Origin of the sequence: Nocardia sp. NPDC051911, assembly GCF_040681035.1 — a bacterium.
GTDB classification, from domain to species: Bacteria; Actinomycetota; Actinomycetes; order Mycobacteriales; family Mycobacteriaceae; genus Nocardia; species Nocardia sichangensis.
In genome coordinates, this window is the sequence record NZ_JBFAXY010000003.1 from 1 (window position 1) to 56,394 (window position 56,394).

Sequence of the window (56,394 nt, forward strand, 5' to 3'; positions counted from 1 at the left end):
CAGCTGCCCGAACGGTGGACGTTCATCGCCGAGGTCCCCAAGACCAGCGTGGGCAAGTTCGACAAGAAGCGGCTACGCGCCCAGTACGCCGACGGTGACCTGGAGGTCACCACCCTGTCCTGACCCTGCTGCCCCGCGTCACCACCTCAGCATCGGCAGTGGTGACGCGGGGTGACTACGCAACCGCCGCGCGGGCTGCCGGTGCCACGGCGCGAGCCGGGCCTCGACCTCATCGAAGACCATCGGCCGCACGGCGGTTGCTCACCCGTCAGTCCGGAACGCCGACCATCTCCAGGGCCAATGGCACAGCGGTCGGCTGGTAGTCGGGCGAGGTGTCGCTCAATACTTTGAAAGCGGTGTGGGCCAAGTGACTCGCCATGCGGGCTTGGGCCGTGGCCTTGGCGCCCTCCACCAGCGCGGACAGAATCTGCGCGTGTTCGTGATCGCCGGCCTTGTGCCAGCTGTTGGGCTCGCCACCCTGGTAGATCCGGATGTACCGGACACACCGGTCGGCCAGTTGACGCAACTGCTTCTGCATGGTGTCACCGGCGCCGCAGGTGATCGTGCGGTGGAACGCCGAGTGGATGACGAACCAGCGCTCGGTCTCACCTTCCTCCGCGGCCACGCGCATGGCCGCCAGTTGCTCGGTCGCGTGATCTCGGGCGGCGTCGTCGAAGCTGTCCACTGTCATGGCGACGGCCAGCGACTCGAGCACGACTCGGCTGGCATAGATCTCGTCGAGTTCACGCGGGTCGAGCATGGAGACGCGGGTGCGCTGGTTCGGTTCGATCTGGACCAGGCCCTCCTCCTGCAGCATCCGCAGCACCTCGCGCAACGGCGTGCGACTGACACCGAGCTGCTCGGCCAGCGACACCTGAGAGAGCTTCGTCCCAGGCCGCAGCGTGCCGTCGAGAATCCTTTCGCGCAGGTAGGCGTGTACATACGGGATAGCTTGGCGTGCCTCGGGTAGTTCCACCCTGGTGATGTGCGGGACGAGCACTTTGCGACTCATACCCCTAGCGTAAGCGATGTGTATACATATTCCTTCTCTTTCGGATGTCGGCCGCGTAAACTGCATACAGTATTTCGGAGTCGTGGCGTCGACGAAGGCGTCCCCTCCCCGCGCGAAAACCCGTGAGGACGTGACCAGTGTGAGAATTATCGGAGTCATCGGACTGGGCAAGATGGGCCTGCCGATCGCTGAGAACTTGCTGGCCCGGGGGATCGACGTCGTGGGGTACCGGCGCAGCATCCACTGTCCCGAGCTCGAGGCCGCGGGCGGCACCGTCGCGTCGTCGCCGGCGGAACTGGCCACCTCGTGCGAGGTCATCGTGTCGATCCTGCCGACCGCGGATGACGTCGAGCGCGTGGTCAGCGGACCCGAGGGCACGCTGTCGACGATGCGCCCCGGAGCGATCCACCTCGAGATGAGCACGATCCCGGTGACGCGCAAGCTCGCATTGATGCGTCAGCTCCAGCATGTCGGGGCCACCATGCTCGACTGTCCGATCAGCGGCAGCCCCGGAATGGTCGGCCCGCGGCTGGCCAGGATCTTCGCCTCCGGAGCGGCGGAGGCGATCGATCGAGTCGCCGACGTCTTGGACGCCATCTCGGGGCCCTGGGTCAGAACCGGTGACTTCGGGACCGGCACCCACCTGAAGTACATCTCCTCCATGCTGGTGGCGACCCATACGGTCGCGGCCGCGGAAGCGATCGCGCTGGCCCGCCGCGACAACTTGGACCTCGAGATGGTCCAGTGCGCCCTGGAGACGTCCATCGCGGGCTCGGCGCTGCTCGAGCAGCGAGGTCCCGTGATGGCGCAACGCTCATGGCTGCCCGCTCCAGGGCCCATCGCGACGCTGCACGAGATCCTCGACCAGATCGAGGCGCACCTGCACGAGGTCGGCGAGCATCGGCCGGTGTTCGAGGCGGCCAAAGCGGTCTTCGACCAGGCCTTGGCCGACGGTTGGGGAGAACTCGATATAGCCAGCGTGCACGACCAGATCTCCGCCCAGAACGCACTCGCACAGGAAGTCACCAAATGATCTACGTCACTCACCGCCTCCCGGTCAACGAGACCGGCGAGCCGACGCTCGATCGGACTGCCGTGTGGCAGGGCCTGGTCATGAAGGCCGACAATGCGCTGCCCTTCGTGCCGGCCATGTCCCACTGCCTCGTCACCGCTCGCCTCGATGACGTGACGTTCGAGCGCGAGATCGAGCTGTTCGGCGACCGCTATTCCGAGCGAGTCAGCCTCCAGCCGCAGCAGCGGGTGATTTTCACGCGCATCTCGGGGCCGGTCCTCGGCACGATCGTCAACGACATCGAGGAAGACGAGGGGGAGCTGTTCCTCCGGTTCAGCTTCGCGCTGGTGCTCGAAGGCTTACAGAGTGGTTCTCCCGAGGAGGCGGCGTACGCCGAAGAAATGACGACGCAGTACATAGCGGCGGTCGGCGCAACGCTCGCGGCCATCCGTCGGGTCGCCGGTGGAGAAGCGTCCGTCACGCTGCCCATAAGCTGACGTCCGGACCGTGGGCGACGAGCCCCGCGTTCTGGCGCGGGGCCGTGCGCCTGGTCGGGGTACGCACACGCCCGAATTCGCTTCCACCGCAACCTGATCCAGTCCGGTCGGTATGGCGACGGAGTTCAGCGGCGTCGAGCCTTGGGTGGCATACGCGCGTGGGATCATCGGGCGGCGCGCGTCGTCGCCGCTTTGCGCAGCAGGTGTGCCCCCAGTCTGGGCAGTAGCTCGTGTTTGACGGCTTGCCATGAGCGAATCTCTTCCGCCGACATGGCGGCGACTGGTGCGTCCCTCGTCTCGAGCCAGACGGTGCACGCGGCGGCAAGCACCGACATGGTGGCGACTGCGGTGGCGGGGTCGGCTGCCATCGTGATCGCGCCGTTGCCACGCAGAATGAGCGCGTCCGACGCGCCGATCGCCTCGGCGAGTCGCAGGCCGCGGTCGGCTTCGCGGACCAGTAGCGCGGAGGGATACACCGGCACGGATTCGCCCAGCCAGCACGCCTGGCCGTGGGTCGGGGCGATGCGGTCGGCGAGCATGCCGACAGCCAGCGATGCCGCCGGCTGGGCCCGCGCGATCGCTCCGGTCGCCGGGAAACGGTGGTAGAGGGCCAAATGGGCCCACGCCTCGGCCGGGCATCCGGGTGGCAAAGACGTCGCGTTCAACGGGACACGGATGCAGTTCGACGCCTCGACGGTCTCGAGATCCGCGGCAGGTGTGATCACCATGTGGCCGAACTCCCTGGCGGATACATGCCCGAACGCGTCGACCAGCCCCATGGTGGCCATGGCGCGCGCTGCGTCGGAAACCTGGACTTCGATGGGTTGGGTGGTGGAAGAGCTCACTGGATAACTGTATGCACTTTTTAGCCTGAGCGCCAAGCGCGGGGCGAAAATCGACGCTTCGGGGAGTTCATTCCGCAAAGCGGAATTTGTGCTCAGGGAGATGGCCGGACGTGACTGGATCGGGTCAAGGTGTATGCAGTTAATCTCGAAAGGATCCAATTATGACCAGCGCTTTGACCGCCGCCGTGTTCCACGCGGTCGACACTCTCGACTCGAAGGCCTTTGCGGGACTTTTCGCCCATGATGGCAAGACCACCTTCGGCAACGGCCCCGTTCTCGAGGGCCGCGAGGCGGTCGAGGCGGGCACTGTCGGCTTCTTCGGCATGCTCAGTGGGATGCACCACGAGATCGTCCACGAGTGGGTCGTGGGCAACGACACCATCGTCGAGCTGGTTGTCACCTATGCGCGTAAAGATGGCCGAGAGGTCTCCATCCCGGTGGTGTCGATCTGGACTGTCGGTGACAGCGGCCTGATCGATACCTATCGTGTCTTCTTCGACGTGGCCCCGGTTTTCGCGTAACCAAGCCGACGTGACCACGGCGTGTCCCGGTCGTCACCGGAGGCGCCGCCGACCGGTGCCGACCGCACCGCCGCGACCGACTATGGGCCGGTCCGGACCGCCGGGTTCATGGCGGGGCGCAAGGCCTGGCCGCGGTCGGTCGGCCGATAGGACTGCGGCCGGGGGAGTGCGTCAACGCTGGAGTGACCAGCGCGAGGCGAGGCCCCGACCTTCAGGCGAAGTTCTCGGCGATCGCGGACGCGGTCGCCCGGACGTCGGGTACGAGGTCGACGAGGTGCCTGCGGCTGGAGCCCGCCGAAGGGCACGCCAACACGACCGCGGCGATGACCATGCCGGGCCGGGTGGTGACCGGGACGCCGACGGCGTTCACACACTGCTCGTTCGTCTCCAGGCAGAGGGCATAACCCTGCCTGCGGACGACACCGAGTTCACGACGGAGCGCGACGAGCTCACGCGTCGAACCATCACGCATTCGGACGTGGCGGTCGGGGTAGAGCGCGACCAGTTCGTTGTCGGGAAGCTGGGCCAGGAGCACCTTGCCGCCCGATGTGGTGTGTGCGGGCAGCAAGTGCCCGACACGACTCCGGACGCGGTGGGCACGGCTGCTCTCGACGCCGTCGATGAACCGGCAGCCGTTGCCCTCCAGAGTCACCAGGAAAGTCGTACAGCCCGACCGCCGCGAAAGGTCGGCCAGATAGGGATGGCCGAGGACGCCGAGGTCGTGTGGTGGCTCGGCGCCCCACGGGAATTGCGTCAGCCGTGGTCCCGGCAGGTAGGCGCGTTTGCGGTCCTGTTCGGCGAACCGGTGCCGCTTGAGAGTGGACAACAGCCGGTGTGCGGTGGGAGGCGTCACCGCGAGCAGTTCCGCGGCGTCGGCCACGCGCAACCTACCGTTCTCGCGCAGAGCGACGAGGAGCGTGAGCACGTTCTCGGCCGAAGAGATCGACTCATGGGATGGCATAGTCCCTGCCCTCATCGACGATGGACGCTCCCGGTCATGCCGCGACCATTCTGTTCTCCAGCCGACCGAGGCCGTCGATTTCGCTGACGACCAGGTCGCCGGCGTTGAGGAAAGTGTTGCGCGGCAGGCCGACACCGGCCGGCGTACCGGTCAGGATGACGTCACCCGGCTCGAGGGTCAGCACGCGGCTCGCGGCGGCGATCAACCGCGGCACCGTGATCACCATGTCGGCGGTGGACGCTTCCTGCTTGATCTCCCCGTTGACCGTCAGCCGAAGCGTGAGGCCGTGCGGATCGCCGATCTGCCAGCTGGGCACGAGTCCGGGCCCCAATGGGCACGACCCGTCGAATGCCTTGTGCTGGAACCAGTCCCAGCCGAATGGTGCGAGGACCGCGTCTTTCCTCGGGAACAGTCCCCGAGCGGACAGGTCGTTGGCGACCGTGTAGCCAGCCACGTGATCGAGGGCCGCGCGCTCATCGATATCGTGACCGCCCGCGCCGATGACGACGGCCAACTCGACCTCCCAGTCCACGTCGGCGCGTTCCGGCAGACGCACGTCGTCGTGCGCGCCCAGGACCGTCGTGGTGGGTGGCTTGAGGAAGAAGAAGGGCTCACCGTCCGGATCCGGACGCTGCGTGCCCATCTCCTCCGCGTGTCCGTAGTAGTTCGCCCCGGCGCAGATGACCTTGCGGGGGTAGGTGAGAGGTGCGACGAGTTCGACATCCGGTATGACCTCGAGCGCCGAGGGCTGGAAATTCCGGAGCAGGGGCGTGAACTCGGCCCACCGATCGAGAACTTCCAACAAAGTGAGACCCGATAGCGGCTCCGGCGCCCGGCCGACTTCGCCGTCGGCGAGCACGCCGACACTCGGCTGCGCTCGGTTGCTCCCGACGAACTGGACTAGACACCACTGCTGCGACGACATGAAAACCCCTTAGGAATCAAGAACTCGCTAAAGTGCACACACTTTCGAGACGGATGTCAAGCCGGGCCGCTCGACAGGCTCGCTACTCCGGAGCCCGTGCGCAATGGCGGTGGAGTGCGGGCGCTGCGTCACGTCGAACGGCCGCGACGGTCCGCTCGTAGTCCAGCGTCGGGTACGCGCCTCACGAAACTGCCTGTTGCCCAACCAAAATCAGATACGCGACCGCGACGGCAGCGATCGCTATCGCTGGGATCAGCTGCGCGAACCGGTCGCGAACGCGGAGGTGGCTGATAGCGGCGCCGACCATCAGCGCCACGATGCCCACTGCGGCGAGGGCGCCGACGGCGGGGATCGTCAGCCCCAGAAGTACTCCGATCGCACCGAGCAACTCCAAGGCCCCGATACCGCGGAAGGCGTTGACGCTGAATCCGAGGTGCGCCGCGGTGTCGCGTTGGAAGCTGACGGCCAGGGTCATGGTTGTACCGGCCCCTAGCAGAACGATCGCGAGCAAAGCTGCGAGGATGGTTGTTGCGGTCATGGCGATCTCCTGTTTTCGATGTCGAGAATTGGTCCCTGGATGTCAGGGCGGTGGGCATAGCTGAGTGCTGTCTGCCTCATATGAGGCTCGAATGCAGCCCCTCGGTTCGGGGGTGGGCTGACGCCGACGATCTGGATCTCGCCGATGTCGACGGCTCCGTCCAGCGGTTCGGCGCGGGCCTGCCCTCAGGTCCGGGGCCGCCAGCCGCAGGTGATATGGGTGGCTCGAGATGCCACCCGGTACAGGTGTGCTCTTGCCGAGTCCGGTCGTAGACGAGGGGAGCGCGGGGCGAATTGTCGGGCGCCCTGTTCACTCTCCTTCCAGGATCGGCAGGAGCAGACGTGATCTGGAGTGCACTGTATTGATGCTCGGGCTGCCGACGGGGGCGTGACTGAACAGCAGCATGGGGCGGAAGTCCTCGCGGCTGTCGTCGCTTGTGAGGATGAGCCGGATGCGGTGCCCGCGGCGGAATCGGCGGGCGTTGGCCACCAGCGGGATGCGGTAGTCGACCGGCTCCCCCGCAGGGACGGGCTCCCACGTCCTCATCGGGAGGACGGGCCTGCCCGTCGCGCTCGCGTCCTCGTCGACATAGCGCATGCCGGCTCGCAGCCAGCCTTGGGTGACGTCGATGGCTTTGCCGTCCGGGCCGACGTCTTGCAGGAGCAGGATCCATCCCGTGTCGGCCGTACTGCTGGTGGCGGTGAGCCGTAGCTCGGGGTGACCGACCATGTCGAGGTCGCCGAGAAGGGGATCGCTGGTCCAACTCAGTTCTGCGGGCATGGCGTTCGCGCCGTCCGTGGCGTAGCTGCGCTCGCCCGGTTGCTCGTCGCCGGTGAGGGAGCCGTCGGAGTTGAGCGACAAGGCCATGTGCGTCGCAGGCGGGGGCCAGGAGTCGGCGGTGAGCCACCGTTCGGCCCCGGGCAGCCAGTAGCGGATGGCGGGGCCTTCGAGAATGCCGGTGTCCCGCCCCTTGAGCCAGTGGTCGAACCAGGCGAGGGCCTCGATGTGCATGCTCTCCCATGGCCAGGGCAAGCTGTGCTCCCCGAGCATGGTCATGCGCACGTGCGGGTTGTGGGCGAGGGCCTTCCAGGCTTGGAAGAGGCCGGGTAGATGCAGGGGGACGTTGGACCACTCGCCGCCGAGGTAGACGGGGATGTCGACGCGGGACAGCAGTTCGGTCAGGTCGCGGTCGTCCCACCACGCATCCCGGGTGGGGTGTTCGGCGGTCACCGCGTTCAACAGGGCCTCCCATGGGTGGGCATCGTGGCGGAAGCGGCTCACCAACCGCAGGCCGAGAGTCGCTTGGACGCCGTCGGTGTGCCTGAACCGGCGGTGGACGGCGGGAATCGCGAGAATTCTGCGCAGGAGGCGGGACAGGCCCTTGCGGTAGAGAGAGTCGCCGTGGGCGGACAGGACGCCTAGCGCACGGAACCACGGGGTGATGAAAGCCTGGCTCAACAGGCCGTTGTGGTAAGAGGCTTCCCAGGCCTGAACGGTGACATTGAACGGGAACAGGGCCTCGAGATGAGGTGGGCGCTGGGTGGCCGCCGCCATCTGGGTCATGGCGTAGTAGCTGATGCCGATCATGCCCACGTTGCCGTCGCACCACGGCTGCCCCGCGACCCACTCGACCAGGTCGAACAGGTCCTGGCGCTCCTGCTCGTCGAAAAAGGTGTAGGTGCCGTCCGAGCCCACAGTGCCACGAAGGTTGGCGATGACATGGGCGTAGCCGCGTGGAACCCAGAAGTCGGTGGTGCCGGCCTCGATGACCGCCGCGGGGGCGCCAAGGTCCTGGAGTTGGCGGGGATAGGGTGCCGCCGCGATGAGCGCGGGAAATCTCCCGTCGGCGTCGGGGCGGTGAATGTCGGCCAGCAGCCTGGTGCCGTCACGGACCAGGACAGGCACATTGTTCTCGCGGGTCGTCCCGTGGAGAGCGGGGGACAGGTCGCGATACTCGCGACCTGTGGTCTGCGGTCCGTTCAACTGACGCTGACCGGGCTCCGCACCGGCTGCTCTTACCCGAGCCACGGCATCCTCATTTCCACATATACAGAAATTAACGGGCTCACGGTACGCCCGGCGCCCCGCTACAGGCAAGAGTAATTTCCATACATGCTGAAATATCTGTCGTCGGCGGCCCGCGCGCCGCGCTCGGCGGGGCGAACGGTGATGAGCATGGTGCGGCCGCCGGCGTACTCGACCGCGGCGCCGACCGACTCATCCCTGGGGGTCATCCGCCACTCAGACGGTCTCCGAAACATCCACGCCCAGGGGACCGGTGAGGTAGTGCTGCACGGTCGGCCCGATCAGGCGGACGACCTGCTCCGTGTGCAGATCGGCGATGCTGTCGAGGGCCCAGACGTAACGCGTCATGGCCAGTCCCACGATCTGAGTGGCCACCAAGTCCGCCCGCAGGCCGGCCTCGTCGTCGGGAAGGCTCGCCGACACCACCTGCAAGACAAGATCGGAGAAGACGGCGCGGAGGCGCTCCATGGCGAAGGGCTCGTGACTCGCGGCGAGGATGATCGACCGCAGAATCTCCGAGGTGGCCGGATCGTCCCACATGCGCAGCGCCGCCTCGACAAAGGCTCGTCCGCGCTCCTCCAGTGGCACTCGAGCGGCCTCCCCGATTGCCGCACCAAAGGATTCCGGCGGCTCCAGCGCCGCCTTCAGCAGTCCCATCTTGTTGGAGAAGTAGTAGTTCACCAGGGTGGGGTCCACTTCGGCTGCCTTCGCCACGGCTCGCAACGAGGTTCCGCTGTAACCTCGCTCGGCGAAGGACTTACGCGCCGTTGCGAGGATGCGGTCCGCCTGCGCGCCACGTTCGCCCCGAGGCCCCCGCCCCGCTCGTGCCACCATGTTCCACCGTCTCCTCTGCCGGTTCCGCACTTCCCGACTGCGTGCGACCAAGTTTCCACACACACTGAAATCTGTTTCAGCCTACCGGGCAATTCAGCTCCCGGTCCCGCGGGAGGCTTCCCACAGCCGTCCGAGCACCGCGAGAGAAAGTGACCCGTATGGCCGCGACGGCCTTCGAAGGGTGTCCTACCGCTATCGCTGCTGTCCGGGCGTAGGGGGAATAAGGTTGAGGGCTTGGGCCTTTCGCAGCGCTGCGATGCGATCGTGCACACCGAGCTTGCGGTAGAGGTTCTCGGTATGTTTCGTCACCGTCGCCGCCTTGATCCCGAGTCGGGTGCCGATGGCATGCGCGGTAAGGCCGTCGCACAGGAGCGCGAGCACCGCCGACTCCCGGGGAGTGATCTTGTACTCCGCGGGATCCGCGCGCATCGTGTGGTGTGCGAAGGCTGCCGCCTCGTGCGCTTCGACCGTGTCGAGCAGCGACCTGGCGAGCGCGGCGTATTCGAGATCCCGGTCGCTGAACCCGCCACCGCTGCGGCTCATGATGACGCCGCGGATCCGGCCGGGTTCGGAACTCAACGGCAACGCCAGCTGGCGGTCGATGCCGATGGCATCCTTTCCTGCCCGGTATGCCTCACCCTTCCACCAGCGATCGTCGGCTACCTCATCCATCGTCAGCGGGGTTTTGTCTCGCGTCAGCGCATAATGCCGAAGCAGGGGGTGAGACCGCATATGCGCGTGGATCAGTGCGTCGAGCGGTGCCTCGTGTAGCCAGTCCGGCGATCCGGTGAGCGCATGGCCGGTTCCTGCCCGCCAGTTCAGGTCGATGAGAACCGCCAAGTCGCACGGTAGATCGGCGGTCAAGCGTTCCATCAGCAGCGGCCAGACCCGCACCGGCTCCTTCTCGGTGATGATCTGCAATGCGAGATCGTGGATGCGTTTGGCGTCTCCCCCTGGCACAGCGTCCATTCCAGCATTGTGCAGCACCGGTTCCCGGAGATCGGCTCGAGCTGAGAACGATATACGAAGTTCTTCGTATATCCGCCTTGGAGCACCGAAATTATCGTTGGTCTCCGTAAGTATCCGGCGGACCGCCCCTTTGGATCGACACGGCGTCGGCCGCATCGAAGGATGGTTCGCCCGGGAAGCGGACCAGGAAGCACGCTGCACCGGAAGCGCGCGCAAGTTTGCCGGGGGAATGTATGCGAACATTTGTCGTCAATCTCGATCGTGACACCGAGCGACTGACCGTGATCTCCGAGAATTTGGCGCGCCACGGGATGCTCTTCGAGCGGTGGCCTGCCACCGACGGGCGGACGCTGGATTTCGATCATCCGGAGCAGGGCGAAGTTGTCCAGGACTTCGGCCGCTGGGCGTCGCTGGAGGCTGCCTGCGGGATCAGTCATATCAGGCTCTGGCGCCATATCGTCGACCACAGGATTCCGTGGGCGATCGTGCTCGAGGACGACGCCGAGCTGATCTCTCCGCTACCCCACGACGTCGACGAGTGGGGACTCCCTCCGGACTGTGATCTCGTCTTTCTGAGCAGCAGGGCCACACCGGGCCGGATTCGTTCGACCAGCGGCAGGTTCTCCTACGCTGACCTGATCGGCGGGGCCGGTACCGAGGGGTATCTCGTCGGACTCGCGGGTGCGGTCAAACTCCTGCAGATCATGACTCCACTCAAGGATCCGCTCGACTTCCAGATGTACGCCCATGCGGAGTCCGTACAGCGACACGATGCGTTCCCTTACTTCTGGAAACTGCCCATCAATCCGGCCGCGGCGCATGTGCGGCTCGACGCCTACCGCCTCGTTCCCGATGTCGTACGCCATACCGGAGCGGAATCCAGTATCGGGAACAGCCGCCATCCCAGAGCCAGATTCTACTGTCGGCTGCTTCTCGGGCTGGACTTCGCCGACGGAGGATACGGATCGGGCGGCTACACGAACATTCGAGCCGAGTCGGCCCGGCACACTGGCGATTTCGCCGCACGACGACCATCCCGGCACGTCACCGACTTCTTTCACGGAGTCGACTTGTCGCACTGCCCGGGTGGGCGCGCGTACGAGGTCGCGACGACACTCGCCGACCACGGAGTGAACAGCGTTCGCCTGAGCGTATGGGTCGACGACAACTCGCCGATGAACCTCGAGCACGCCATCGGCTTGGCTCAGGCCGCTCGATCCGCCGGACTCGCGATATGTCTCACTCTGCACTATTCCGACACCTGGGCGGATCCGGGTAAACAGTGCAAGCCACGGGCGTGGGCATCGCTGCCGATCCGGACGCTGATCGAGGAAGTTCGCCGCTACACCGCACACACCCTCACCGAGTTCCGCCGTCATGACATCCAGCCGGCCATGGTGCAAGTCGGCAACGAAATCACCAACGGGATGTTGTGGGCGGAGCCGGGCCAGGATCCACGCAGCGGCGCGCGGCTACACCCGGAAGACGGCGTCGACAGCGACTGGAATTCAGCCGATCAATGGGTGATTCTGTCCGAACTCTTGCGCGCGGCGACGATGGGCGTGCGGGAAACCGCCGATTCCACCCTCATCTCTGTTCATCTCGACCGCGGCGCCGACGTCGAGGGCGCCGAGTGGTGGTTGCGGTACGCGGACCATTTCGACGTCGACTACGACGCCGTGTCGCTGTCGTTCTATCCACTGGCACATCACGACGCTACGATTTCGCGGCTGCGCCGAATCGAATCCCTCTGCGCATCGCGACCGCACAAGAGCGTGTTGATCGGCGAGACTGCGTATCCCTTCAGACCGATCGCGGGGAACGACCGTACCTACACCGACATCGAGCGGGAGTTCTCCTTCGACGCGCGCGGCCAGCACGAATACCTCAGATCCGCTCTGCGAACCATTGGAAACCTGTCGACAGGATGCGGACTGTTCTGGTGGGGAGCATGTTTCATCGACGACAGCGTCGAGCGGTCCGTCGACTACTTTCGCGCCCACGCCCTCTTCGACGCCGATTGGCGCCCTCTTCCTGCGCTCTCGGCCTTCAAGGAGAATCCGGGGTCGAGGGCCAACACACTCATAGCCGAAGCCGCCGGGCCACGTTAGCGCCGTACGCCACGCTCGACCGGACAGCCCCAGGCCCGAGCGCTGGATCTAGGCCTCTTCGAGGGCTTCGCCGATTTGGTGAGCGACGCGATTGTGCTGGTCCTGCGCCAGCCAGTGACCGGCCGCGAGGACCACCGCAACGGGCCATTCGATGATCTCCGCCGCAGCCAGCGCGCCGAGTGCACCGTAGTACGCCAACTGTTCGGGTCGAGGGATGCGGACCCGGCCCACTACCGGCAGTTCCACCGCGAAACCCTGCGCGGCCAGCACGCGATCTACGGCATTCCGGTGGCCGGTATGCGATTTTTCGGCCATTTTTTACCTTCCGGTAAGAGTGTGTTGGATAGGTCGATGCCTGGCATCCGCACGGTGTCCAGTGTGATGACAAATGGTGCAGGCGGCGGCTCGGATCAGCTGACGGGCGCGCTGACGCAGGTTCTGGCCGTGCCGTTGCGTGAGCTGTACGCAGTGCTGTGGCGCCTCGGGGTCGTCGAGATCGTCGACTGATCACTCCGTTGCCGACCGCCCGCGGCGAACAGCCACGGGGCATGTCGGCGACAGCGGTCGACAACGCCTGCCGCCAACCCACCGGGGCGTACCGCAGGTCCACGTGCCACGACTAATGCATGCTCGGCGAGCGCTGCGTCCGGCCCGCGCTCTCCGGCGCGGGAATCGCACGCTCGTCGTCTCGGCGGGCCGACTGGCCGCTCTGCGCGTGCGGCTCGGGGCGCCCGGCGCGATCACCGGCCTCGGGCGGCGGCAGCCTGCCCGATCGCTGCCCGAGCTTCTGAACCACCAAGGTAGCGCCGCCGACACCCAGCAGCACCGGCCAGTCCACCAGACCCGTGGCACCGATCGCCACCAAAGTCAGTGCCGCCGCCGGTGTCGAGTGGCTGCCGCTGCCGAGCCCCTTCTTCACGCCGATCGCGGCACCTTGGATGCCGCCGATCACACCGTTGACAGCGGCGCCGCCCACGGCGCCTGCCGCGGCCGTCGTCGCGCCGGCCGTCCGGGCGATCATGTCCACCACGCCTTCGGAAATCTTCATGGGTCACTCCGTTGCGTTCACCATTTGGACACCTACGAGCAAACCAAAGTTTACCTCTGGCGAGAAGTTGGAGCGGGTGTTGCGTCAGTCCGCGATCACTCGCTGTATATCGCGCTGACCTCTGCGGCGAAGTCGCGGAGTACGAGGTTGCGTTTGAGCTTCAACGATGGGGTGACATATCCGCTGTCCTCGGTCAGCTGGGTGTGCAGCAGGCGGAATTTGCGGACGGCCTCGGCGCGCGACACGGCTCGGTTGCCGTCGTCGACAGCGGCCTGGACAGCGGCCAGTAGATCGGGGTCCGCGGCGAGATCGTCGACACTGGCGTCCTGGGGTTTGTCATGCAGCTGTTTCCACAGGGGGAAGTGCTCATCGTCGATGGTCACCAGGCAACCGACGAACGGTTTGCCGTCGCCTACGACGATCACCTCACCGATGATGGCGTGGGCGCGGATGCGGTCTTCGATCACCGCGGGAGCCACGTTCTTACCGGCGGCGGTCACGATGATCTCCTTCTTGCGCCCGATGATGGTGAGGTACCCGTCGTCATCGAGAGTGCCGAGGTCGCCTGTGGCGAACCAACCCTCGCGGAACGACTCGGCGGTGGCACGCGGATTGTTCCAATACCCGGTGAACACGTTCGGTCCGCGCAACAGGATCTCGCCGTCCTCATCGATCCGGACCGAGGAGCCCGGGAGCGGTTGGCCGACCGTGCCTATCTTCGGCCGGTCGTCCGGATTGAACGTGGCGGCCGCGCATGTCTCGGTCAGCCCGTAGCCCTCCAACACGGTGAATCCCACTCCACGGTAGAAATTGCCGAGGCGTTCCCCGAGTGGCGCTCCGCCGGATATGGCGTGCGTGGCGCGGCCGCCCAGCGCGGCGCGCAGCCGCCGGTAGACCAGCCGGTCGAACAGCGCATGCCGGATCCGCAGCGAGAGCGGTATGTGCCCGGCGCCCCGGGCCCGGCCGTAGTCGATGGCGGTCGTGGCTGCCAGATCGAAGACGCGCTCGCGGTGGGCGAGTTCCGCTCGAGCGCGTGCGGTGTTGTACACCTTCTCGAAGACTCGTGGCACGCCCAGGATCAACGTCGGCCGGAATGCGCCGAGTTCGGCGGTGACATCTTTGACATCGCTGACGTTCGCGATGTCGACCGGGACGTAGGCCGCCGCGACTTCGGCGATTCGGCCGAGCACATGTGCCAGCGGCAGGAACAACAGCACCGAGGACTCTCCGGTGCGGAACAGCGTCGGCATCCGGGCGGTGATGTTGCCGAGTTCGGCGAGGAAGTTGCCGTGGGTCAGCTGACACCCTTTCGGGCGGCCGGTGGTACCGGAGGTGTACACGATCGTCGCAGGCACGTCGGCCGCTACGGCGGCCCGGCGCTCTACGACGGTGGCGTCGCTGATCCGTGCGCCCTCCGCCGTCAGGTTCGCTATGGCGTCGGCCTCGATCTGCCAGCTGTGCGTCAATTTCGGCAATTGGTCGCGTACTGCGGCGACCACGGCCGTGTGGCGATCGGTCTCTGTGACGATGGCGGACGCGCCGGAGTCGGACACGATCCACTGCACTTGTTCGGACGAGGAAGTTTCATAGACGGGGACCGAAATCGCGCCCGCGTACCAGATCGCGAAGTCCAGCAACGTCCACTCGTACCGCGTGCGGGACATGATGGCCACGCGATCGCCTGCCTGGATGCCGTTGGCGATCAGTCCTTTCGCCGTCGCCCACGCCGCGGCGCGGAACTGGGCGGCGGTCACATCTTGCCAGCGGCCGCCTACCTTGCGGGAGATGACGGTCAGATCGGGGTACCGCTCGGCGTTACGTTCGATCAAGTCGGTGAGGTTCGCCTCGGCGGGCACTTGGTACAGAGCCGGCAGTCCGAATTCCCGCATGATCGGTCCTCCTCGGCGCTGCCGGAGGGCGCACGATGCGCTCGACCTGGGTGAGCCGCGCACTACCGAGTATGGTCCGCGGCGCATCGATGCGGCGATGGACGTTGGCAGTCGCGCTCAAGGACATAGGTCCTCTTCAGTGCTGAGTGGTAGGCCCACGACGCCGTACGCCCAGGTTCTCGGTAGCCGGTGACGTGCCAGAGTGCCCGCTGTTCGGTGACCTTCGGCCGTCACCTGCGCCACGGGTTCGCGCGATGCTGAATCCAGGCGAAAGCGGGCCCACCGGTTCCTGGTCACCGAGGCCACCTGCCGGACCGGCTCGGAGTTCGTGCTGGACGGTGGCGCGGCCGCGGATCCGGTTTCGCGCCTGCCGGACGAATCTCGATGAGAGGCAAGCGATGCCGAGAACACACCCCGATTCCGAGACACTGCGATCCGCGTTGGCGCTGGCATCTCGTGCGCCATCGGTGCACAACACCCAGCCCTGGCAGTGGCGGCTGGGACGCGAGACCGTCCACCTGTACGCCGACGAGAGCCGAAGGCTCCCGCACACGGACCCTGACGGACGTGACCTGCTGCTGAGTTGCGGTGCGGCGTTGCATCATCTGCGCGTCGCCGCTCGCGCGGAGGGGTGGGAGACGGTGATCCATCGGCTACCGAACCCTGCTGCGCCCGAGCATCTCGCCGCCGTGGAATTCCGTCCGACCACATGCACGCCCGAGCACGTCGAGTTGGCGCGCGCCATCGGCAAACGCAGCACGGATCGCCGCCGCTTCAGCTCGTGGGAGGTGCCGTCCGCGCATATCGAGGCCATCGTCGCCGCCGGGGTGGCGACCGGAGTGCTCGTGCGCGATGTCGAGGCCGAACCGGCGCGGACCCAGTTGCTGCGAGCGTTCGAACAGGCGGCCTGGCAGCACGCCCGTGACGTCTCCTACGGCGCCGAACTCGCCCAGTGGAGCGGCAGGCACGCGGCGCCGCAAGGGGTGCCGGCGCGCAACGCGGTGGCGACCGAGGCCGACCCAACGGTGCGTCCGTTCTCGAACCCGGGATTGCCGCAGGCGGTGGTGCGTGACATCGATGCCGCCGACCGGATGATCCTGCTGAGCACCAGCAGTGACGATCGGTTGTCCCAGCTGCGGGCCGGTGAGGCCACGAGCGCGGTGCTGTTGACCGCCACGTCGCTCGGGCTGGCCACTTGCCCGTTGACGGAGCCGATGGAGTTGGCCGACACCAGGGAACGCATCCGTGCCCACGTTCTCGACGACAGCGCGCATCCGCAGATGATCGTGCGGATCGGTTGGGCGGTTCCGAGCGCGGATCCGGTCCCGCCCACGCCGCGCCGCCCGCTCGACGAGGTGGTGCATCCGCTGGATCGTTCTGGTTCATGACGAGGCGTGCCCCGGAGGGGTGATCCAAGGTGGCGCGGTATCCGTCGCGGACGGTTCGCCTGTGGCGATGGCGGCCGTGGAACGGCAATCCACTGATGCGCGCTTCGGACCGGTGGGAGGCACTGGTGCGGCTGTTCGCCGCGATGGCAGTGCTGATCGCCGTGCCGCTCGCCGTTATCGCGGGCACGGCAGGCAGCACGAAGGCCGCGGAGCGGATCCGAGTGGAGAACTCCGCCAAGGTGGCCGTGACGGCGACGGTGGCAGGCGCACCGGAACCGGTGCTGACAGTCGCTGGACAGGACGACGCACGGGCACGGTTCCAAGCGCCGGTGCGGTGGAGCCGGGACGGCCGCGAAGGCAGCGCGACCGTCCCGGTCCCCGGCGCGGCGGAACCCGGCAGCCACGTCACGGTGTGGTTCGATTCGGCCGGGAAGACAACCACACCGCCGCGGCCGTACTCGGACGCGCTGTGGGCCGGAGTCGCGCTCGGCTCGGTCACCTTTGTCGGAATGTGTTTCGGTGCGATGGTTTCGGCTTCATCTACCGCACGGTTGCTCGACCGAATGCGTGGCGCTCGCTTGGCGGCCGAATGGCGGCGTCTGAGCGGACCGATCGGAACGGACATGGAATGACGGACCTGGGATCGAGGAGAGCGCCATGACGGAGAACTCGACCGCGCACGTGGAACCGCCGGATCGGCCGATCGTCGTCGCCGTCGATGGTTCGGCCAGCTCGTATCACGCTGCGGCGTGGGCCGCGGCCGACGCCGCGCTGCATCGTTCCCGACTGCACATCGTGACGTCCGTCGCTGTGCCGCCCGGGTTCGGCCTCGGCGCCACACTGACCGAATCCGATATGGAATGGCTGCGCAAGGACGGGGAACGGGTGCTCACCGAGGCTGCCCGCGTCGCCAGGACCACGGCATCGGGGGAGGCGCTGGCGATCAGTACCGAGTCGACGCTCGAGCCGATCATCCCGGACCTACTGGCCCGGTCCGAGCACGCGAGAATGCTCGTCGTCGGCAGCCGCGGGCTCGGTGCGTATCGGCGCGAGTTGCTCGGCTCGGTGAGCACGGCGGTGACGCGGCACGCACACTGTCCGGTCGCGGTCGTGCGCTCGACTTCGGCGACCGACGCCTTCTCCGCGGGAAAGCCCGTGCTGGTCGGGGTGGACGGAACCGACAACAGCGTGCCCGCCATCGAAGTCGCCTTCGAGGAGGCCGCGCGCCGTAAGGTCGGGCTGATCGCGCTGCACGCGTGGAGCGATTCGAGCGGTATCGATCTCGTGCCCGGCTGGGATGCGGTGGGGGAACGGGAGGACGCGTTGCTCGCCGAGAATCTCGCCGGATTCGGCGAGCGCTACCCGGAGGTGCCGGTGCGGCGTGTGCTGGTGCGTGACCGGCCGGTTCGTTCTCTCGTCGATCAATCGGACGAGGCCCAATTACTCGTGGTGGGTAGCCACGGCCGCGGCGGGTTCCCCGGCATGCTGCTCGGTTCCACCAGCGCGGCGTTGCTGCATACGGCGGAGTGCCCCGTCATCGTGGTGCGTCAGAGCTGACGCGGGCGTCGTTTCGCATCGAGAGTGCCTGCTCGAGTAGCACGCGCCGTTCGGCGGCGGCGATCGCCCGACGGGCCGCGGGCACCGCGTCCGGCGTCACCGAGATCGAGGTGATGCCCATCCGTACCAGGTGTTCGGCGAATTCGGGGCGTGTCGAGGGGGCCTGCCCACACAGCGAGGCCGTGATCTTCAGCCGTCGCGCCGTCTCGACGATCCTGCCGATCGCGTCGAGTACGGCGGGGTCGGATTCGTCGAACAACTCGGCGCAGGTGGCGGAGTCGCGGTCGACGCCGAGCATGAGCTGAGTGAGGTCGTTGCTACCGATCGAGACGCCGTCGATGCCCAGCCCTACGTATTCGGGGAGCCAGTGCACCACCGAGGGCACCTCGGCCATCACCCAGCGGTGTAGTCCACGCTGGTTGCCCAGCGGGCTGGTGTCGACGAGGTCGAGGCAGGCCTCCAGCTCCCAGCGGGTGCGCACGAACGGGATCATCAAGTGCAGATTCGGCGTTTTCTCGCGGACGAGGGCCAGGGCGGTGAGTTCGAGCGCGAAGACCTCGGGTTCGCGGATATAGCGGTAGCAACCGCGGTACCCGATCATCGGATTGCGTTCGTCGGGTTCATAGCGTGTCCCGCCGGCGAGGTCACGGAATTCATTGCTCCGTAGATCGGTCGCGCGATAGATCACCGGCCGCGGGGCGAATGCCGCTGCGATCCGGTGCAAGGGCGCCGACAGCCGTTCGACGAAGGCGTCCTGCTCGCCGCGGGCGATCAGATCCCGGGGGTGGCGTCCGTCGAGGGCCTGCGTGATCAGCGTTTCCGCGCGCAGCAACCCGACACCGTCGACATCGGTGGCCGCGACTCGTTCGGCGGCATCCGGTAGCGCGAGATTGACGTAAACGCGGGTCGCGGTCGGTTCCGCCGGGGCGGTCGGCTCCGACGGCCTGGGCGCGGCGTGCACCGGTTCCGATCGCCCGGCGTGCACCTGACCCGCGGACCCGTCGACGGTCACGACGGCGCCTTCGGTGAGGGTGGTGGTTGCCGTGCGGGTGCCGACCACGCATGGCACGCCGAGTTCGCGGGCGACGATCGCGGCATGGCATGTCATCCCGCCGCTATCGGTGACCAGGGCCGATGCTCGCGAAATGGTCGGTAGCCAATCCGGATTGGTCATGGCGGCGACGAGTACCTCGCCGACCCGCAGTGTCGAGCCCTCCGACGGCGAGCGCAAGATCCGGACGGCGCCGCTGGCTCGGCCGGGTGCGGCGGCAAGACCTCGTAACAGGACCTGGGTGGGGGCTGGTGCATGCGCCGGAGTTCCGGTATCCGCGCGGCCGGCCAGCGTGGTGATGGGCCGGGCCTGCACCAGCCACAGCCGCTCGTCGTCGAATGCCCATTCGACATCCTGCGGGATGCCACCGTGCAGCTGCTGTACCTGCAAGGCCGTCCGGGCTACCGTCAAGGCCTCGTCTTCGCTGAGTACCTGAGCCGCGGCCTCCTCGTCGGTCAGCTGGATCCGCTGGTCACCGTCGGGCCCGGGCACGACGGCGAATCCCTGGTGGCCGGTGCGCGCGGCGATCAGCGTGGGCCCCTTGGCGTCGAGCATGTAAGTGTCGGGCTCGGTCGCTCCGGAGACCACGACTTCGCCTTGGCCGCGCGCTGCCTCGATGACCACGCGATCGCGGCGGCCGGTCGCGGGGTCGGCGGTGAAGGCGACGCCCGACCTGCGGGCGGCGACCATACGTTGCACCACCACCGCGATATCCGGTCGTTCGTGCATCTCGCGGCGGGCGCGGTAGATGAGTACGCGCGGGGTGAACAGGGATGCCCAGCAGTCGACGACGGCATCCATCAGCCGGTCGTCGCCGCGAATATTGGTTCGCGACAGGTTCATTCCCGCGAAGGAGGCGGTCGCGCTGTCTTCGCCGACGGCGGATGAGCGCACCGCGACCGAAACGGAATCGCCGAGCCGGTGGTAGGCGGTCAGCACGGCGTCGTGCACTCCTGCCGCCATCGGTGTTCGGTGCACGAGTGTGCGCATACGGGTGCACAGTTCGTCGAGTCGCGCGTCGTCGGAGCGAGTGCCCTCCGATGCCGCTTGCAGCGCCTCGGCGTGCAAGGCGTCGAGTTCGGCGCCGTGCGGCCCGTGGATGATCACCTCTTCGTAGCAGGACTTGAGGATCACGTACCCGGGTGGCACCGGCAGGTGCGCCGCCACCAGCTCCCCGAGATTCGCGCCCTTGCCGCCGACGCGGTCTGCGTCCGTCAGCCGCAGATCGGCGAGGTCGGTCACGTAGTCGCCCATAACGGCTCCCATCGGACTGTGGCTGCTCAGGGAGTGATGGTGGTGGAGCGGGCGGGCGGCAGCCGGAGGCTCCGGGCGATGGTGTCTGTCCAGGAGCGGACCGTTGCCCAGTCGCGGAGATCCCCGTAGCGGCCTTTGCCGAGCAGCCGGTAGAGCATCCGGGTTCGCAGCGAGATGCCGTCGCTGTCGTACCGTCCGGCGAACGCCCGATAGTCGTGCGCGTCGATGTCGTCGCGCAGGGCGGCGATCTTCTTCGGGACGAGCCGGCCGAGTCGGCGTCCGATCGGTCCGCGCAGTGCCGGGGCGAGTCCGACGCTGAACAGCCAGACGTCCTTTCTCGCCAACTCGTCGTGGTGGGCGTGTGCGTAGTCGGCGACGGCAGGCAGGAGCTTCATGTTGTGGACCGCGCTGCCGAGGATGAGGGTGTCGAAGTTGGACAGGTCGGGCGCGTGGTCGATATCGGCGAGTTGGACGATCGCGTCGCGACCCGACAGCTCGGTGCCGATGAATTCGGCGATGTCGCGGGTCGATCCCTGTTCGGTCGCGTAGACGACGGCGATGCGGTGTTGGTCCTGGTCCATGCCGAAAATTCTGCTCGCGGGCGCCGAGCTGGGTGAGAGGACTCGTGCCCTGGGCCGAGGGGACCATGGTCATTGCCGGCGGCGGCGCAGTAACCAGCGGCGGATCTCGTCGGCGCCCCAGACGATGAACGGGTACGGCAAGGTGAACGCGAGCATCGCAGGGGTCAATGCGGCGGTCCCGAGCAAACGTTGCATCACCGGGACGTAGATGATCACCGCGGCGAGGGCGAGTTCGAAGACGATTCCCCATAGCAGCAAGCGGTTGGACAGTACGCCGATGGAGTGCAGTGAGGCACGATCGGTGCGTGCGGCGAACGCGGTGCCGATCTGGCCGGCGACCATGCCGAAAAACGTCATCGTGGTCGCCTGCTGGTAGGTGTGGTGCAGCGGTGTACCGGGGCCGGTGGGGTCGCCCGGGTGCCAACCGCCGTGCAGCAGCACGAAGAAGAAGCCGGTCATGGCGAGTATCGCCGCGATCACCCCGAGGAACAGCCACGCGCGCAGCAGCATCGGTGTGCGGATCACCGACTCACCACGTTCGCGTGGTGGCCTGCGCATCAGGCCGGGCTCGGCCGCTTCTCGTCCGAGCGCCAGCGCGGGGAGTGTCTCGGTGCCGACGTCGAAAGCCAGCAGCTGCATCACGGTCAGAGGCAGCGGTACCGCGCCGCCGGAGAGCGCGAACACCAGCAGCGGTGTCACCTCGGGCGTGGTGTGGGCGAAGATGTAGCAGATGAACTTGCGAATGTTGTCGTAGACCCGTCTACCGGCCTGGATGGCCGCGGTGATGGTGGCGAAGTTGTCGTCGGTGAGCACCATGGTGGCCGCCTCGCGAGCCACGTCGGTACCGGAACGACCCATCGCCACCCCGATATCCGCGCGCCGTAGCGCGGGCGCGTCGTTGACGCCGTCTCCGGTCATGGCGACGACATGGCCCGCCGCACGCAGCGCGTCCGCGATGCGCAGTTTTGCCTCGGGCGAGGAGCGGGCGAAGACCAGTTCGGCCGGGCCCGCCAGCAGCTCGTCGAGATCCGCTTCGCTCATCCGCTCCAGTTCCGCGCCGGTGATCACGGTCGGCGTTCCCCGCGTGATGCCGATCTGATCGGCGACCGCCGCCGCGGTCAGCCCGTGATCACCCGTGATGACGACGATGCGGATGCCAGCGTCGTGGCACAGTCGCACGGCCTCGGCGACCTCGCGCCGAGGTGGGTCCTCCATGGCGACCACACCGAGCAGGACCAGATCTCTCTCGGCGAGTTCCCGATCCCGCGGTGCCGTGGGACCGGCGACATCACGCTCGGCCACGGCCAGCATCCGCAGACCTTGCTGCGCGCGGGAATCGACGAGTTCGGCGAGCTGGTCGCGGCGCGGCGCATTCAACGGACGGATGCCGCCGTCGCTGCCGAGCTCGGCGGTGCACAGCGGCAGCAGCGACTCCGGGGCTCCCTTCGCGTGCACCCGCAGCCGACCGGTGTCGTCCGCGTCGACGGTCGACATGCGTTTCCGCACCGGGTCGAAGTGAAACAGGCTTTGCCGCAAACGCTCTCGCTCGTCGGTGCGCACCTGCTCACCCAACTCCGAGGCCGCGGCCAACAGCGCCACCTCGGTAGGGTCGCCGACGGCGGGGCCGGTATCGGCGAGACGAGCGTTGTTGCAGGCGACCATCGCTTTCGCGATGCGGGTCAGGGTGAGATCCCGCTTTCCGGACCGTGCGTCAGGGTCGTGCGCTCCAGTGACGGTGTCGATGGCGACTACTCGCATGCGGTTCTCGGTGAGGGTGCCGGTCTTGTCGGTGCAGATCACATCGGTGGAGCCGAGGGTCTCCACGGCGCTGAGGCGTTTGACGACCGCGCCGCGGCGGGCGAGATCGCGCACGCCGATCGCCAACGCGAGGGTGATCACCGGCAGCAGACCCTCGGGGACGTTGCCCACGAGGAGCCCCACGGCGAAGACCACGGAATTGATCGGGGACAGTCCGGCGCCGAGCATCGCGAGCGGAATGAACGCCGCCGCGAGCAGCACGGAGATCAGCGCGATCAACCAGGCCACGCGGCGCACTTGATGTTCGAGCGGGCTCTCGTCGCGCTCGACGCGTTCGGACAGGGCCGCGATGCGGCCGAGTTCGGTGTGCATGCCGGTGGCGAAGACGATCGCGCGTGCCTCGCCCTCGGTGCAGGATGTGCCGCTGAAGACCAGTTCGCGGGCCTGCGCCAGCGGCACTCCGGCGTCGACGGTGTCGGCGCTGCGGTAGACGGGCATCGACTCGCCGGTCAGTTCGGACAGATCCACCTCGATGCCGCCGTCGAGCAGCCGCGCGTCCGCGCAGATTCGGTCGCCCTCGGCGATGACCAGTACGTCGCCTGGCACGACGCCGGTCGCCTCGACCTCGGCGACCTGCCCGTCCCGCACCACTCGTGCCCGCATCGGTAGATACGCCGCCAGTGCCTCCACCGCCTGCTCGGCATGCCTTTCCTGCGCGAACGCGAACGCGGCGTTGATCATGATGACGACCACGATCGCGATCGCGACCGGAACGATGCCGACCGCCCCGGCCAGAACCGCCGCTGCCCACAGCAACAGCGCGAGTGGGTGGGTGAATTGACGAGCCAGGTCCCGTGGCCAGGTCCGGCGGCCCCGCCTCCGCAGCATGTTCGGTCCGTAATGGATGAGGCGTCGCTCGGCCTCGCGTGTGGTGAGCCCGCGGCGGCTGCCACGCAGATCGCGCAGCAACAGGTCGATCCGCTCGGTCGGATCGACCCGCAGACCGGGTTCGGCTTCGACCAGGCCGGTCACAACGGTGCCGCCACGTCGCGGAGGCGGTCCAGAACGGTGGTGAGCCGCCGGATCTCACCGCCGAGCTGGCGCGAGGCGGATGCGGCTCGGAGGTGGCGTTTCATCGAAGCCTCCTCTGAATTCCTCTCGCCATGAGCGTGCGCTGCGGTAGTCGTGGCAGCGGGGCTGAAGTCCCGCTCTGTGAGGCCCTACCGGTGTCGGAAGCCTGGATACGACGGCTGCGAGTCCACGTCTTCTCGCGATTCGGGGCCGGGTACCGCCGCGCGCTCGGTGCCGAGCTCGAGCACCGTGGCGAAGCCGGTGGCGAGACACTCGGTCAACGTGTCGGTATCCGGGACCGCGGCCGTATCGGCGTTGATCCCGACATAGCAGATCCCGGCATGCGAGGTCAGCGTGACGTTGACGGCTGTACCGATGGTGGGGCCGAAGGAATACATCCGGTCGATCCGCGCCCCGGCGATGTAGAGGGGCACGGGGGAGCCGGGGACGTTGGAGGCGACGAAATCGACGTGTTTGAGCAGTCCGGTGAGCAGCCGGGCGGGCAATCGGTTCAGCACGGCCGCGACGGCGCCCGACAGCGGAATCGCCGGTTCTCGCCGCCAAGCCGCGACCGCGGCGTCGACGGCGCGCATGAGTTCCCCGGTTTCGTCGAGATCGACCGGTAGCGCGAAACGGGCGAGGGTGATGCGGTTGCCACCGAGCGGGTCGTCGGGGGTGCGCAGGCTGATCGGCATCGTCACCCGTAGCTGGTCGAGCTTCGCCCCGTGGTGGCGGTGGTACGTGCGCAAACCGATCGCCACGGCGGTGAGGAAAGCATCGTTCAACGTGCAGCCCGCTGCCCGTGCCGCACCGCGCAATCGTTCGAGCGGCACGTCGAGGACCGCTACCCGGCGACCAAGACTTCGCCTTGTCATCACGGGCGAGAGCGTCGTGGTGATGGGCCGGGCCAACCGGACCAGCGAGCCGGCCAGCGCGGTGCCTTCGCGCACCGCCCGCGCTGGATCGGCGAGTGCTCGCCGGATCGTCGGCGGCGTCGAACGGACCCCGCTCACAACGAGATCCGAGCCGACCGCGACGTTCCACGAGACTATGTCGCGCAGCGCGCTCTCCGGGTCGCCCCGCGGTTCGGATGGATGCCCGCGGTCGGTGCCCGCGCGGTCGAAGTCGAGCAGCGCCGTGGCGATCTGGATGCCGCCGATGCCATCGGTGAGACTGTGGTGCACCGTCAGCACCAGGGCGCAGCCCGCGCCGGCCGAACCGCTGAGCAACGTCGAGCGCCACAGCGGGCGGGCCGGATCGAAACCGGTCATGGCCTCCGTACGCGCGAATTCGAGTACCTCGGCCAGACTCGCCGGTTCCGGTAACGCGGATCGACGCACATGCCACGAAAGATCGAAATCCGGGTCGAGCACCCACCGTGGCGGGGCGAGGCCGAGTGGTGCGGCGATCAGCCGATGCCGCAACCTGGGCACCACGCGGGTGCCGCGATCCATCGTTTGCAGCAGGCGGTCCCAGTCCGGTTCGGAATCGAGGATCAGGGCCGACACGATCGTGGAGCGCAGGACCGGATCGCGTTCCATGTTCCAGGAGAACAGATCCGACTGCGACATGTGGGTTTCGCGGGAGTCCATCAGCTGCTGCCTTCGTCCACTGCGTATCAGTGTGGAGCGGTTACCCACTCCGGATCTGGCCCCGCCGCGAGACCGGTACGGCCGATGTCCTACGCGGTGTCGGCGGGCCAGTGGGTTCACTCAGTCTGCCGAGTTTCCCTCGACGGCGACCGATGACGAAGACCCTTATCCGGAGGCCCTTCGTCCTTCGGCCGAGGCAGTTGAGTCGCCACGGCGGGTTTCTCGATCCGCGGCGTACGACCTCCGGTGCGGTGGGGTGGCTCACCCGCGCCCGATGGAGGTCGGCACTGGGTCCGTCACGTCGTTCCAGACCTTCAGCGCCGTCATGATCGATCTCTCGATCGGTTGTGCGGTGTCGAGTTCGATGGCCTCGGGCCACGGCGCTGCCGCGGCGGCCAAGGCGTCCGCGATCGCGGGTGTGGCCTCCGAGTCGCTCTGGGGCCTGGCACCGATCCGCTCGGCCGCGAGTGTTCGTGGGCAGGCGCACCGCAGCGACACCAGATCGCTGCGCGTCTCCTCGGCCACGGTGGCGGCTCGGGCGCGCTGGTTCGCGTCGGTCCAGCTGGCATCGAGAATCACCGAGACGCCGTGCTCCAACAGGTCCCTGGCCTGGGCGAGCATCCGCGAATACACCAATTCCTTCGCGGCGGGCCGATAGGCGCCCGCGCCGAAGACTCCCGCGGCGCCGGCGATGGATCCTGTGGCGCGCAAAGCGGCGCGGACACTGTCGCTGGAGATCGTGACGGCGTCGGTCTCGGCCGCCAAACGGGCAGTCACCGTGGATTTCCCGGTGCCGGGCAGGCCGCCGACCAGCGCGAGACGTACGGTGCCCTGTTCGAGATGCTCGACAGCGAGGGCGAGATGTCGCCGGACGCGCCCCGCCGCTTCCGGATCGCCCTGATCGGCCCGGATTCCGTCGGTTTTCGCGCGGACCGTCGCCCGATAGGCGATGTAGTGATGCCGAAGCGACGGCGGCGGCGAATCGCGCGCGGCGCGCAGGTAGTCGTGTAAGAACGCGTCGGCTTTCGCTGGGTGACCCAGGAATTCGAGATCCATCGCCAGGAATGCGGCGTCGTCGAGACCGTCGACGCAGCGCAGTCGGTCATCGAAATCCAAGCAGTCGAGGATTCGGAAGCCGTCGGGCAGGACGAAGATGTCCTCGGCGAGGAGATCCCCGTGACCGTCGACGATGCGGTTGTCGGCGATGCGCTGCGTCAGCAAGGCGGTGCGGCCGTCGATGAAGCGCGTCGCCAGGTGCACGGCGCGATCGAGCGCGCCGGGATCGATCGTCCCCGGTGGACGTTCGCGTAGCGGCTGGAACAGGGCGTCCCAGCGCCGTCGCAGCTGCTCCGGTGTGCCGGCCCGGTCGATATCGGCGCCGCGCCGTGCCCCTGCGTGGAAACGCGCGAGAGTCTCCGCCAGCGCGCGCAGCCCGGCCGTCTGGCGGGTCGGGTCCGCGAGCATGGTGGACAGGCGTAACGCGTCCGGCATCCGGCGCATCACGATGACCGGCTCCGCGGCGCCACCCTCCGGGTCGGTCAAATGCGCCAGACCCAGATAGACGTCGGGCGCGAGACGTTGATTCAACTCGAGTTCGCGGGCGCAAGCTCGCTCGCGGTTCTCCGGCGTGCCGAAGTCGAGGAAGTCGGTGACGATCGGTTTCTTCGCCTTGTAGGCACGGTCGCCGCACAGCACCACGAGCCCGGTGTGCGTCTCGCGAAGTTGCGCGAACGGTTCGTGGGTGGTTCGCAGGGCGACGCGTAGGGCCGAGACATCGAGCATGACGGCTCCCTCTGCTAGACGAGTCGAGCTTCAGGGTCGTCCGCGACAACCTCGTGTGCCTAGGGTCCAATGGCCTACCGCCCGGGCCGTGCCGTGGGCGTCGATGGCGCGAAGGTCGTTCGTCCAATCGGCTCGGGACCATTTCCCATCTGTTCACCGACCCGCGGATCTGTCGTATCTCGCGGTCGTTGCGCAGGCTGGACACCACATGGCTGCTGCGCTGGCGGCGACCTCCGAAAATCACGGCGTCTTCTCCGGCCCGTGGTGGGTGCGGAGTCGGCGCAAGCGCGGCGTGATCGGAGGTAGTTCGTGCGAGATCTGTCGAACCACCCACAGGAAGTCGCTGGAGCGACAGACGGCGAGTCGCGGTCGGGGCATACCCGGATGATCCGTCTGCTCGCCCTGACCTGTGTGATAGCCGTGCTGGTCGTCGGCGGATCGGCGGTGGCTTTGTTCAGTGCGCAGGCCGCTGATCTGATGTGGTCGGCGGCTACGGTGGCGGCGCTCGTTCCGGCGACAGTGTGGGTGCTGCAGGATCTGCGAAGAGGACGCTACGGCGCGGACCTGCTGGCATTGATAGCGCTGGCCGGCGCATTGATCGTCGAGGAATACTTCGCCGGTGCGCTGATCGCGCTCATGGTGGCGACCGGGCGGGTGCTGGAGGCGTACGCGGGTCGCCGCGCCGGACGCGATCTGTCGGCGCTGTTGCGGCGGGCCCCGGCACAGGCACATCGCCGTCGTGGCGACGGCGTGGAGACCGTGGCCGCGACAGCGATCTCACCCGGGGACCTCGTGGTCGTGCTGCCGGGTGAGACGGTGCCGGTCGACGGCATCCTCGCCACGGCGGGCGTTTTCGACGAATCAGCGCTGACCGGCGAGTCGGTCCCGGTGGTGCGGCGCGCGAGCACCGAGGTCCGCAGCGGTGTGGTCAACGCGGGCGCGGCTGTCGACATCCGAGCCGCGGCGACGGTGGAGGCGAGCACCTATGCCGGGATCGTGACGTTGGCGCGGCAGGCGGCCGCCGCTGCCGCTCCGACAGCGCGACTCGCCGATCGGGTCGCGGTGTGGTTCCTTCCGCTGGCGCTCACCATCGCGGGCGCGGCCTGGCTCGCTACGGGAGATTCGGTGCGAGCGGTGGCGGTGGTCGTCACAGCGACGCCCTGTCCGTTGCTGCTGGCGGTGCCGGTCGCGATCACGGCCGGAATGTCGCGAACGGCGCGGGCGGGTGTGGTGGTGAAAGACGGCGCCGCGCTCGAGGCGCTCGGCCGGGCACGGTGCCTGGCGATGGACAAGACCGGCACTGTGACGGTGGGACGGCCGGAGGTGCTCGATATCGTCACCGCGCCCGACGCCGACGCCGAGCAGGTGCTGCGCCAGGCGGCGGCGGTGGAGCAATTCTCGCCGCATGTGCTCGCGCGTGCAGTGGTCGCCGCAGCGGCGCACCGCGGCTTGAAGCCTGCCCTCGCACAGCATGTTTCAGAAGAACCGGGACAGGGTGCGACCGGGATCGTAGACGGTCGCGCGGTGCGGGTCGGGCGGCTTCCCGCCCGAACGGAGCCGGCGCCGTGGGCGTTGGCGGCGCTGCGGCGGGCCCGGTTGGATCTGGCCGCCGTCGTGTGGGTGTGTGTCGAGCAGGAACCTGTGGGCGCACTGCTGCTACGTGACCGTATCCGCGTAGATGCTGGACGCACGATGCGCAGATTGCGATCGGCGGGTTTGCGAAGACTGCTCATGCTCACCGGCGACCGGGTCGACAACGCGGCCGAGGTGGCACGTCTGCTCGGGCTCACCGAAGTCGTCGCGGACGCCGACCCGGCCGACAAGATCGCAGCGATCCGAGCGGAACGACACAACGGTGTGACGGTGATGGTCGGCGACGGGGTGAACGACGCACCCGCGCTGGCGGCCGCCGACGTGGGTGTGGCTCTGGGCTCGCGCGGGTCCACGGCGGCGGTGCAAGCCGCCGACGCGGTGATCGTGGACGACCGCATCGACCGGCTTGCCGATGCGGTGGAGATCGCCCAGCGATCACATCGCCTTGCGGTACAGAGTGCGGCCGCTGGGATGGCGATGTCGCTGGCGGCGATGATCGCCGCCGCTTTCGGACTGCTGGTGCCCGCGGCAGGCGCGCTCCTGCAGGAGGGCATCGATGTTGTGGTGATCTTGAACGCGTTACGCGCCCTGCGAATACCCCGGAGACGCCCGACCGAGGCGATCGAGCCGCTGGTGGCACGCTTCACCCGGGAGCACGAAAGGCTGCATGCCGCGCGCGCGTCCGTCCGGCAGGCGGCCGACGCGTTGTCGACCGGTCCCGGACCGGATGCCGACGCCGCGGTCCGCCGCGCGTTCGAACTGTTGGTGCAGGACATACTGCCGCACGAGCACGCCGAGGAGTCGGAACTGTACCCAGCGTTGACCGGCTACCTCCGCGATCCGGAGGCGATGGTGACCATGAGTCGTGAGCACACCGAAATCGAACGTCTGATTCGCCGTATCGGCCGTCATCTCGATGACGCGCCGCACGGAATCAGAGCGGATCAGCTCGATGACCTGCGCGCCTCGCTCTACGGATTGGATGCCATCCTCACCTTGCATTTCGCACAGGAGGACGAAGCTTTGTTCACGCTGGCTCCCGCAGCCGACAAGCCCGTGCCGAGTTCGGCCTGAGGACCTAAGTCCAGCGCCCGAGGGGCGGCCGACTCTGCTCCGGCCCGATTGCGAACGGGCAGAGTAATCGGTACCGACAGCGGTATGTTCCCGCGGACAGGATCGGGCACACAGTGGGCTGTCGCGAAAGGACGATCGAGGAGGCTTTCGGTGGGCCGAATCGTGACACTGACGATGAATCCCGCGATCGATGTCGCGACCCGGGTCGCGAGAGTCGTACCGACGGACAAAATGCGCTGTGCGACACCACGCTACGACCCAGGTGGCGGTGGCATCAACGTCGCGCGCACAGTGGCCGAATTGGGAGTCGAGGTGACGGCGGTGTTCCCTGCGGGCGGCCCGCCCGGCCGGCTGCTCGAGCAGTTGGTACGCGATACCGGGGTGCCGCCACGGCCGGTGCCCGTGGCCGAATCCACCAGGGAAAGCATGTCGGTCACCGAGACCTCGAGCGGCGAGCAATATCGGTTGGTCTTTCCCGGCCCTCGGCTCACCGATCCGGAACAACATCGCTGCCTGGCCGAGGTCGAACGTGCGGCGAGCGGCGCGGAGTACCTCGTGGCGAGCGGAACGCTTCCGCCGGTGTGTCTCCGGACTTCTATCAAATCCTCACCGATCTCGTCGGCGACCTCGATGTGCGTGTGTTGCTGGATACGTCCGGTATCGCTTTGCGCAAGGTGCACCGGGGCGTCCATCTGATCAAGCCGAGCGTGCGGGAACTCGGCGACTACGCCGGGCATCCGCTGATCGACCGCGCCGAACAGCTGGCACAGGCCCGCCGCCTGATCGCCGCTGGAATGACAGAGATCGTGCTGCTGTCCCTCGGGGCCGACGGAGCGCTCCTGGTGACGCAGGACGCACAGGAGTGGTTCGCGGCCGTGCCCGCGCGGGTTCGTAGCGGGATCGGCGCCGGAGACGCGATGGTCGGCGGCGTCACAGTGGGCCTGACCCGCGGGTACGAGCTGGCCGACGCGGTGCGTCTGGGTATCGCGGCCGCGACCGCGGCGCTCGCCACCACGGGGACATGCCCGGGGCGAGCCGAGCACATCAGGCAGGTGCACGACGAGCTTCGGCGTACCGGTAATTCCACCGGCGGCATCGATGCTCTCGCACCGACCGCCCCGCGGCTGCCGTAGTGCTCGCCGGAGCGAGGGAGTCCGGGGACGGGTTCGTCCACAGTCATCCGGAGACAGAACGCATGTAGGACATTCGGCCTCGCACTTGAGTCGATGTCCTCCTTCGCCTATGTCCGCGCAGGCCGCACGCTGATAGGGAGGTCTGACCATCGTCATCGTGTCCGGGACACCACTGATCCGGCCGGGTAGCGAGGCGGACGGCGTCTATATGCGCACCGCAGCCGGCCCAGGTGGTCTTCCCACACACGCGACACCTGACGGGTGAGCACATCAGCGCTGTCCCTCGGCAGCGGTGAAACTGGGCGGGCCCTGGTAGGGGCGCTGCAGTGCGGCGAAGCCGGGAGCTGTGGCCGCGGTGACGATCGCGTCCAGCAGTTCGGCCCCGCGTTCCGACCGCGGCGGCTCGGTCAAGACGGGACCGTTGAAGACGTGACCGTCGACGCTGATGATCGGGCTGCCACCGCGCCCGCCGAGCGCTGTTTGACTGGCGTGATGGGCGTGGGCGACCGCGGCGTCGCAGCCGATGTCATCGAGGGCTTCGATCAGTTCGTGACCGAAAGCGGTCTCGGCGATGGCTGCCGCTATCGCCTCCTCGGCGTCCTGCCCGTGTTCATGTGATCGCCGCCCGAAGGCCAGGTACAGCGGGGTGAACGCGGTCTGGCCGTGCTGCCGGACCGCGGCGGCGAACACGCGGCCCACCCGGCGTGATCGGTCGAGCATCGGAGCGTGATCGGCATCGGAGTCCTGGCCGCCGTTGAGCACGGCCAGGCTCATCTGCCGCAAGGTCACCACGTGCTCGTCGGCAGCACTGTCCAGCAGCCACTGCGCGGCTACCCAGGCGAATGGGCACACAGGATCCACATACAGATCGATATCGGCCATGAAATCCTCCTGTCGCTGGCGGGAAAATACCCCCGCCGGTATACTGCAACTATACCCATGGGGGTATATGAAGTCGACCCGGCTGTGATGGTATGTCTATACCCACCGGGGTATGCTGGACGGCCATATGCCGAGGAGAAAGGCGCATCCATGGTCGGCGACGAAACCGCTATCACCGAAACACTCAACAGGCTGCGGCGCGCGCACGGTCAGCTCGCAGGCGTCATCGCCATGATCGAGCAGGGTCGCGACTGCAAAGACGTGGTCACCCAGCTCGCCGCGGTCTCCCGTGCGCTCGACCGCGCCGGATTCAAGATCGTCGCGACCGGACTGCGCGAATGCCTCAGCGGGCACTCCACCGACGGCCAGCAGCCGATGACCGTCGAAGAGCTGGAAAAACTGTTCCTCGCTCTGGCCTGACTCAGATCGTCCACTCACGGGAGAAAGGACCGCACCATGGACCTGGGACTGTCCACCACATTGCACACGAATTTTGGCGATGCCGTCGATCGGACCCGCGCCGCTCTGAGCGAGCAGGGATTCGGCGTTCTCACCGAGATCGACGTGCGAGCCACACTGGAGACAAAACTCGACGTGAACATGGAGGACTACCTCATCCTCGGGGCCTGCAATCCGCCTCTGGCGCACGAAGCGGTCGGCATCGACCGGCAGATCGGGCTCCTGCTGCCCTGCAACGTCGTCGTGCGTCGCAACCCCGACTCCGACGATGAAGTCATCGTCGAAGCGATGAATCCGCAACTGATGGTTCAGGTCACGAACGAACCGGCCCTGCAAACGGTGGCCACTCGAGCCGCCGCGAAACTACAGGCGGCCATCGACTCTCTGAACACCACCAGCCGCGTGCCCTAACGCAGTCCGCGGGGCGCGCCGTTCGCGTGTCAGTACACCTGGCGTCGGTGCGGCGTCCGTGATGCTTCCGGGCTGGCGTCGAAAATCGGTGCGCAATATCTGTACCCGACACTGCCGACCGCGGTGGCGGCCTTCGAAGCGGACCGTCGGCCCGAGTCCGATGGTCCGTCCGGTGAATGACCTTCGTCTCTGCCCCTGAACGGGCGCTATCGCGATCATCGATGCTGACGGCACGAGCTGTCAGAAGAGGTGAACGGCGATGACCGATAGCGTGACCATCGCGTGGCAGGGGTGGTGGACCCGGCTGGCGCGCCTGTGGTCGTTGCAACCGTGCAGTTCGAATCGGCTGATGCGCCCCGGCGACCGCATCGAATCCGCTGTCCGAATCATCGCGACGATCGTGGCACTGATCGCCGTTCCTGTCGCGGGCGCCTTCGGCACTCACGCGTACACCGACACTTCCGCAGAGATCCGCACCGAAAACGCGACAAGGTTTCTTGTGCAGCCCGTGATCACCGAGGGGCCCAGCAGCATCGCTTCGCACCGCTACCAGGCACGGGTGCGATGGAACCAAGACGGCCGTAGCGGCACCGCCGTCATACCGGTGCGGGAGACGGCACAACGCGGCGATCGCATCGATCTCTGGCTGGATGACCACGGTGCGCCGGCTGCGCAACCTCGTCACCCGGACGTCGCCGTCGTGACCGGGATCGGCGTGGGTGTGTTCGTCCTGATCGGCGTCTGGCTGTGTGGATGGTGCCTTATGAACGGGGCGACGCTGCTGCTACAGCGGCGCCGGAGCGCGCGGTGGGACCGCGAGTGGCGGCAGATGAGTCGTGCGACGAAAGAGGGTTCGCAATGATGTACTGGAACGGGGACGGTGCGCAGTGGTGGATGTTCGTTCCCATGATCTTGCTGGCCGTCCCCCTGTGGATCGCGGTGGCGATCGCGCTTGTCGCGGTGTGCAGACCGGAGCGCGTCAAAGACATCCGGCCCGGTGGCCCGACGCGTCTGTCACCGGAGGCGCTGCTCGCGGAACGGTTCGCCAGCGGCGAACTGGACGAATCCGAATACCTGCGTCGCCTCGCGGTGCTGCATCCCGTCACCGGCGCACCGGCGGATCTCGATCGGCGCGCTCAGCAGTAGACGAGAGGTACTGCCGCCGGACGGATTCATGTCCGGGGCCGACTCGTGCGCTCGGACCGTCGCAATTCCCCCACCACGGCCTCCGCCGCGCGCGGTACGGCGGACGCCACCGGCTCGGATAGGCCGACGCCCGGCTCGAGACACGCCACATCCACCGCGACGACGACGAGCCTGGCGGGAAGACGGCCGAGCACGCGTCCCGATGGCAGCGCATCCGTGATGCCGAGGGAGTGGGAAGAGGCGGTTCCCGCACGCCGGAGCAGGTCGATGTCCGTCAGGCGAACCCGGCCGGGGACCGGGGAAACGCACCGCACGGCGTCGATTACGACAGCTAGATCGAAGCCGGTCCAGATATCCAGCAGACTCGTTGGTTCGCCATCGGAAATCGCCACGAGAACGCCCGGCATGTGGAGATTTTCGATCCGGGAGGCGACGACCGGACCGATCCCGTCGTCTCCGCGGTATTCGTTGCCCACGCCGACGACCACCGCCCACGGCTCGGTCATCGGCGCACCATGTCGAGGTCCAGGAAGTGCGCCGAGCAGGATATGCACGGATCGTAGTTCCGGATCGCGCGTTCGCACATCGTGGCCAGCGCGGCGTCATCCAGGTCGAGGTGGTCGGAGACGACTCGCCGCAGATCGTCCTCCATCACTGCCTGATTCTGTGAGGTAGGCGGAATGATCATGGCCGAGCGCACGATGCCGTGATGGTCGAGCTCGTACCGGTGGTAGAGCAGGCCGCGAGGCGCTTCGCTCACGCCGTGCCCGGTGCCGGCTCGAGGCGCGACCGGAACCGCGGCGCGGGAGGGGCGTTCGTAACCATCGATGATGGTCAGTGCCGCATCGATCGCGTGGACGACTTCGACCGCTCGAACCAGGATGCTCCGGAACGGGTTACGGCATTGCGCGCCGAGTCCGATTTCGGCGGCGACCTGCTGGGCGATCGGTGACAGCTGGTGGTGATTCAGTGTGTATCGGGCCAACGGTCCGGTGAGGTAGCGTGCGCCGTCGAGCGTCGCGTGCAAGGCGGTGGAGTGCGGAACCTGATGTTCTCGTATGTGATTCGGGAAATCGATCGCCGGGAAGCGAAGCCCGGTACTGGTGTGCACGTCACCGTTGTCGATGGCGTATCGGTCCGGATCGTTTGCCGCCAGCAGCTCGTATTCGAGTTCCAGCTCGGGGAATTCGAATCGCGCAGCCCGGAGCGCGGTGTTCGTCGCGTGGTCTCGCGCACGGCGCAGTTGTTCGATCACGGCGGCGAACTCGGCGCGTTCGGGGACCGAGTAGAAGCCGCCGAGCCGGACGTTGACGGGATGGATGGCCCGGCCGCCGAGGAGTTCGAGCAGCGCGTTGCCCGCTCGTTTCGTCGCCAATCCCTCCTCGACGAGTTCGCGGTGATCGGCGGCGAGCGTGATCGCGTCCGGGTAGCCGAGGAAGTCGGGCATGTGCAGCAGATGAATATGTAGAGAGTGGCTGGAGATCCATTCGCCGCAATACAAAAGCCTGCGCAGGTCGGCCAGTGGTCGGTCCAACTCCACGCCACAAAGTTGCTCGAGTGCGTTGCAGGCACTGGTCTGGTAGGCCACGGGACAGATCCCGCAGATGCGGGAGGTGATATCGGGCGGCTCGGTATAGGCGCGTCCACGCAAAAATGCTTCGAAGAACCGCGGTGGCTCGTAGATATTCAACTCGGTGCTTTCCACCTGCCCGTCCGTGATGACAACACGCAGCGCGCCCTCGCCCTCGACACGAGCCAGGGTGCCGACTTTCAACTGCCTATGCCGACTCATCGCCGTTCCTGTACGCGAACTCCGGCGCGGCTGCGGCATAGGTGGCGAAAACGCGATCGATGTCGTCGGTGTCCATGCCATTGACACGCAGGATGGGAAGCAGCGCGTGAATGTTGGGATTCGCCATAGGACCGAAACAACCGAAGCAGCCACGGTGGTACGCCGGGCACAGGGCGCCGCATCCCGCTTGCGTGACCGGACCCAGGCAGGGAATCCCCTCGGCGACCATGACACAGGTGGTGCCGCGACGTTTGCACTCGGTGCATACGCTCGTGTTCGGGATGTCGGGCGCGCGGCCCGCCAGGAACGCGCACAGGGTGTCGAGCAGTTGCCGCCGGTCGATCGGGCAGCCACGCAATTCGAAGTCGACCGGTACGTGCGCGGAAATGGGAGTCGAGGTGTCCAAGGTGGCGATGTATTCCGGACTGGCATACACCACCGAGGTGAACTCGGTGACGTCGGCGAAATTGCGCAGCGCCTGGATTCCGCCGTGTGTGGCGCACGCCCCGATCGCCACCAGAATCCGGGATCGCTCACGAATCTCGATGATCCGGCGTCGCTCTTCTTCCGTGGTGATCGAACCCTCGACCAGTGAGACATCGTATGGGCCGGGCTCCATCGCACTGGACGCTTCCGCGAAGTGCGTGATGCGCACCCGGCCGGCGAGAGCGAGCAGTTCGTCCTCGCAGTCGAGCAAGGTGAGCTGGCAACCATCGCAGGAAGTGAACTTCCACACCGCGAGCGTCGGCGTCTTCGTCATAGTTCGCGCACCGCCAGCAGTGGTTCGGCAGTCGCGTAGTCCACGATGGGTCCATCTCGGCACAGCAGCAGCGGACCGAGCTGGCAATGCCCGCATCGCGCGACACCGCACTGCATGTTGCGCTCCAACGACACTTGGATGTCGCTGGCGGGAACGCCCTTGCGCAGTAGTGATCCCGCGCAAAATCGCATCATCGGTTCCGGGCCGCAGAGCAGGGCGGTGGTCTTGCCGGGTTCCACGGTCAGGTGGGCCAGTGGTTCGGTGACGAACCCGACGCGGCCGTCCCAATCCGGTGCGGGGTGATCGACGGTCTGATGGAGTTCGATCGCCCCGGCCGCCGGCCACAGTCGCTGGTCGTGCCGGAACAGGATGTCCGCCGGGGTCCGGGCTCCGGTGATCAGCACGACCCGCCGGTAGTCGTCGCGCGCGGCGAGCGCGGCGAGTATGGCGGAGCGCAGCGGCGCCAGCCCGACGCCGCCGCCCACGATGACGAGATCACCTCCGGCCGCCGACGCCAGGTCCCATCCTGTGCCGAATGGTCCGCGGACACCGATCAGGCCGCCGACACCTGTGTCGTGCAGCGCCGCGCTCACCGCGCCTACCGCCCGGATAGTGTGTTCGAGGTTGTCGCCGACGGCCGTGGGATCTCCGCTGATCGAGATCGCGATCTCGCCCACGCCGAAGCTGTAGAGCATCATGAACTGTCCAGGCCGGAAAGGTTGCGCCGCATCGCGTACCGGTTCCAGGCGCAGCGTCACGGTGTCCTGGTTCTGCGCGATGCGACCGATTACGCGGTAGGGCAGCATCGTGTCACCGTGCGCCACTGTCCGGGTTCGCGTGTCCACGCTCATCGATCGCCTCGGTCGACGGCGATGCGGTGTGGACCGGCCGTGCAGGTCATGGAGGGGTTCCGGTAGAGGTCGAGCAGCCGGGCCCGGGTTGCCTGCAGTCGTTCCAGCAGCGCCTCGAACAGCATCATGGCCAGCGCGCGGCCGAATCGTGGATCCCGATCGGAGAGTTCGGCCAAGATCCCCGCGTCGAACTCGACGGCCTCGACCGGTTCGGCGGTCACCGCGCCGAAATGCCACCGGTAGGGCGGTACGAGCCAGGACCAGCCGAGCAGGTCTCCGCCGCCGAGGGTCTGGAGGACCACGGCGCCGCGCCCCGGCACCTGCGCGTCCAGCAGTATCCGGCCGTGGCGGATCAGCCAGCATCGGTCGGCCGGTCGGGCCTCGGTGATCATCCGGTGCCCTGCGGGGAAGGCCACATCGCGTCCGGCGGCGGTCAGTGTGCGCAGTTCTTCCTCGCTCAGCAATGCCAGCTGCCCGAACGCGGACAGTTCCTCAGCGGTGGGCATGGTGCGATTCCTCGGCCAGTTCGGCCAACCGGGCCACCTCCGCGGTCAGGTCGATCTCGGCGGGGCACCAGGCGATGCACCGTCCGCAGCCGACGCACCCCGAGCTGCCGAACTGGTCGTACCAGGTGCTGAGTTTGTGGCTGATCCACTGCCGGTAGCGGCTTTCGCCGGATTGCCGCACGCTGCCGCCGTGCAGGTAGGAGAAGTCCGGTTCGAAGCACGACGACCAGTGCTCCCAGCGCTCGGCATGGTCGCCGGTGAGGTCGGTGACGTCCTCGGTGCTGGTGCAGAAGCAGGTGGGGCACACCATCGTGCAATTCCCGCACGTGAAGCAGCGGGCGGCGACATCCTGCCAGTGCGGAGACTCCCGAGAGTCGCGAAGCAGAGCGCGAATGTCGACCTCGGGCATCGCGCGGCCCATCCGGTCGGCCGCGGCGGACACCTCCGCACGGGCGTTCGTGACCTCCGTCGTGTCGGCCGGACGTGTGGTGATCTCGCCGAGAATTTCGGCGCCGTCCGCACTACCCACGTCGACGAGGAATCGGTGGCCCTCGGCATCGACCCGCTCTGTGAGGGCCAGATCGTATCCGGACGAGACCCCCGGGCCGGTGCCCATCGAAGCGCAGAAACACACCCCGCCGGGCTCTGTGCAGTTCACGGCGACGACGAAAAGGTCTTTCCGGCGTGCGGCGAACGAAGCATCAGGATGGGCCCCGTCGCCGAGCACGCGTCCGAGAATCGCAATCGAGGTGAGGTCGCACCCGCGGACGCCGAGAAAGGCGGATCGGACCGGCGGGTCCGTCACGGGTTCCATCTCGAGGTCCGGCCCGACCTGGGCTATCTTGCGACGCGGGGGATGTAGGAACTGCTTCCAGGAGCCCGGCCCGGCCGAATGGGCGAAGACCGCCTCGTCGTTTCGGCGGCGCAGCCGGTACCGTCCGGGCGCGGTCTCCGCACCCCATCCGGCGGGCAGTCGCCTGCCGGAGTCCAGTTCGTCCAGGACGATCGCGCCATCGCGCACCTGCGGACCGATGACGCGGTATCCCCGGTCGCGCAGCACGTCCACCAGACGATCCAGACCGGCACGATCGATCACCACGGTGTCGTCAGGCATGGTCGAGACCCCTGTCAGGTTCGGATATAGCCGTCCGTTTTCGAGTCTCGTCAACCGGGAGATGCACCGCGAGGGACCAAGGTCCCGAATCGCGATTGCCGACGGCATCGGGCCCAGCGGCGACGGTCCAGAGGACCGGCCTGCCTCGCTCGAGTGGTCTTTGGTCACTTCTCCCGGGGACGATCAGCCGCATTCGAGCCTGTGCCGCGGCTCATACCGTTGAGGTCGGCGCCCGGCTGGGTGCTACGCGACCACAGGCTCGGGAGGTCCTCATGACAGAGCAGCGATTCGACGACCCGCATCACCTCGCCACGGCGAAAATCGTTGTCGGCGTGGATGGTTCGGACGGGTCGTGGACCGCCCTCCGGTGGGCGGCGCGGTTCGCGGCCGATCGCGGTCGCGAACTCGAGATCCTCCACGGCATGGACGCGGTGGGCAACGACTGGGTACTCGGCGACTACGAGGTCGTGATTCCCTCGGTCCTCGACGTCATCCGGCAACAGGGACAGGATGTGGTCGCCCGGGCCGAACGCGTGGCCCGATCGGTCGCACCCGAGTTGCGTATCTCGTCTCGCGCGACCACCGATACCGGGAAGCAATTGCTGATCGAGCACAGCGCGGAGGCGTACGCGGTCGTGCTCGGTGCGACCGGAAACGCGGGGACGTTCACCCATCTGGGCTCCACGCTGCTGGCCGTGACCGCCCACGCGCGCGGCGCCGTGGTCGTCGTGCGCCCCGACCCTGATGCCGACGGCGCGGTCCACACATCCGGCCCGGTGGTGGTCGGCGTGGACGGTAGCCCCGTCGGCGACGCGGCTATCGAGGCAGCCTTCACCGAAGCGGCCGAACGCGATGTCGAACTCGTCGCTGTCCATGTGTGGAGCGACTGGGACTCCGGGCGCTTCGTCGGTCACGCCCACCGGGCCGAGGCCGAACTCGACAACATCGAGCGGGCGGTTCTCGCCGAGCGTGTCGCGGGGTGGCAGGAGAAGTTCCCCGAGGTTCGCGTCGCACGGAAAGTCGAGGTTTCCGCGCCGGCGTCGCACCTGCTGTCCTGGTCGAACGTGGCGCAGTTGCTGGTCGTTGGCAGTCGCGGACGGGGCGGTTTCGCGGGCATGTTGCTCGGTTCCACCGCGAACACTCTGGTACAGCATGCCTCGTGCCCGGTCATGGTCGTCCACCCGTGATGACCGAGATCGGGCAGAGGGCGGTGTACCTTCGACGTACGCGGCGGTAGCCGCCACGGTGCTGCTCGTCGGCGGACCATGTGATATCGGGAGGCGAGTGCCGATGGCGGCGACGGATCGGTGGTCGTGGCCGAGCATCCTCGGCGCGGACGGCCCGGCGGCAGTGATCTGTATCCGGTTGGCGGTGGGGCTGGTGTTCCTCAGTGAGGGTATTCAGAAGTACCTGTATCCGGACAAACTGGGTCCGGGCCGGTTCGCGAAGATCGGCATCCCCGCACCGACGTTCTTCGCGAACTTCGACGGTGTCATCGAAATCGTCTGCGGCGTCTTGATCGTCATCGGACTGCTGGCCCGCTTCGCCGCGCTGCCGTTGCTGGTCGATATCAGCTTGGCGATCGTCTTCACCAAGTTGCGTGAGCTGCGCCCGGGCGGGTTCCAAGGAGTGGAAGGCTTCTGGGGAATGGTCCACGACGCGCGCACCGATGTCGCGATGTTGCTCGGGTTGATCTTCCTGATCTGGGCAGGGCCCGGCCGCTGGTCATTGGATGCGTGGCTCACCCGCCGTGCTCAGCACGACGTCCTTGCGTAGTCCCGTCGTAGGAGTGCCCGCGATGGTCACTGTCATGCCCCCCGCATGGCGGGTCTGGCTGCGCCGTGTGGACCATCCATTGCCTCTTGATTCATGGTGTTTCGATATTGCGTCCTGTTGGGCAAAAGTTGCCCGATGTGGCCTGCCTCGTGCATGAATCAGCCTCTGTCGGAACGATTTTCGAACCTCGCCGAAGCATGTATAGAATCCGATCCGGTACAGCGAGTCCCGGCTGAACTTCGGTGAGGAACCACCGAGCGCGAACCCTAGGGGTGAAAAGGAGACATCATGTCCGGACTGGAGTTCGCGACTCTCCGTGATCAGGTGGCCGCGCTGCGGACGAAAACCATCTCGGCCACCGAACTGCTCGAGCTGACCATCGCGCGGATCGAAAAGTTCGACGACAAGATCAACGCCATCGTGGTGCGGGATTTCGACCGCGCCCGCGCCGCAGCGAAGCAGGCGGACGCGGCGCTGGCGCGCGGTGAGTACGCACCGTTACTGGGCGTGCCGGTGGCGGTGAAGGAATCGTTCAATGTCGCGGGTCTGCCCACGACGTGGGGATTTCCCGATGCGAAGGATTGGCAGCCTGCCGAGGACGCGGCGTTGGTGACGCGGGTGAAGGGTGTGGGCGGTGTCGTCATCGGCAAGACCAATGTGCCGCGCGCCCTGCACGACTGGCAGTCCTACAACGACATCTATGGCACCACCAACAACCCGTGGGACCTGACACGCTCGCCCGGCGGCTCCTCGGGCGGCTCGTCCGCCGCACTCGCGGCAGGGTATGTCTCGCTGGCACTCGGCTCCGACATCGGCGGCTCGCTGCGGGTACCAGCGCATTTCTGCGGCATATACGCCCACAAGCCGTCACGGACGCTGCTGCCGGGTCGGGGAAATACGCCGCCTCGGACGCCTGCGCTGCCGGCCCCGCAAGACCTCGCCGTGGTCGGGCCCATGACGCGCAGTGCCGCCGACCTGACGTTGGCGACCCTGTTGCTCGCCGGTCCCGACGAGGTGGAGGCGGTCGCATACAAGCTCGCGCTGCCACCGCCGCGCAGCGCCGAGTTCGACGACTTCCGGGTGCTGGTCATCGACACTCATCCGTTGTTGCCGACGTCGACCGTCATCCGCGACGGGTTCGACCGGATCGCTCGAGGGCTCGAAAAGGCTGGTGCCGCGGTCGCCCGGCACAGCGCGCTGCTGCCCGACCTCACATTGACGGCGAACACCTATCTGACACTGCTGATGTCGCAGTTCGGCGCGGATGCGCCGGTCGATACCTACCGAGCGCTCCAAGCCGCCGTTGCCGACATTCCGCCGAACTCCGACCGTCCGGAGGATGTCATCCGCCGCGCGTTCGTGGCCGGCCACGGCGACTGGATCAGGGCGGACCGTGTCCGTATGGTCCTGGCCGACCAGTGGCGACGCCTGTTCGACGAATTCGACGTGGTGCTGTGCCCGATCACGCCGACGCCTGCCTTCCCGCATGACCATTCGGACATGGACACTCGCACTATCGATATCGACGGCACCACGCACCCCTATAACTACCACCTGGTGTGGGCGAGTATCGCGACACTGCTCGGGCTACCGTCTACCGCGACGCCGATCGGGCGCTCGCCCGAGGGGCTGCCCTACGGCATGCAGATCATCGGCCCCTATCTCGAAGACCACACCACGTTGCGGTTCGCAGAGTTGATCGAGCAGGAGTTCGGCGGATTCAGCCCGCCGCCCGGTTTCGTCTGAGGGAGGTCGACTCGCTTCGCTCTTGTCGCGGGTCCGAAGGGTGCGCTGATCGGATCCGGTGACGAACCGGTAAAACCGCTGTGCGGCTCAGCTGGACCGGTAGCGTTGTTCCGGCACTCGGCTTTGTGTCTGCGTCCGGCTTTCGCCGGGACGACGGTATGGCGATCGCTGGAGGAGTGGTGGCCCGGGTATTCATCAGCCACGCCGGCACAGACCGGGCGTGGGCCGACGAGATCCACGGTTGGCTGGTCGCGGAGCGGCACGAGGTGTTCCTGGACCAGCATCCGGTCGACGGCCTTGCCGCAGGGGAGGAATGGGAGCAGCGGCTCTACGAGCGTTTGCGATGGGCCGACGCGGTGGTCTGCGTCATCACCCCGACCTACCTTCGATCTACCTGGTGCGCAATCGAAATCGGCATCGCGAAAACCCTCGGCAGCAGATTGCTGCCAGTGCGTGCGGCGGCGGGCGCGACACATCCGCTGCTGAAATCGATCCAGCAGCCCGACGCCGTGGCCGATGCCGACGCGGCGCGGGCTGGACTGGCGCGATCGTTGCGCGCGCTGGACGCGGGCGGAGGATCGGGCTGGCCGGACGACCAGTCGCCGTACCCCGGCTTGGCGTCGTTCGAGACCGCCCAGCACCGGGTCTTCTTCGGGCGCGCACGGGAGGCGAGCGCGATCGCTGAGCGATTGCGCGCCCCCGCCTTCCGATCCACCCCCTCGGTCTTGCTGGTCATCGGACCATCAGGATGCGGCAAATCCTCCCTGGTGCGCGCCGGTGTCATCCCGTTGATCGCGGAGGAAAACTACTGGCTGCCAATGGAACCGATGACGCCCGGCGTGGACCCTGTGGGTGCGCTTGCCCGGACGCTGGCGATCGCCAGACGACGGACCGGACTCGACTGGCAACTGTCATCGGTGCGCGACCGCCTGGCGAAAGACGGCTTGCGAGAAGTCTCGGATGAGATATTGATCGCGGACGAGTCGAGCCGCCGGCGCAAACTGCTGTTGGTGGTCGACCAATTCGAGGAATTATTCCGACGCGCCGAGCCCGCGCAGCGCGCGGAGTTCACCGAACTGCTCGCCCCGGCGATCGGCGGGCCCGTGCAAGTGCTGGCCACCTTGCGGACGGAATTCCTCGACCAAATGATCGTCGATCCTGCGATGAGCTCATTGTCGACCGAAACGTATCCATTGCGCCCACTGCGGAAAGGCGGACTCCGCGAGGTCATCGAACGACCTGCGCGGGTGGCCGGTTTCCGTATCGACGACGGCCTCGTCACCGAGCTGCTCGCCGACACCGACAGCGGTGAGGCGCTGCCCTTGCTGGCATTCGCACTGGAGCGACTGGCCGACGGTGTGCACCGCGGTGGGACGCTCTCATTACAACGCTACGACGAAACCGGCGGTGTACGAGGCGCGCTGGTACGTCAGGCCGAAGTGGCGCTGGCGGAAGCCCGCGCGGCCACCACCCTCACCGACAACCAGATCATCGACGTGATGCTGCGCCTGGTGACCGTCGACGAACGGGGCGTGCCCACCCGCGCCCGGATACCGCGCGACGAGCTGACCGAAACCGACGCCACGGTCGTCGACGCGTTCGTCACGCAACGACTGCTCACCATCGATGAAGAAGACAGACGAATCGTCGTCTCGGCGGCACACGAAGCGTTTCTGCAACACTGGCCGCTACTGCGAGACGCGATCGAGAAGGAGGGCAAGGCGCTGCGCGCCCGCCGCGCGATCGAGGAAGCCGCCGCTGACTGGAAGCAGGACCGCGCGGCGACCAGGCTCTGGGAGCGTGGACGACTGGAGTCGGCGATGGACGACACCGGCGCACGCATGCGCGTCCAACGGAGGCCGAATCTGCGCACGTGGCCACCGCGCCTACGTCGACTGGCGACCAACCGTGTCGACCTCAGCTCCAGCGCGAAGGAATTTCTCGAGCGTAGCTATCGCAGAGATCGCTTCCGGCGTGGGCGCGCGACGGCCGTGCTGTCCACTCTGCTCGTCGCGGCGCTGGTCGCCGCGACAATCGCGGTGATCCAGCAGCGCAAGGCTGTCGACCAGCAACGCACAACTGTCGCGCGCGCGCTGCTCACGGATGCGCGAGACGTGTTCGACGGCGAACCGCGCACCACGATCCGACTCGCGCTGGCGGCCGACGCCATCCACCCGAGTGTCGAAACCCGCAACTGGCTGGTGAAGCGGCTCGCCAGCACCTACTACGGGGGAACGCTCGACGGCAACGGACGAGACGTGAGCCATACCGTGTTCTCCCCGGACGGTCACATGCTCGCGGTACAGACCTATGACGGCGTCATCGCGCTGTGGGATCTCACAGATCCGCGCGGACCGCGCCGGTACGGCGATCCGTTGACCGGCCCGAGTACCCTCGCGGAGCCTGTGTTTTCACCGGACGGACGCCGACTACTGACCGGTGCGGGGATCGATATCGATGCCAGGAACGCCAGACTCGGTATGGTCTCGCACGATCACACCTTCGACGGAAACGGCCTGGAAGGCGTGCTGGAGTGGGATGTCAGCGATCCGAGCCATCGGCTGGTCGGCAAACGCCTGCTGCCGGACATCGACGAGAAGACACAAATGGTGCTGGACTCCGGTGGGGCCTTCGGGGTCACTTTCGGCTGGACCCAGCCGACGCGGCTGTGGGACTTCACTGGTCCGCCGCGAGCGGTAACGCTGGCGACGCAGGAACAACACGCCGATGCGGTCGCGATTTCGCCCGATCGGCGGACACTCGCCACCGGTGTTCCCGGAGGTGTATTCCTATGGGACGTTTCGGACCTCGGCACACCACACCAGATCGGGAGAATCGAAGCCCAACTGCCCGGACGATCGCCACTCGGCCCCGACGCACTTGCCTTCTCACCAGGCGGGGGAATCTTGGCGGTTTATCTGGACCTCGCCGGGCTCACCCGCTGGGACGTGGGCGATCCCACCCGCCCGCAACAGCTGGGTGCGGCTATGCGAGCGACCCGCCATTTCGCATTCGCACCGGCGACGGGTCGACTCGCCGTAGCGTATGGCAACGCGGCATACCTTTACGATCTCGACGATCCAGCAAACCCGCGACAGTGGAGCGGGGCGTGGGTCGGCCAGCCGAGCGATGTCAGCGCCGTAGGGGTCGCCAGCACCGGCCGAGTCGCCACCGGTGCTCGGGATGGTCGCGTCACGCTGTGGGACAGCGAATTTCGCGTTCAGCCCAAGCCTGCCGGTCCGTCGTTGTACGGAAGTTTCGATAGGAAGAGGCCACCCTGCTGTGTCACCACGGTCGGTGACTTGATGGCGATCGGCGGCGCCAACGGCAACGTCGACCTCTGGGATATCTCGAACTCGCGAGTCCCGCTCCGACTCGCCACCTGGAATGCCGAGCACGTCGATTTCTCGAGGAACGATCACCGACTGTCGGCGGTCGCCTTGTCCGCTGACGGCAAGACGGTGGCCACAGGCGGGCCGGACCGGACGGTATCGCTGTGGGACATCAGCGATCGCGCCCATCCTCGTCGTCTCGGACCACCTCTGACCGGGCTCGGCGGAATCGTGCGGGCGATCGTGTTCACACCTGACGGCAATCGCCTCGCCGCGGGCTCCGACAAGAACTCACTGGTGTGGGACATCAGCAAGCGGGAAACGCCGCGCCGGATCGGACGCGGCTTGCGCGACCGTCAGATAACAGGACTGACATTTACCGATGGCCGCCTACTCGCCCTCGGCTGGAACGGCGGGAATGCCGCGTTATGGGACCTCACGAATCCCGATGAACCGTCGTTGGCCGGCATGGCACCCACCAGAGTGATGGTCGGTAGGCTCGCATACTCGCCCGCCGCACGAGTCCTGGTCACGAGCAGCACGGACAAGACCATACAGCTCTGGGACATGAAGGATCTCGCACATCCGCGTCGGCTCGGCGACCCGCTGCGGGACACCATGGGCGGCGATGTCGACGTGATCTTCGATCAGACCGGCCGCCTGCTCGCGGAACTGGGGTTGGATGGAAGGATCCTTCTGTGGGATATCACTGATCCAGCACGTCCAGTACAAGTCGGCGACCCGATCGACGCCAGGGCCGATGCGGTGGCCGGTGCTCAATTGAGCACCGACGGTGACACACTGGTCGCGGTGTACAGCGACGGCCCAGCGGTCATCTGGGACTTGAGCGCGCTGAACGAATTACGTCGACGGACCGTCGAAATCGCCTGCACGACAGTGGGTACGGGACTCGATTCCGCTGGCTGGCAGCAATACATCCCGACGATCGAATACCGCCGGACCTGCCCGTGACGTTCACGGCTTGCGCGTCAGCCGTACCGCTCGGCCCCCGCTTTCGTCGGTGATGAGGATCTCGCCGTGCGGATCGACGGCGATCCCGCTGATCGCGCCGAGTTCGCCGTACGGCAACCGAATCGGCGTCGTCGATCCGGCCGGAATCCGCCACAATCTCCCGTCTCGCGTGGACGCACCCGTCGTACTGGCCGGGTCCGGAATCCAGGCGTTGTCGGCCAGCAGCAGCGCTCCGTCGTGATCGAAGGCGAGCGCGGCGACCGCTTCGCCGGCAGGCAGCGGAGTTTCGGTGGGCGTCACCGAACCCGGCGGGATACGCAGCAGTCGATTGACCGGGGCGGTGCTCGTCACCACCAACTCGCCGGCGTCGGAAACCGTGATCGGCGCACCGAGGTGATCGACCGTCAACAGCACAACCTGCGTACTGGAGCCTGCCGGGAACTTCAGGATTCGGGCGTTGTCCGGGTCGGTGATGTACACATTCCCCGTACGGTCGACCGCGACGCCGGCTCCGTTCGCACGTTCGGAACTATTCAGGTCGGCCGCGCCGAACCCCACTAGCGGCAACAGCGCGACATTTTTCGTGTCGGCCGCCACCTTAAGCACCTGACCGTGCTGATAGTCGCAGACATAGAGCTGAGCGTCCTGTCCGATGGCGAAACCCGAGGGCCAGTGCAGATCCGGCAGACCGATGCGCTCCGGAGTGTATCGCCCGGAGGGCAGCCGCTGGATGCCCTCGTTCTCGGACACGTAGACGTCTCCGCTCGCGGAGACCGCGATGCCACTCGGCCCCGAAACCGGCATCGGCAGCTCGGTTTGCGCCGCCCAGCCCCACATGTCCCGGTTCGAACGTTGAGCCGGCCACCACACCCAAACCGCCACGCCCACCGCCACCACCACGACAACCCCCGCCGCGATCCACCCTCCCCTCGACCGCAGCCTTATATTCAGCATTTGGCCGGTACCGTGTCGCCCGCCAGGCGGAACTCGAACCGGATCGCGCCCGGGCTCTGCGCGGGCAGGACGATGGCCGCGCCGTGCCCGGGCCTCCAGGTCCGGGGGACCAGGACGTAGTGGTCACCGATGCGGCTCAGTGGCGCCAGCCCGTCGTAGCGGAACCGGTAGGCGGATCCGGTGTCGGGGTCGGGGTCGCAGGGCGTCGTTCGGACATCCGGCCCGGAAAGGTGCAATTCCTTTTCGCTGTAGATGATGACTTGGGAACTGGTGGGCAGTTGCGCGGCCCATTCCCGAGCTCGGGTCTGACCGACCGCGACCGAGTAATCGGTGGCGATCCAGAACAAATTGATGCCGACCATGAGAAACAGGATCACCCACTCCGCGACCGCTGCCGCCTGCGACGGTGGCGGCGCTGTCGCAGGCAGGCTTTCACGCAGACGCTTACGACGCAGCACGACCAGCAGCCAGAACACCAGCACCCCAGCGATGATCGACACCGGTGCTACGCACAAACCCTTGTTGATCGGGGTCACTACGTATATCCGGGACAGCCCGTTGACGAGGACCGCCCCGGCGATCAGCACCATCGCGGCGGTGGCCCACCGCCCCGGTCGACGGGTGCGGATCGAATCCGGAAGCGCGACGTATCCCCAGAGCACCGCCATACCGATGAGACCGACGAGTGTCAGCGGCACGAACAGTGCGTCGACGGTGCGCATCAGGTACTCACGGATGCTCGGATTCAGCGTCGTCGAGTCGACACCGAAGTAGTTGAAGTACCAGTAGACATGCGCCCATCCGAAGTAGAACAGGACGGCGGTGAGCAACGTAGTCGGCGCGACCAGTTGCCCGATGGATCGTGCGACGTGACCGAACCCGTCGAACGCCGAACCCGTTGCGGGTGTCGACGCCTGCTCATCTGGTGGTGGTGACACGTGGCTTGCTCGTCGCCGTCTCGGTGGGCGTTTGGGTTCGGGTGGTCGAGTCGGCTCCGGTAGGGGAGACGGTTCTCGTGGGGGAGGTGGTGTCGGATGTCTTCGGTTCGAAGCCTTCTGTGCCGCAGGGAAGTTTCTGCGGGGACAGTGTTCCCGTGAGCAGCGTCAGTGTCGAGCCGGACATCAGAATCAACGACCCGTTCACCGACTCTCCGGTCGGGGTCGAATCCTGCTTCGCGCCGGAGAATCCGGAGTACTGGCAAATGCTGCGGTAGGTGTCGGCCTTGTCCTGTGCAACGGCAACGCTCGCGCAGCCGCCGCACGCCGCGGCTATGCGCTGCACTGCCAACTCTTTGACCGCGACGATTGGTGCGCCCTGGAGTTCGGTGAACGCCGGAATCCGGAAGGGCGCCCCGGCCGCCTTACCGGCATCGGTTTTGCCTGGTCGCCCCGGCGCTTCATCACCCGGCGGGGCATCGGTTCCGGACAACAGTTGGGTCGTCGTCGCAGTGCCCGCTTGCGGGTCGGGTATCGACGTGGCGCATGCCGATAACGCGAGCGCCGCCCCACCCACGACCATCATTCGCCGAGCGAACATTCTTTCCCTCCCCGCATTCCGGAACACGATTACGTCGGTGCTCAGTCAACGCGCACGTGACCGACCGTGTCGCACCACTGATCATCTCTCAAAAGATCAGACGGCAGAGTGGATTTCCCTACACTGCCCAGGTGACGAAGCACCATTTCTGTCACTCATGACGCTGTGTGCGGCATGCGAATGCACCGTATCTCGGCGGCGGCTGGGCATTTCTTCGACCAGGTACAGCGAGTTCGATTGTTGTCTCGCGGTCACCACTCCGGATCAGCGTGGTAGATCTCGCGGTATTCCTTGGCGAAGACGCGGCGGCCGAGCAGACGCCACGCGAGCCGGGCGGGAAGTGGCATCTCGGCGAGAATTTTCCGGCGGTCGTCGTCGGAGACGCCCTGCAGAATGAAGCCGAGGAAGACCAGCTGGCGGTCCTTCGGCATGTGCTCGCGGCCGCGTTCGCCGAGAGCCTGCCATTCGAGCGCGGTCATGACGTTCTCGACCACGGGCAGGATGTGCCGCTCCTCCTCGGCCATGTGCTCGTCGAGGGTATCGGACAGCGCCCGCAGCGTGGCCGCGAGCCGGTCCCGAACCGACGGGTCGGCGGCGGTGGCGAACTCGGTCCCGTCACGGTGGGCGCGCTCGGTGAGTTCGGCGATCCGCTCGTGCTGTTCCTCCATGCGCAGCACCAGAGCGGCGTCCGCGGAGGCGCGCTCGAGCAGGATCGGCCACATGAGCTCGTCCTCGCCGGTGTGATGGTGGTGCAGGCCGTCGCCGAGTTCGCCGAGGAAGGTGATCAGGCGCCGGGCGCGCTCGACGTCTCCGGGCGCCACCGCAGCGACGAGGCCGGGCAGAGCGCTGAAGTGTCTGCGGAAGGCGTTGTGCAGGACGACCATGTCGTAGGTGTCGGGGCGGCTGGGCGCGGTGCGGGCGGTGTTCATGCGGTGCTCCTGTCGCGGCGGTGAACCGCGACGACTGTGCGGCCCGCCGCTTGCAGCCCACTTGTAAGGCACTGCATGGGGGTCGGTCTTAGACTTGGCGCGTCATGGTTCGGATCCGGGTGCTCGGCGCGCTGACCGCGGCGGACGAGCGGGGCGAACTCGATCTCGGCGGTCCGCGGCAACGTGGCGTGCTGGCGCGGCTGCTGGTAGCACGGGGCGAGGTCGTGCCGGTCGATCGCCTCATCGATGACCTGTGGCGGGGTGAACCGCCGCCGCGGGCACTCGGCGCACTGCAAGCCTACGTCTCCAACCTGCGGCGGTTGCTGGAGCCGCAGCGGGCACCGCGCACACCCGCCACCGTTCTGATCAGCCGGACCCCCGGCTACGCGGTCCGATTCGCCACCGAGGACGTGGACGCGTGGCACTTCGGCGCGGAACTCGACGCCGCTGGGCAGCAGGGCGATCCGCGCGAGCGACGGCGCACGCTGGAACGCGCGCTCGCCCGCTGGCAGGGCCCCGCCTACGCCGCCTACGCGGCGGAGCCGTGGGCGACCGCGGAAGCGGCGCGGCTGGAGGAATTACGGCTGGGCGCCCGCGAGCAACTCGCGGCCGCCCTGCTCGAGCTCGACGAGCCGGCGCTCGCCGCTGCCGAGGCCGAGGTCTTGAGTAAGGAGCACCCGCTGCGGGAAGAGGCGTGGCGACTGACAGCGCTGGCTCGATATCGGGCGGGCCGCCAAGCCGACGCGCTGAGCGCCCTGCGCCAGGCCCGCAACGTTCTCGCGGACGAACTCGGCATAGATCCGGGTCCGGCTTTGACCCGGCTGGAGGCGGACATCCTCGCGCAACGAATCCCGCTGCGCGAGCGGGCGATTCCACTCCCGCAGACACCGTCCACATCCGCAGCGGCCGCGAGCGCCCCGCAGGCCGAGCCGAATCCGGGATTGTTCGGCCGAACCGGAGAACTCGCCGCGCTGCGCGACGCGGCCGCCGGTGCCGACCCTCGGTCGGCGACTGTGGCGGGTGAAGCCGGCAGTGGGAAATCGACTCTGCTGCAGCACTTCGGCGCGGCCTTGCGCGCGAACGGGCACCGGGTGGTGATCGGACGCTGCCCGGAGGACGACGCCGCTCCGTCGGCTTGGCCATGGGTCGAGATCCTGCGCGCCCTGGCCCGCGAGCACGATCCCGGCGGCTTCGCGCCTGCCCTGGCGCCGCTGCTCACCGATGGCGCCGGTGCACAGGACGCCGACCGCGACCATGGCCGTTTCCTGCTACATCGGGCGGTGTGCGGCTACCTGAGCGCCGTCGCCGCCGTCGCCCCGTTGGCGATCCTGCTCGATGACGTACATCGGGGCGACACCGAGACAGCGGCGCTGCTCACCGCGGTGGCGACGCAGGTACCCGGGCTCGTCGTGATCGGCTACCGCCCCGACGAGGTGCCGCCTGCGTTGGCAGACGCGCTCGCGGCCCTTGCCACCACCGTACGCGCCCGGGTTCGCCTGCGCGGCCTCGGCGTCGAGGACAGCGGTCGCCTGATCACCGCCCTGACCGGCAGCACACCGGCGGCCGCTGTGGTCCGGACGTTGCACGAGCGCACCGGCGGGAATCCGTTCTATCTCATCGAGGTCGCACGTCTGCTGCAGAGCGAGGGCGAGCTGGTCGCCGCGTCGGACGTTCCGGAGGGTGTGCGGGACGTACTGCGCCGCAGGCTTTCCCGGCTTCCCGAGACCGGGGTGGCGCTGCTGCGTCTGGCCGCGGTGATCGGCCGGGAGTTCGATGTCGCGGTGCTGGTGCGCGCGGCCGAGGTGCCCGAGGACGACGTGCTCGACGCGGTGGAAGCGGGGGTGCTCTCCGGGCTCCTGGACGAACCGGCCAGCGGCCGAGCGCGTTTCACGCACGTTTTGGTTCGGGATACGCTGCTCGGCGACCTCTCCCGGATCCGCCGTGACCGATGGCATCGGCGGGTCGCCGCCGCGATCGAGGAGATCGATCCTGGCGATCTCGCGGCTTTGGCCCATCACTACGGCGAGTCGGTGAACCCGGAGACGGCACGACGAGCCGCCGACTACGCCGTGGCGGCAGCCGAACGGGCCGAGCGGCGCTACGCCCACGACGTCGCCGCGGCCGGGTATGAACGCGCGGCCGCCGCGCTCGAGCGTCACACCGGCGCCGACATCGTCGAGGAACGGGTCGCGATGCTGTGCCGGGCGGGTCGCAGTCATCTCGCCGGTGGCGCCGGGCTCGCCGCTCGAACCGCTCGGCACCGGGCCGCGGCGCTGGCGGAGGAGGCCGGCCGAGTCGATCTGCTGGTACGGGCGTTCACCGCGTGGGACACACCCACCCCGTGGATGAATCGACAGTACGGCGTGGTCGAGCACCGGGTCGTCGGTTGGATAGAGGACGCACTGCGTTCCCCCGGCCTCGCTCCCGCCGACCGGTGCCGACTGCTGGTGACGCTTGTCGACGAGATCGGCGGCGAGGCCGGCGAACGCGCGGCGGTGGCCGCCGCCGAGGCCGAAACTCTGGCCCGCGAGCTCGGCGACGACGCCCTGCTCGCTCCCGCGCTGCAAGCGCAGGCCTCGCTGTACGACTCGCCGGAGCGCGGCCCGCTCGGAGCCGAGTTGATCGAGGTCGGGCGACGCACCGACCGGAGCGATTACCTGCTCCTCGGACACACGGTCGCGGTTCAGGCCGCCGCGTCCGCGGCTGACATCGCCGCCGTCCGCGAGCATCTCCAGGCGGCCACCGCGCTGGCAGACCGCTATCAGTGGCGGCAGGCGCAGGTGGCGAACGCGATGGCGTGCGGGCTGGTGGCGCTCATGACCGGTGATCCCGACACGGCCGAGCAGCACTATCTGCGAGCCAACGAACTGCTGACCCGCGCGGGCATTTTCAATGCGGGCGGAATCCTGGCCATGGCGCTGTTCGTAGTGCGGCTGCACCAGGGCCGCGCCGGTGAACTGGCCGAGATGGCCGGTGCATTCGCCGAGAGCGCCGTCCCCGCGACCGTCGACGCCATGGTGGATTTCCTGGTGCTGGCCCTGCTCTCGGCCGGCGATCGGGCGGAAGCGGCGCGGATCCGGCGCCGGGCCCGGCCGATCCGCGACGACGTGTTCCGATCGCTGTTCCTCACACTGCGCGGCATGGCGGTCGCGACACTGGGCACGCCCACCGAGGCCGCCGCGCTCTACCGCGATCTGCTTCCCTACCGTGACCGGCTCGGTGGCGCCGACACCGGTTCCTACGCGGTCGGTCCGGTCGACACCGTTCTCGGTGACCTGGCGGCCCGGCGCGGCGATGCCGAACTCGCCGCCGCGCACTACCGGGCCGCGCTCCACGTCGCCCAACGCTGCGGCAACCCCACTTGGATCGCGGCCGCGGCCGAACGCCTCGAGCGCTGACGCTTCACTGGTCGCTCACAAGTCGGACCCGGACCATCGTTCCCGACGATCCGGACCGACCGAGGAGTACCCCGATGCCGAATACCCGCCGCTTTCGCGCGGCCACCGATCTGTACCTCAAGACCGTGACCACCGCGCACCGCAAGCTGCTCGACATCAGCGGCGGCCGTGCCGGCACTCGATTCAAGAAGATGCCAACCCTGGCTCTCACCACGACCGGACGGCGAACAGGGTTGCCGCGCATCGTGATCCTCACCGTTCCCGTCGTGGCGGGCGACAGTTATCTGATCGTCGCTTCGCGGGGCGGAGACGACATCTCCCCGGATTGGTTCCACAACCTGTGTGCCGATCCCGCGGTCGAGGTGTCGTTCCAGCACGGCGCGAAGCAACCGATGACTGCCCGCGTGCTCCCCCCGCAGGAACGCGACCGGCGGTGGCCAGAGGTCGTCGCAGCGTACCCGGGGTACCAGACCTACCAGAAGCGGACCACCCGTCAGATCCCTTTGGTCTTGCTCAGCCCGCGCCGGTGAGCGGCGTCCCGCGGGAAGCAGACTTAGCAGTGCCGTTGCTCCCTGCGAGTGAGCGTCCAGGTGACAGCCGCTCGGCGCGCTGTTTGATGCCCAGCAGCATTTTGCGCTCCATTACCAGACTCCCCGGTTCCATAACGAGTTGGTAGAACCCGCGGGTCAGCTTCGAGGAGCCGGTGAGCGCGATGCGGTTGCGACTCACCAGCCGGGTGGCTCCATCTATCGGGTATAGCCCGAATGCCCAGACCCAGTGGCCGTCATCGGAAGCGAAGACCAATGCGTGTTCGGGTTCCAAAGCCGCGACTCGCATACGCGGGCCCGACTTGCCGAGGGCGAGATCATCACCGATGGCAAGGTTTTGGAACTGTGGCAGGATCTGCTCGGCGCTATGCATGTCGAGACCGAGCATGTTCTCGAGCCAATCGTAGGTGTACGCGCCGCCACGGCCCGGTCCCAGCTGAACCAGCCACGGCCAGATCGCGTCCGCGGCGGTGCCGATCGTGATCGCCCGCGTCGTGACGATGTCGGGGTCGACCAGTAGTTCGTCGCCTGGCATGACTCGGGCAATCTCCTCCGCTGCGGCACCCCAGGTCAAGCATCTGGTGCGCCAGAAGGCCCGATAGGTTATCGCGAGCCCGGCGAGGGCCGATGCGCCGGCTGCGCCAATCGCGACTGTTCTCATGAGTTCCGACTCCTGGGTCGACGTGAGCGTTCGGGGATGAGGGGTGGTGCCGGTTGTACAGCGGCAGGCGATGAACCGAACACCGGCAACGTTCACGTGCCCAGCGACTCGGCTGCGAGGTCACCGAGCCGGGCGCACGGATTCCGGCATATCCAGGATCTCGTGAAGCGGCCGACGCGGTGTCGCCGGCATGTCCTGTTCCGGTTCGGGCGCGATGCCGACCCGGATCAGGACCTGCGGCAGAGCTGGATGGCGGATCAGCTCACGCACGACCGCTCGGCTTTGTGGCGTTTCGGTGAGATGCGTCAGTGGACATGTGGCATAGCCCGCGAGTGTGCACTCCAGCAACACAGTGGACAGGACCTCTCCGCAACGCACCATGTCATCGGGTGCGTCGCTGCTGGTCGACAGAACGAGAATGACCGAATGGTCGTCGGTGATCTGGCCGCGCCGGTCGCCGGTGGGGGTGGCGGGAAACGTGCGGGCCACACCGACTCGCTGCCGCTCCTCCGGCGAGACCAGGACCTCTTTCGGTACCCCTGCCTCGGCGACGACGTGCCCGGTCCACCATGACAATTCGGCGTGGTAGCCCGCATCGTAGCGGCGCAGGGCGGCGGTCATCTCCGAGGCGCGGGCCAGGGCGGGACGACTGTCGTCGCGGAGCACGTCGAGTGTGACTGCGGATGGTTCGAAGGTGGACCGAAGCACCTGTTCGAAGTCGGACCATCCGGAAGGCGCCTGGAACGGGAGCCGGTCGGTGTGCCGTCGCAGAATGGCGTCAGCGCGTGCACGGTCGCCTTCGGTGACGATTCGAGCCGGTTCGAACGTGATGTTGGTCAGGTGTTCCCGGCGGTTCGGGTCGGGGAAGCGGGCGAGGTGGATCCGCCAGCCCGCGGCGGCCATCGCGGCGCGCAGATGGTCCAGAGCGACACCGCAGCTGATCAGCAACTGCCTGCCCGATTTGTCCGTCGCTGGGAGCATGCGTCCGGGCACGGCGAACAGACGCAGGGTGTGACCGTCGTAAGTCCAATGCCAGGGTTGGCTGTTGTGCAGCGACGGCGCCCGGCCGGCGAGCAGGACGGCTCGCTGGATGGTTTCTCCGGTCGGTTGCTCGTTCATATTGTCACGGTAGGGGTCGAGGGCCGGTGTCCGAAGGGGCCGTAGGTCCCGTATTTCGCCGCGAACGGTCCTGATGGGCTGACCGGTCAGGAAGTCGGCGACCGCCATGATGGCCTGTGGGCGGTGAAGCCGGTACCGCGCTGCGGTTACGTGCGGCCCTGCGGGTTCGGCCGCGACTCGGCCCGAAGCGGGGAGCGGTGTCGAGCGAGACGACGCAGGCGCTCGTGCTCGAACCAGAACACCGCGACGCTGGCGGCGAAGCACAACACGGTGGCGGCGGCCCCGAGAGTCACCCAGCCGGTGAATCCCGATCCAGCTGTGGTGAGTGTGGCCGCCAGGATCGCTACTCCGGTGATGAACAGCACGATGCCCGGAATGTTGTACGGGTCGGCGAGGCTTTCTCCCGGCTCGGCATGGTAGGGCTGGCCGGATGCGTTGTCGCTCATGATTATTCCCTCGTCTCGGTGGAAATGGGCTGCGG

General features: G+C 67.3%; 50 protein-coding genes and 1 pseudogene. 20 read left to right on the forward strand and 31 right to left on the reverse strand.

What is annotated here, in order from left to right; all coding sequences use genetic code 11:
* Window positions 1-268 precede the first annotated feature (268 nt).
* On the reverse strand, window positions 269-1,012 hold the full coding sequence (locus tag AB0L97_RS04685) for a GntR family transcriptional regulator (protein WP_355078195.1): 744 nt from the start codon (window positions 1,010-1,012) through the stop codon (window positions 269-271).
* Between the two features lie 139 nt (window positions 1,013-1,151).
* Between AB0L97_RS04685 and AB0L97_RS04690 the strand changes: the two genes are divergently transcribed.
* Together AB0L97_RS04690 and AB0L97_RS04695 are read left to right on the forward strand one after the other, a co-directional pair.
* Window positions 1,152-2,045, forward strand: coding sequence for an NAD(P)-dependent oxidoreductase (locus AB0L97_RS04690; protein WP_364425245.1), 894 nt, complete (start codon window positions 1,152-1,154; stop codon window positions 2,043-2,045).
* The gene (locus AB0L97_RS04695; RefSeq protein WP_364425247.1) at window positions 2,042-2,521 is read left to right on the forward strand and encodes an SRPBCC family protein; all 480 of its coding nucleotides are present in this window, start codon (window positions 2,042-2,044) and stop codon (window positions 2,519-2,521) included. Before AB0L97_RS04690 ends, AB0L97_RS04695 begins: the two co-directional genes overlap by 4 nt.
* Before the next feature lie 164 nt (window positions 2,522-2,685).
* Here the strand turns inward: AB0L97_RS04695 and AB0L97_RS04700 are convergent, their stop codons facing one another.
* On the reverse strand, window positions 2,686-3,366 hold the full coding sequence (locus AB0L97_RS04700) for a class II aldolase/adducin family protein (protein ID WP_364425249.1): 681 nt from the start codon (window positions 3,364-3,366) through the stop codon (window positions 2,686-2,688).
* A gap of 161 nt (window positions 3,367-3,527) precedes the next feature.
* Here AB0L97_RS04700 and AB0L97_RS04705 point away from each other — a divergent pair, with 161 nt between their 5' ends.
* Window positions 3,528-3,887 carry a nuclear transport factor 2 family protein gene (locus AB0L97_RS04705; protein ID WP_364425251.1) on the forward strand — a complete coding sequence of 120 codons (360 nt, stop codon included), beginning with the start codon at window positions 3,528-3,530 and terminating at the stop codon, window positions 3,885-3,887.
* Between the two features lie 211 nt (window positions 3,888-4,098).
* Here the strand turns inward: AB0L97_RS04705 and AB0L97_RS04710 are convergent, their stop codons facing one another.
* From AB0L97_RS04710 to AB0L97_RS04740, 7 genes are all read right to left on the reverse strand, one after another.
* Window positions 4,099-4,848, reverse strand: coding sequence for an IclR family transcriptional regulator (locus AB0L97_RS04710; protein WP_364425253.1), 750 nt, complete (start codon window positions 4,846-4,848; stop codon window positions 4,099-4,101).
* A 34-nt stretch (window positions 4,849-4,882) separates the two neighbouring features.
* Complete coding sequence (locus AB0L97_RS04715; RefSeq protein ID WP_364425255.1) at window positions 4,883-5,773, reverse strand: fumarylacetoacetate hydrolase family protein; 891 nt, start codon at window positions 5,771-5,773, stop codon at window positions 4,883-4,885.
* Between the two features lie 181 nt (window positions 5,774-5,954).
* On the reverse strand, window positions 5,955-6,311 hold the full coding sequence (locus AB0L97_RS04720) for a DoxX family protein (protein ID WP_364425257.1): 357 nt from the start codon (window positions 6,309-6,311) through the stop codon (window positions 5,955-5,957).
* A 309-nt stretch (window positions 6,312-6,620) separates the two neighbouring features.
* On the reverse strand, window positions 6,621-8,339 hold the full coding sequence (locus AB0L97_RS04725) for a CocE/NonD family hydrolase (protein ID WP_364425259.1): 1,719 nt from the start codon (window positions 8,337-8,339) through the stop codon (window positions 6,621-6,623).
* Window positions 8,340-8,398: 59 nt separating this feature from the next.
* On the reverse strand, window positions 8,399-8,545 hold the full coding sequence (locus AB0L97_RS04730) for a hypothetical protein (RefSeq protein ID WP_364425262.1): 147 nt from the start codon (window positions 8,543-8,545) through the stop codon (window positions 8,399-8,401).
* A 7-nt stretch (window positions 8,546-8,552) separates the two neighbouring features.
* Window positions 8,553-9,170 (reverse strand): TetR family transcriptional regulator, encoded by a 618-nt coding sequence (locus AB0L97_RS04735; RefSeq protein ID WP_355078186.1) that lies wholly within the window; start codon window positions 9,168-9,170, stop codon window positions 8,553-8,555.
* 192 nt (window positions 9,171-9,362) lie between these two features.
* Window positions 9,363-10,139, reverse strand: coding sequence for a LuxR C-terminal-related transcriptional regulator (locus AB0L97_RS04740; protein ID WP_364425265.1), 777 nt, complete (start codon window positions 10,137-10,139; stop codon window positions 9,363-9,365).
* A 233-nt stretch (window positions 10,140-10,372) separates the two neighbouring features.
* On the opposite strand from AB0L97_RS04740, the gene AB0L97_RS04745 reads away from it, so the two are divergent.
* Window positions 10,373-12,250, forward strand: coding sequence for a glycosyl hydrolase 53 family protein (locus AB0L97_RS04745; RefSeq protein ID WP_364425267.1), 1,878 nt, complete (start codon window positions 10,373-10,375; stop codon window positions 12,248-12,250).
* Window positions 12,251-12,298: 48 nt separating this feature from the next.
* Here AB0L97_RS04745 and AB0L97_RS04750 read toward each other — a convergent pair whose 3' ends face one another.
* The gene (locus AB0L97_RS04750; RefSeq protein WP_355078183.1) at window positions 12,299-12,565 is read right to left on the reverse strand and encodes a hypothetical protein; all 267 of its coding nucleotides are present in this window, start codon (window positions 12,563-12,565) and stop codon (window positions 12,299-12,301) included.
* Window positions 12,566-12,631: 66 nt separating this feature from the next.
* On the opposite strand from AB0L97_RS04750, the gene AB0L97_RS04755 reads away from it, so the two are divergent.
* A complete protein-coding gene (locus AB0L97_RS04755) occupies window positions 12,632-12,757 on the forward strand; it encodes an Rv1535 domain-containing protein (protein WP_364425270.1) in 126 nt (41 codons plus the stop codon).
* A 112-nt stretch (window positions 12,758-12,869) separates the two neighbouring features.
* Here AB0L97_RS04755 and AB0L97_RS04760 read toward each other — a convergent pair whose 3' ends face one another.
* On the reverse strand, window positions 12,870-13,298 hold the full coding sequence (locus AB0L97_RS04760) for a hypothetical protein (protein ID WP_355078181.1): 429 nt from the start codon (window positions 13,296-13,298) through the stop codon (window positions 12,870-12,872).
* A 95-nt stretch (window positions 13,299-13,393) separates the two neighbouring features.
* The gene (locus tag AB0L97_RS04765; RefSeq protein ID WP_364425272.1) at window positions 13,394-15,187 is read right to left on the reverse strand and encodes a long-chain fatty acid--CoA ligase; all 1,794 of its coding nucleotides are present in this window, start codon (window positions 15,185-15,187) and stop codon (window positions 13,394-13,396) included.
* 398 nt (window positions 15,188-15,585) lie between these two features.
* On the opposite strand from AB0L97_RS04765, the gene AB0L97_RS04770 reads away from it, so the two are divergent.
* From AB0L97_RS04770 to AB0L97_RS04780, 3 genes are all read left to right on the forward strand, one after another.
* The gene (locus tag AB0L97_RS04770) at window positions 15,586-16,575 is read left to right on the forward strand and encodes a nitroreductase family protein (protein WP_364425274.1); all 990 of its coding nucleotides are present in this window, start codon (window positions 15,586-15,588) and stop codon (window positions 16,573-16,575) included.
* A gap of 95 nt (window positions 16,576-16,670) precedes the next feature.
* Window positions 16,671-17,207, forward strand: coding sequence for a hypothetical protein (locus AB0L97_RS04775; RefSeq protein WP_364425276.1), 537 nt, complete (start codon window positions 16,671-16,673; stop codon window positions 17,205-17,207).
* Window positions 17,208-17,232: 25 nt separating this feature from the next.
* The gene (locus tag AB0L97_RS04780) at window positions 17,233-18,132 is read left to right on the forward strand and encodes a universal stress protein (RefSeq protein WP_364425278.1); all 900 of its coding nucleotides are present in this window, start codon (window positions 17,233-17,235) and stop codon (window positions 18,130-18,132) included.
* On the opposite strand, the gene ppsA is transcribed toward AB0L97_RS04780, so the two are convergent.
* The 5 genes from ppsA to AB0L97_RS04805 all read right to left on the reverse strand — a co-directional run bounded on the left by ppsA (window position 18,110) and on the right by AB0L97_RS04805 (window position 27,221).
* Complete coding sequence (gene ppsA / locus AB0L97_RS04785) at window positions 18,110-20,437, reverse strand: phosphoenolpyruvate synthase (protein ID WP_364425280.1); 2,328 nt, start codon at window positions 20,435-20,437, stop codon at window positions 18,110-18,112. The two genes, AB0L97_RS04780 and ppsA, sit on opposite strands and share 23 nt — an antisense overlap.
* Before the next feature lie 26 nt (window positions 20,438-20,463).
* The gene (locus AB0L97_RS04790) at window positions 20,464-21,018 is read right to left on the reverse strand and encodes a flavodoxin domain-containing protein (RefSeq protein WP_364425282.1); all 555 of its coding nucleotides are present in this window, start codon (window positions 21,016-21,018) and stop codon (window positions 20,464-20,466) included.
* Between the two features lie 69 nt (window positions 21,019-21,087).
* Entirely contained in the window at window positions 21,088-23,808 is a 2,721-nt protein-coding gene (locus AB0L97_RS04795) for a cation-transporting P-type ATPase (RefSeq protein WP_364425284.1), read from the reverse strand.
* Between the two features lie 188 nt (window positions 23,809-23,996).
* The gene (locus AB0L97_RS04800) at window positions 23,997-25,439 is read right to left on the reverse strand and encodes a wax ester/triacylglycerol synthase domain-containing protein (RefSeq protein ID WP_364425286.1); all 1,443 of its coding nucleotides are present in this window, start codon (window positions 25,437-25,439) and stop codon (window positions 23,997-23,999) included.
* A 261-nt stretch (window positions 25,440-25,700) separates the two neighbouring features.
* Entirely contained in the window at window positions 25,701-27,221 is a 1,521-nt protein-coding gene (locus AB0L97_RS04805; protein WP_364425288.1) for an AAA family ATPase, read from the reverse strand.
* A gap of 384 nt (window positions 27,222-27,605) precedes the next feature.
* Here AB0L97_RS04805 and AB0L97_RS04810 point away from each other — a divergent pair, with 384 nt between their 5' ends.
* The gene (locus AB0L97_RS04810; protein ID WP_364425290.1) at window positions 27,606-29,888 is read left to right on the forward strand and encodes a heavy metal translocating P-type ATPase; all 2,283 of its coding nucleotides are present in this window, start codon (window positions 27,606-27,608) and stop codon (window positions 29,886-29,888) included.
* A 231-nt stretch (window positions 29,889-30,119) separates the two neighbouring features.
* A pseudogene (locus AB0L97_RS04815) lies at window positions 30,120-31,021 on the forward strand (1-phosphofructokinase family hexose kinase).
* Between the two features lie 270 nt (window positions 31,022-31,291).
* On the opposite strand, the gene AB0L97_RS04820 reads toward AB0L97_RS04815, so the two are convergent.
* Complete coding sequence (locus AB0L97_RS04820) at window positions 31,292-31,903, reverse strand: disulfide bond formation protein DsbA (RefSeq protein WP_364425293.1); 612 nt, start codon at window positions 31,901-31,903, stop codon at window positions 31,292-31,294.
* Between the two features lie 150 nt (window positions 31,904-32,053).
* Between AB0L97_RS04820 and AB0L97_RS04825 the strand changes: the two genes are divergently transcribed.
* From AB0L97_RS04825 to AB0L97_RS04840, 4 genes are all read left to right on the forward strand, one after another.
* A complete protein-coding gene (locus AB0L97_RS04825; RefSeq protein WP_364425295.1) occupies window positions 32,054-32,323 on the forward strand; it encodes a metal-sensitive transcriptional regulator in 270 nt (89 codons plus the stop codon).
* Between the two features lie 36 nt (window positions 32,324-32,359).
* Window positions 32,360-32,773: a DUF302 domain-containing protein gene (locus AB0L97_RS04830; RefSeq protein WP_364425297.1), complete on the forward strand. Its 414-nt coding sequence runs from the start codon at window positions 32,360-32,362 to the stop codon at window positions 32,771-32,773.
* 259 nt (window positions 32,774-33,032) lie between these two features.
* Window positions 33,033-33,635, forward strand: coding sequence for a hypothetical protein (locus AB0L97_RS04835; protein WP_364425299.1), 603 nt, complete (start codon window positions 33,033-33,035; stop codon window positions 33,633-33,635).
* Entirely contained in the window at window positions 33,632-33,919 is a 288-nt protein-coding gene (locus AB0L97_RS04840) for an SHOCT domain-containing protein (RefSeq protein WP_364425301.1), read from the forward strand. Before AB0L97_RS04835 ends, AB0L97_RS04840 begins: the two co-directional genes overlap by 4 nt.
* A 26-nt stretch (window positions 33,920-33,945) precedes the next feature.
* Here the strand turns inward: AB0L97_RS04840 and AB0L97_RS04845 are convergent, their stop codons facing one another.
* The 6 genes from AB0L97_RS04845 to AB0L97_RS04870 are packed head-to-tail and all read right to left on the reverse strand — an operon-like array spanning window position 33,946 to window position 38,942.
* Complete coding sequence (locus tag AB0L97_RS04845) at window positions 33,946-34,407, reverse strand: hydrogenase maturation protease (protein ID WP_364425303.1); 462 nt, start codon at window positions 34,405-34,407, stop codon at window positions 33,946-33,948.
* 14 nt (window positions 34,408-34,421) lie between these two features.
* Window positions 34,422-35,711 carry a Ni/Fe hydrogenase subunit alpha gene (locus tag AB0L97_RS04850; RefSeq protein ID WP_364425305.1) on the reverse strand — a complete coding sequence of 430 codons (1,290 nt, stop codon included), beginning with the start codon at window positions 35,709-35,711 and terminating at the stop codon, window positions 34,422-34,424.
* A complete protein-coding gene (locus AB0L97_RS04855) occupies window positions 35,698-36,471 on the reverse strand; it encodes an oxidoreductase (protein WP_364425307.1) in 774 nt (257 codons plus the stop codon). Before AB0L97_RS04855 ends, AB0L97_RS04850 begins: the two co-directional genes overlap by 14 nt.
* A complete protein-coding gene (locus tag AB0L97_RS04860; protein ID WP_364425309.1) occupies window positions 36,468-37,322 on the reverse strand; it encodes an FAD/NAD(P)-binding protein in 855 nt (284 codons plus the stop codon). The genes AB0L97_RS04855 and AB0L97_RS04860 overlap by 4 nt, the downstream gene beginning before the upstream one ends.
* Entirely contained in the window at window positions 37,319-37,828 is a 510-nt protein-coding gene (locus tag AB0L97_RS04865) for a cyclic nucleotide-binding domain-containing protein (protein ID WP_364425311.1), read from the reverse strand. The genes AB0L97_RS04860 and AB0L97_RS04865 overlap by 4 nt, the downstream gene beginning before the upstream one ends.
* Window positions 37,815-38,942 carry a 4Fe-4S dicluster domain-containing protein gene (locus AB0L97_RS04870; RefSeq protein WP_364425313.1) on the reverse strand — a complete coding sequence of 376 codons (1,128 nt, stop codon included), beginning with the start codon at window positions 38,940-38,942 and terminating at the stop codon, window positions 37,815-37,817. The genes AB0L97_RS04865 and AB0L97_RS04870 overlap by 14 nt, the downstream gene beginning before the upstream one ends.
* 272 nt (window positions 38,943-39,214) lie before the next feature.
* On the opposite strand from AB0L97_RS04870, the gene AB0L97_RS04875 reads away from it, so the two are divergent.
* From AB0L97_RS04875 to AB0L97_RS04890, 4 genes are all read left to right on the forward strand, one after another.
* Window positions 39,215-40,129: a universal stress protein gene (locus tag AB0L97_RS04875; RefSeq protein ID WP_364425315.1), complete on the forward strand. Its 915-nt coding sequence runs from the start codon at window positions 39,215-39,217 to the stop codon at window positions 40,127-40,129.
* A 103-nt stretch (window positions 40,130-40,232) separates the two neighbouring features.
* Window positions 40,233-40,718, forward strand: a complete 486-nt coding sequence (locus AB0L97_RS04880; RefSeq protein ID WP_364425317.1) for a DoxX family protein — start codon at window positions 40,233-40,235, stop codon at window positions 40,716-40,718.
* 288 nt (window positions 40,719-41,006) lie between these two features.
* Window positions 41,007-42,464 (forward strand): amidase, encoded by a 1,458-nt coding sequence (locus AB0L97_RS04885; RefSeq protein ID WP_364425319.1) that lies wholly within the window; start codon window positions 41,007-41,009, stop codon window positions 42,462-42,464.
* A 158-nt stretch (window positions 42,465-42,622) separates the two neighbouring features.
* Entirely contained in the window at window positions 42,623-46,768 is a 4,146-nt protein-coding gene (locus AB0L97_RS04890; protein WP_364425321.1) for a TIR domain-containing protein, read from the forward strand.
* 3 nt (window positions 46,769-46,771) lie between these two features.
* Here the strand turns inward: AB0L97_RS04890 and AB0L97_RS04895 are convergent, their stop codons facing one another.
* From AB0L97_RS04895 to AB0L97_RS04910, 4 genes are all read right to left on the reverse strand, one after another.
* Window positions 46,772-47,572, reverse strand: a complete 801-nt coding sequence (locus tag AB0L97_RS04895; protein ID WP_364425323.1) for a hypothetical protein — start codon at window positions 47,570-47,572, stop codon at window positions 46,772-46,774.
* 143 nt (window positions 47,573-47,715) lie between these two features.
* On the reverse strand, window positions 47,716-48,660 hold the full coding sequence (locus AB0L97_RS04900; RefSeq protein ID WP_364425325.1) for a hypothetical protein: 945 nt from the start codon (window positions 48,658-48,660) through the stop codon (window positions 47,716-47,718).
* Window positions 48,641-49,243 carry a hypothetical protein gene (locus AB0L97_RS04905; RefSeq protein ID WP_364425327.1) on the reverse strand — a complete coding sequence of 201 codons (603 nt, stop codon included), beginning with the start codon at window positions 49,241-49,243 and terminating at the stop codon, window positions 48,641-48,643. Before AB0L97_RS04905 ends, AB0L97_RS04900 begins: the two co-directional genes overlap by 20 nt.
* A 266-nt stretch (window positions 49,244-49,509) precedes the next feature.
* Window positions 49,510-50,187 carry a hemerythrin domain-containing protein gene (locus AB0L97_RS04910; RefSeq protein WP_364425329.1) on the reverse strand — a complete coding sequence of 226 codons (678 nt, stop codon included), beginning with the start codon at window positions 50,185-50,187 and terminating at the stop codon, window positions 49,510-49,512.
* A 104-nt stretch (window positions 50,188-50,291) separates the two neighbouring features.
* On the opposite strand from AB0L97_RS04910, the gene AB0L97_RS04915 reads away from it, so the two are divergent.
* Together AB0L97_RS04915 and AB0L97_RS04920 are read left to right on the forward strand one after the other, a co-directional pair.
* Window positions 50,292-53,585 (forward strand): BTAD domain-containing putative transcriptional regulator, encoded by a 3,294-nt coding sequence (locus AB0L97_RS04915; protein WP_364425331.1) that lies wholly within the window; start codon window positions 50,292-50,294, stop codon window positions 53,583-53,585.
* A 74-nt stretch (window positions 53,586-53,659) separates the two neighbouring features.
* The gene (locus tag AB0L97_RS04920; RefSeq protein WP_364425333.1) at window positions 53,660-54,115 is read left to right on the forward strand and encodes a nitroreductase family deazaflavin-dependent oxidoreductase; all 456 of its coding nucleotides are present in this window, start codon (window positions 53,660-53,662) and stop codon (window positions 54,113-54,115) included.
* Here AB0L97_RS04920 and AB0L97_RS04925 read toward each other — a convergent pair.
* From AB0L97_RS04925 to AB0L97_RS04935, 3 genes are all read right to left on the reverse strand, one after another.
* Window positions 54,099-54,794, reverse strand: a complete 696-nt coding sequence (locus AB0L97_RS04925; protein ID WP_364425335.1) for an SRPBCC family protein — start codon at window positions 54,792-54,794, stop codon at window positions 54,099-54,101. The two genes, AB0L97_RS04920 and AB0L97_RS04925, sit on opposite strands and share 17 nt — an antisense overlap.
* A 120-nt stretch (window positions 54,795-54,914) precedes the next feature.
* Window positions 54,915-55,913, reverse strand: coding sequence for an NAD(P)H nitroreductase (locus AB0L97_RS04930; protein ID WP_364425337.1), 999 nt, complete (start codon window positions 55,911-55,913; stop codon window positions 54,915-54,917).
* Between the two features lie 146 nt (window positions 55,914-56,059).
* Entirely contained in the window at window positions 56,060-56,359 is a 300-nt protein-coding gene (locus tag AB0L97_RS04935; RefSeq protein ID WP_364425339.1) for a hypothetical protein, read from the reverse strand.
* Window positions 56,360-56,394 lie beyond the last annotated feature (35 nt).

Excerpts from the sequence above, each read along its gene's own strand:
- AB0L97_RS04810 (WP_364425290.1), top strand. The coding sequence starts at position 27,606 with ATGATCCGTCTGCTCGCCCTGACCTGTGTGATAGCCGTGCTGGTCGTC.
- AB0L97_RS04915 (WP_364425331.1), top strand. The coding sequence starts at position 50,292 with ATGGTTCGGATCCGGGTGCTCGGCGCGCTGACCGCGGCGGACGAGCGG.
- AB0L97_RS04800 (WP_364425286.1), bottom strand. The coding sequence starts at position 25,439 with ATGGACTCCCGCGAAACCCACATGTCGCAGTCGGATCTGTTCTCCTGG.
- AB0L97_RS04780 (WP_364425278.1), top strand. The coding sequence starts at position 17,233 with ATGACGGAGAACTCGACCGCGCACGTGGAACCGCCGGATCGGCCGATC.
- AB0L97_RS04735 (WP_355078186.1), bottom strand. The coding sequence starts at position 9,170 with ATGGTGGCACGAGCGGGGCGGGGGCCTCGGGGCGAACGTGGCGCGCAG.
- AB0L97_RS04850 (WP_364425305.1), bottom strand. The coding sequence starts at position 35,711 with ATGAGTCGGCATAGGCAGTTGAAAGTCGGCACCCTGGCTCGTGTCGAG.
- AB0L97_RS04730 (WP_364425262.1), bottom strand. The coding sequence starts at position 8,545 with ATGACCCCCAGGGATGAGTCGGTCGGCGCCGCGGTCGAGTACGCCGGC.
- AB0L97_RS04820 (WP_364425293.1), bottom strand. The coding sequence starts at position 31,903 with ATGGCCGATATCGATCTGTATGTGGATCCTGTGTGCCCATTCGCCTGG.
- AB0L97_RS04880 (WP_364425317.1), top strand. The coding sequence starts at position 40,233 with ATGGCGGCGACGGATCGGTGGTCGTGGCCGAGCATCCTCGGCGCGGAC.
- AB0L97_RS04805 (WP_364425288.1), bottom strand. The coding sequence starts at position 27,221 with ATGCTCGATGTCTCGGCCCTACGCGTCGCCCTGCGAACCACCCACGAA.
- AB0L97_RS04865 (WP_364425311.1), bottom strand. The coding sequence starts at position 37,828 with ATGCCCACCGCTGAGGAACTGTCCGCGTTCGGGCAGCTGGCATTGCTG.
- AB0L97_RS04710 (WP_364425253.1), bottom strand. The coding sequence starts at position 4,848 with ATGCCATCCCATGAGTCGATCTCTTCGGCCGAGAACGTGCTCACGCTC.
- AB0L97_RS04860 (WP_364425309.1), bottom strand. The coding sequence starts at position 37,322 with ATGAGCGTGGACACGCGAACCCGGACAGTGGCGCACGGTGACACGATG.
- AB0L97_RS04685 (WP_355078195.1), bottom strand. The coding sequence starts at position 1,012 with ATGAGTCGCAAAGTGCTCGTCCCGCACATCACCAGGGTGGAACTACCC.
- AB0L97_RS04775 (WP_364425276.1), top strand. The coding sequence starts at position 16,671 with ATGCGCGCTTCGGACCGGTGGGAGGCACTGGTGCGGCTGTTCGCCGCG.
- AB0L97_RS04740 (WP_364425265.1), bottom strand. The coding sequence starts at position 10,139 with ATGGACGCTGTGCCAGGGGGAGACGCCAAACGCATCCACGATCTCGCA.
- AB0L97_RS04890 (WP_364425321.1), top strand. The coding sequence starts at position 42,623 with ATGGCGATCGCTGGAGGAGTGGTGGCCCGGGTATTCATCAGCCACGCC.
- AB0L97_RS04895 (WP_364425323.1), bottom strand. The coding sequence starts at position 47,572 with ATGCCGGTTTCGGGGCCGAGTGGCATCGCGGTCTCCGCGAGCGGAGAC.
- AB0L97_RS04920 (WP_364425333.1), top strand. The coding sequence starts at position 53,660 with ATGCCGAATACCCGCCGCTTTCGCGCGGCCACCGATCTGTACCTCAAG.
- AB0L97_RS04755 (WP_364425270.1), top strand. The coding sequence starts at position 12,632 with ATGACAAATGGTGCAGGCGGCGGCTCGGATCAGCTGACGGGCGCGCTG.
- AB0L97_RS04760 (WP_355078181.1), bottom strand. The coding sequence starts at position 13,298 with ATGAAGATTTCCGAAGGCGTGGTGGACATGATCGCCCGGACGGCCGGC.
- AB0L97_RS04840 (WP_364425301.1), top strand. The coding sequence starts at position 33,632 with ATGATGTACTGGAACGGGGACGGTGCGCAGTGGTGGATGTTCGTTCCC.
- AB0L97_RS04750 (WP_355078183.1), bottom strand. The coding sequence starts at position 12,565 with ATGGCCGAAAAATCGCATACCGGCCACCGGAATGCCGTAGATCGCGTG.
- AB0L97_RS04885 (WP_364425319.1), top strand. The coding sequence starts at position 41,007 with ATGTCCGGACTGGAGTTCGCGACTCTCCGTGATCAGGTGGCCGCGCTG.
- AB0L97_RS04770 (WP_364425274.1), top strand. The coding sequence starts at position 15,586 with ATGCCGAGAACACACCCCGATTCCGAGACACTGCGATCCGCGTTGGCG.
- AB0L97_RS04875 (WP_364425315.1), top strand. The coding sequence starts at position 39,215 with ATGACAGAGCAGCGATTCGACGACCCGCATCACCTCGCCACGGCGAAA.
- AB0L97_RS04790 (WP_364425282.1), bottom strand. The coding sequence starts at position 21,018 with ATGGACCAGGACCAACACCGCATCGCCGTCGTCTACGCGACCGAACAG.
- AB0L97_RS04705 (WP_364425251.1), top strand. The coding sequence starts at position 3,528 with ATGACCAGCGCTTTGACCGCCGCCGTGTTCCACGCGGTCGACACTCTC.
- AB0L97_RS04695 (WP_364425247.1), top strand. The coding sequence starts at position 2,042 with ATGATCTACGTCACTCACCGCCTCCCGGTCAACGAGACCGGCGAGCCG.
- AB0L97_RS04905 (WP_364425327.1), bottom strand. The coding sequence starts at position 49,243 with ATGATGGTCGTGGGTGGGGCGGCGCTCGCGTTATCGGCATGCGCCACG.
- AB0L97_RS04855 (WP_364425307.1), bottom strand. The coding sequence starts at position 36,471 with ATGACGAAGACGCCGACGCTCGCGGTGTGGAAGTTCACTTCCTGCGAT.
- ppsA (WP_364425280.1), bottom strand. The coding sequence starts at position 20,437 with ATGGGCGACTACGTGACCGACCTCGCCGATCTGCGGCTGACGGACGCA.
- AB0L97_RS04910 (WP_364425329.1), bottom strand. The coding sequence starts at position 50,187 with ATGAACACCGCCCGCACCGCGCCCAGCCGCCCCGACACCTACGACATG.
- AB0L97_RS04925 (WP_364425335.1), bottom strand. The coding sequence starts at position 54,794 with ATGAGAACAGTCGCGATTGGCGCAGCCGGCGCATCGGCCCTCGCCGGG.
- AB0L97_RS04835 (WP_364425299.1), top strand. The coding sequence starts at position 33,033 with ATGACCGATAGCGTGACCATCGCGTGGCAGGGGTGGTGGACCCGGCTG.
- AB0L97_RS04715 (WP_364425255.1), bottom strand. The coding sequence starts at position 5,773 with ATGTCGTCGCAGCAGTGGTGTCTAGTCCAGTTCGTCGGGAGCAACCGA.
- AB0L97_RS04825 (WP_364425295.1), top strand. The coding sequence starts at position 32,054 with ATGGTCGGCGACGAAACCGCTATCACCGAAACACTCAACAGGCTGCGG.
- AB0L97_RS04935 (WP_364425339.1), bottom strand. The coding sequence starts at position 56,359 with ATGAGCGACAACGCATCCGGCCAGCCCTACCATGCCGAGCCGGGAGAA.
- AB0L97_RS04745 (WP_364425267.1), top strand. The coding sequence starts at position 10,373 with ATGCGAACATTTGTCGTCAATCTCGATCGTGACACCGAGCGACTGACC.
- AB0L97_RS04830 (WP_364425297.1), top strand. The coding sequence starts at position 32,360 with ATGGACCTGGGACTGTCCACCACATTGCACACGAATTTTGGCGATGCC.
- AB0L97_RS04870 (WP_364425313.1), bottom strand. The coding sequence starts at position 38,942 with ATGCCTGACGACACCGTGGTGATCGATCGTGCCGGTCTGGATCGTCTG.
- AB0L97_RS04930 (WP_364425337.1), bottom strand. The coding sequence starts at position 55,913 with ATGAACGAGCAACCGACCGGAGAAACCATCCAGCGAGCCGTCCTGCTC.
- AB0L97_RS04720 (WP_364425257.1), bottom strand. The coding sequence starts at position 6,311 with ATGACCGCAACAACCATCCTCGCAGCTTTGCTCGCGATCGTTCTGCTA.
- AB0L97_RS04765 (WP_364425272.1), bottom strand. The coding sequence starts at position 15,187 with ATGCGGGAATTCGGACTGCCGGCTCTGTACCAAGTGCCCGCCGAGGCG.